Annotated in this window: 51 protein-coding genes (2 of these 51 running past the window's edge); 20 read left to right on the top strand and 31 right to left on the bottom strand. The window is 69.0% G+C overall.

Going from position 1 to position 56,410, the window contains the following annotated elements:
• Together BSZ36_RS13655 and mobA are read left to right on the top strand one after the other, a co-directional pair.
• On the top strand, positions 1-230 hold the 3' portion of the coding sequence (locus tag BSZ36_RS13655; protein ID WP_094549895.1) for a DUF7009 family protein. 139 nt of this gene lie to the left of the window's left edge; the window shows 230 of its 369 coding nt (coding positions 140-369); its start codon lies beyond the left edge, outside the window; the stop codon is at positions 228-230.
• Positions 214-783, top strand: a complete 570-nt coding sequence (gene mobA, locus BSZ36_RS13650) for a molybdenum cofactor guanylyltransferase (protein WP_094549893.1) — start codon at positions 214-216, stop codon at positions 781-783. Before BSZ36_RS13655 ends, mobA begins: the two co-directional genes overlap by 17 nt.
• A 40-nt stretch (positions 784-823) precedes the next feature.
• Here mobA and BSZ36_RS13645 read toward each other — a convergent pair whose 3' ends face one another.
• Positions 824-2,167 carry an MFS transporter gene (locus BSZ36_RS13645; protein WP_094549891.1) on the bottom strand — a complete coding sequence of 448 codons (1,344 nt, stop codon included), beginning with the start codon at positions 2,165-2,167 and terminating at the stop codon, positions 824-826.
• A gap of 224 nt (positions 2,168-2,391) precedes the next feature.
• On the opposite strand from BSZ36_RS13645, the gene BSZ36_RS13640 reads away from it, so the two are divergent.
• Positions 2,392-2,982 (top strand): YdeI/OmpD-associated family protein, encoded by a 591-nt coding sequence (locus BSZ36_RS13640; RefSeq protein ID WP_094549889.1) that lies wholly within the window; start codon positions 2,392-2,394, stop codon positions 2,980-2,982.
• A gap of 44 nt (positions 2,983-3,026) precedes the next feature.
• On the opposite strand, the gene BSZ36_RS13635 is transcribed toward BSZ36_RS13640, so the two are convergent.
• Complete coding sequence (locus tag BSZ36_RS13635; RefSeq protein WP_094549887.1) at positions 3,027-3,890, bottom strand: alpha/beta hydrolase; 864 nt, start codon at positions 3,888-3,890, stop codon at positions 3,027-3,029.
• A 55-nt stretch (positions 3,891-3,945) separates the two neighbouring features.
• Complete coding sequence (locus BSZ36_RS13630; protein ID WP_094549885.1) at positions 3,946-4,824, bottom strand: alpha/beta hydrolase; 879 nt, start codon at positions 4,822-4,824, stop codon at positions 3,946-3,948.
• 103 nt (positions 4,825-4,927) lie between these two features.
• Between BSZ36_RS13630 and BSZ36_RS13625 the strand changes: the two genes are divergently transcribed.
• Positions 4,928-5,854 carry an oxidoreductase gene (locus BSZ36_RS13625; protein ID WP_094549883.1) on the top strand — a complete coding sequence of 309 codons (927 nt, stop codon included), beginning with the start codon at positions 4,928-4,930 and terminating at the stop codon, positions 5,852-5,854.
• 57 nt (positions 5,855-5,911) lie between these two features.
• On the opposite strand, the gene BSZ36_RS13620 is transcribed toward BSZ36_RS13625, so the two are convergent.
• The 5 genes from BSZ36_RS13620 to BSZ36_RS13600 all read right to left on the bottom strand — a co-directional run bounded on the left by BSZ36_RS13620 (position 5,912) and on the right by BSZ36_RS13600 (position 13,458).
• The gene (locus tag BSZ36_RS13620) at positions 5,912-6,805 is read right to left on the bottom strand and encodes a DMT family transporter (RefSeq protein WP_179271197.1); all 894 of its coding nucleotides are present in this window, start codon (positions 6,803-6,805) and stop codon (positions 5,912-5,914) included.
• 115 nt (positions 6,806-6,920) lie between these two features.
• Positions 6,921-7,646: a YebC/PmpR family DNA-binding transcriptional regulator gene (locus BSZ36_RS13615; protein WP_094549879.1), complete on the bottom strand. Its 726-nt coding sequence runs from the start codon at positions 7,644-7,646 to the stop codon at positions 6,921-6,923.
• A gap of 197 nt (positions 7,647-7,843) precedes the next feature.
• Positions 7,844-8,284, bottom strand: a complete 441-nt coding sequence (locus tag BSZ36_RS13610) for an OsmC family protein (protein ID WP_094549877.1) — start codon at positions 8,282-8,284, stop codon at positions 7,844-7,846.
• Between the two features lie 159 nt (positions 8,285-8,443).
• The gene (locus tag BSZ36_RS13605; RefSeq protein ID WP_094549875.1) at positions 8,444-11,986 is read right to left on the bottom strand and encodes a two-component regulator propeller domain-containing protein; all 3,543 of its coding nucleotides are present in this window, start codon (positions 11,984-11,986) and stop codon (positions 8,444-8,446) included.
• 11 nt (positions 11,987-11,997) lie between these two features.
• On the bottom strand, positions 11,998-13,458 hold the full coding sequence (locus tag BSZ36_RS13600) for an adenylate/guanylate cyclase domain-containing protein (RefSeq protein WP_179271196.1): 1,461 nt from the start codon (positions 13,456-13,458) through the stop codon (positions 11,998-12,000).
• A 187-nt stretch (positions 13,459-13,645) separates the two neighbouring features.
• Between BSZ36_RS13600 and BSZ36_RS13595 the strand changes: the two genes are divergently transcribed.
• The 4 genes from BSZ36_RS13595 (at position 13,646) to BSZ36_RS13580 (ending at position 18,566) form a co-directional block, all read left to right on the top strand.
• Entirely contained in the window at positions 13,646-15,130 is a 1,485-nt protein-coding gene (locus tag BSZ36_RS13595; RefSeq protein WP_094549871.1) for a transglycosylase SLT domain-containing protein, read from the top strand.
• Between the two features lie 118 nt (positions 15,131-15,248).
• Positions 15,249-15,509, top strand: coding sequence for a DUF7218 family protein (locus BSZ36_RS13590; protein ID WP_094549869.1), 261 nt, complete (start codon positions 15,249-15,251; stop codon positions 15,507-15,509).
• A gap of 49 nt (positions 15,510-15,558) precedes the next feature.
• The gene (locus BSZ36_RS13585; protein ID WP_094549867.1) at positions 15,559-18,048 is read left to right on the top strand and encodes an alpha-amylase family glycosyl hydrolase; all 2,490 of its coding nucleotides are present in this window, start codon (positions 15,559-15,561) and stop codon (positions 18,046-18,048) included.
• Positions 18,048-18,566: a hypothetical protein gene (locus tag BSZ36_RS13580; RefSeq protein WP_094549865.1), complete on the top strand. Its 519-nt coding sequence runs from the start codon at positions 18,048-18,050 to the stop codon at positions 18,564-18,566. The genes BSZ36_RS13585 and BSZ36_RS13580 overlap by 1 nt, the downstream gene beginning before the upstream one ends.
• Before the next feature lie 38 nt (positions 18,567-18,604).
• Here the strand turns inward: BSZ36_RS13580 and BSZ36_RS13575 are convergent, their stop codons facing one another.
• Positions 18,605-19,999: a hypothetical protein gene (locus BSZ36_RS13575; RefSeq protein WP_094549863.1), complete on the bottom strand. Its 1,395-nt coding sequence runs from the start codon at positions 19,997-19,999 to the stop codon at positions 18,605-18,607.
• Positions 20,000-20,145: 146 nt separating this feature from the next.
• On the opposite strand from BSZ36_RS13575, the gene BSZ36_RS13570 reads away from it, so the two are divergent.
• The gene (locus BSZ36_RS13570; protein ID WP_094549861.1) at positions 20,146-22,419 is read left to right on the top strand and encodes a T9SS type A sorting domain-containing protein; all 2,274 of its coding nucleotides are present in this window, start codon (positions 20,146-20,148) and stop codon (positions 22,417-22,419) included.
• Between the two features lie 112 nt (positions 22,420-22,531).
• On the opposite strand, the gene typA is transcribed toward BSZ36_RS13570, so the two are convergent.
• Entirely contained in the window at positions 22,532-24,388 is a 1,857-nt protein-coding gene (gene typA / locus BSZ36_RS13565) for a translational GTPase TypA (protein WP_094549859.1), read from the bottom strand.
• A 308-nt stretch (positions 24,389-24,696) separates the two neighbouring features.
• Between typA and BSZ36_RS13560 the strand changes: the two genes are divergently transcribed.
• From BSZ36_RS13560 to BSZ36_RS13545, 4 genes are all read left to right on the top strand, one after another.
• Positions 24,697-25,800 (top strand): Gfo/Idh/MocA family protein, encoded by a 1,104-nt coding sequence (locus BSZ36_RS13560; RefSeq protein ID WP_094549857.1) that lies wholly within the window; start codon positions 24,697-24,699, stop codon positions 25,798-25,800.
• A 62-nt stretch (positions 25,801-25,862) separates the two neighbouring features.
• Positions 25,863-27,092 carry a putative sugar nucleotidyl transferase gene (locus BSZ36_RS13555; RefSeq protein WP_094549855.1) on the top strand — a complete coding sequence of 410 codons (1,230 nt, stop codon included), beginning with the start codon at positions 25,863-25,865 and terminating at the stop codon, positions 27,090-27,092.
• A 201-nt stretch (positions 27,093-27,293) separates the two neighbouring features.
• Entirely contained in the window at positions 27,294-28,913 is a 1,620-nt protein-coding gene (locus BSZ36_RS13550; RefSeq protein WP_094549853.1) for a T9SS type A sorting domain-containing protein, read from the top strand.
• On the top strand, positions 28,910-29,554 hold the full coding sequence (locus BSZ36_RS13545; RefSeq protein ID WP_094549851.1) for a phosphoribosylanthranilate isomerase: 645 nt from the start codon (positions 28,910-28,912) through the stop codon (positions 29,552-29,554). Before BSZ36_RS13550 ends, BSZ36_RS13545 begins: the two co-directional genes overlap by 4 nt.
• A gap of 54 nt (positions 29,555-29,608) precedes the next feature.
• Here the strand turns inward: BSZ36_RS13545 and BSZ36_RS13540 are convergent, their stop codons facing one another.
• The 14 genes from BSZ36_RS13540 to porX form a co-directional block, all read right to left on the bottom strand.
• The gene (locus BSZ36_RS13540; protein ID WP_094549848.1) at positions 29,609-31,195 is read right to left on the bottom strand and encodes a PP2C family protein-serine/threonine phosphatase; all 1,587 of its coding nucleotides are present in this window, start codon (positions 31,193-31,195) and stop codon (positions 29,609-29,611) included.
• Between the two features lie 105 nt (positions 31,196-31,300).
• Positions 31,301-31,825 (bottom strand): metallophosphoesterase family protein, encoded by a 525-nt coding sequence (locus BSZ36_RS13535; RefSeq protein ID WP_094549846.1) that lies wholly within the window; start codon positions 31,823-31,825, stop codon positions 31,301-31,303.
• A 71-nt stretch (positions 31,826-31,896) separates the two neighbouring features.
• The gene (locus BSZ36_RS13530; protein WP_094549844.1) at positions 31,897-32,433 is read right to left on the bottom strand and encodes a hypothetical protein; all 537 of its coding nucleotides are present in this window, start codon (positions 32,431-32,433) and stop codon (positions 31,897-31,899) included.
• Between the two features lie 130 nt (positions 32,434-32,563).
• Positions 32,564-33,562, bottom strand: coding sequence for a hypothetical protein (locus tag BSZ36_RS13525; protein ID WP_143536900.1), 999 nt, complete (start codon positions 33,560-33,562; stop codon positions 32,564-32,566).
• A 139-nt stretch (positions 33,563-33,701) separates the two neighbouring features.
• Positions 33,702-34,817: an SPFH domain-containing protein gene (locus BSZ36_RS13520; RefSeq protein ID WP_094549840.1), complete on the bottom strand. Its 1,116-nt coding sequence runs from the start codon at positions 34,815-34,817 to the stop codon at positions 33,702-33,704.
• Between the two features lie 28 nt (positions 34,818-34,845).
• A complete protein-coding gene (gene speD / locus BSZ36_RS13515) occupies positions 34,846-35,427 on the bottom strand; it encodes an adenosylmethionine decarboxylase (protein WP_094549838.1) in 582 nt (193 codons plus the stop codon).
• A complete protein-coding gene (locus BSZ36_RS13510; RefSeq protein ID WP_179271195.1) occupies positions 35,418-37,082 on the bottom strand; it encodes a polyamine aminopropyltransferase in 1,665 nt (554 codons plus the stop codon). The genes speD and BSZ36_RS13510 overlap by 10 nt, the downstream gene beginning before the upstream one ends.
• A gap of 49 nt (positions 37,083-37,131) precedes the next feature.
• Positions 37,132-37,428, bottom strand: a complete 297-nt coding sequence (locus tag BSZ36_RS13505) for a DUF350 domain-containing protein (protein WP_094549833.1) — start codon at positions 37,426-37,428, stop codon at positions 37,132-37,134.
• A 45-nt stretch (positions 37,429-37,473) separates the two neighbouring features.
• Positions 37,474-38,970 (bottom strand): DUF4178 domain-containing protein, encoded by a 1,497-nt coding sequence (locus BSZ36_RS13500; protein ID WP_179271194.1) that lies wholly within the window; start codon positions 38,968-38,970, stop codon positions 37,474-37,476.
• Positions 38,967-39,197, bottom strand: a complete 231-nt coding sequence (locus BSZ36_RS19515; RefSeq protein ID WP_179271193.1) for a hypothetical protein — start codon at positions 39,195-39,197, stop codon at positions 38,967-38,969. Before BSZ36_RS19515 ends, BSZ36_RS13500 begins: the two co-directional genes overlap by 4 nt.
• A gap of 2 nt (positions 39,198-39,199) precedes the next feature.
• Positions 39,200-39,817, bottom strand: coding sequence for a DUF4178 domain-containing protein (locus BSZ36_RS13495; protein ID WP_179271192.1), 618 nt, complete (start codon positions 39,815-39,817; stop codon positions 39,200-39,202).
• Positions 39,818-39,938: 121 nt separating this feature from the next.
• Positions 39,939-40,811 carry an FAD-binding oxidoreductase gene (locus BSZ36_RS13490; RefSeq protein WP_094549826.1) on the bottom strand — a complete coding sequence of 291 codons (873 nt, stop codon included), beginning with the start codon at positions 40,809-40,811 and terminating at the stop codon, positions 39,939-39,941.
• Between the two features lie 43 nt (positions 40,812-40,854).
• Positions 40,855-41,364 (bottom strand): DUF4440 domain-containing protein, encoded by a 510-nt coding sequence (locus BSZ36_RS13485; protein ID WP_094549824.1) that lies wholly within the window; start codon positions 41,362-41,364, stop codon positions 40,855-40,857.
• Positions 41,365-41,507: 143 nt separating this feature from the next.
• A complete protein-coding gene (porX, locus tag BSZ36_RS13480) occupies positions 41,508-43,097 on the bottom strand; it encodes a T9SS response regulator signal transducer PorX (RefSeq protein WP_094549822.1) in 1,590 nt (529 codons plus the stop codon).
• A gap of 273 nt (positions 43,098-43,370) precedes the next feature.
• On the opposite strand from porX, the gene BSZ36_RS13475 reads away from it, so the two are divergent.
• A complete protein-coding gene (locus BSZ36_RS13475; RefSeq protein WP_094549819.1) occupies positions 43,371-44,927 on the top strand; it encodes a S8 family serine peptidase in 1,557 nt (518 codons plus the stop codon).
• Positions 44,928-45,049: 122 nt separating this feature from the next.
• The gene (locus BSZ36_RS13470) at positions 45,050-45,265 is read left to right on the top strand and encodes a hypervirulence associated TUDOR domain-containing protein (RefSeq protein WP_094549816.1); all 216 of its coding nucleotides are present in this window, start codon (positions 45,050-45,052) and stop codon (positions 45,263-45,265) included.
• A gap of 117 nt (positions 45,266-45,382) precedes the next feature.
• Here BSZ36_RS13470 and BSZ36_RS13465 read toward each other — a convergent pair whose 3' ends face one another.
• The 6 genes from BSZ36_RS13465 to BSZ36_RS13440 all read right to left on the bottom strand — a co-directional run bounded on the left by BSZ36_RS13465 (position 45,383) and on the right by BSZ36_RS13440 (position 52,231).
• Positions 45,383-46,189, bottom strand: coding sequence for a ferritin-like domain-containing protein (locus BSZ36_RS13465; protein ID WP_094549814.1), 807 nt, complete (start codon positions 46,187-46,189; stop codon positions 45,383-45,385).
• A 42-nt stretch (positions 46,190-46,231) separates the two neighbouring features.
• Positions 46,232-46,945, bottom strand: a complete 714-nt coding sequence (locus tag BSZ36_RS13460) for a ferritin-like domain-containing protein (protein WP_094549812.1) — start codon at positions 46,943-46,945, stop codon at positions 46,232-46,234.
• A gap of 265 nt (positions 46,946-47,210) precedes the next feature.
• Entirely contained in the window at positions 47,211-49,013 is a 1,803-nt protein-coding gene (gene recJ, locus BSZ36_RS13455; protein ID WP_094549810.1) for a single-stranded-DNA-specific exonuclease RecJ, read from the bottom strand.
• A gap of 155 nt (positions 49,014-49,168) precedes the next feature.
• The gene (locus BSZ36_RS13450; protein WP_094549808.1) at positions 49,169-49,861 is read right to left on the bottom strand and encodes a purine nucleoside phosphorylase YfiH/LACC1 family protein; all 693 of its coding nucleotides are present in this window, start codon (positions 49,859-49,861) and stop codon (positions 49,169-49,171) included.
• 40 nt (positions 49,862-49,901) lie between these two features.
• The gene (gene aroE, locus BSZ36_RS13445) at positions 49,902-50,720 is read right to left on the bottom strand and encodes a shikimate dehydrogenase (RefSeq protein ID WP_094549806.1); all 819 of its coding nucleotides are present in this window, start codon (positions 50,718-50,720) and stop codon (positions 49,902-49,904) included.
• A gap of 68 nt (positions 50,721-50,788) precedes the next feature.
• Positions 50,789-52,231 (bottom strand): tetratricopeptide repeat protein, encoded by a 1,443-nt coding sequence (locus BSZ36_RS13440; RefSeq protein WP_094549804.1) that lies wholly within the window; start codon positions 52,229-52,231, stop codon positions 50,789-50,791.
• A gap of 178 nt (positions 52,232-52,409) precedes the next feature.
• Here BSZ36_RS13440 and tmk point away from each other — a divergent pair, with 178 nt between their 5' ends.
• From tmk to pyrR, 5 genes are all read left to right on the top strand, one after another.
• Complete coding sequence (gene tmk, locus BSZ36_RS13435) at positions 52,410-53,015, top strand: dTMP kinase (RefSeq protein ID WP_094549802.1); 606 nt, start codon at positions 52,410-52,412, stop codon at positions 53,013-53,015.
• Positions 53,016-53,058: 43 nt separating this feature from the next.
• Positions 53,059-53,871, top strand: coding sequence for a metallophosphoesterase (locus BSZ36_RS13430; protein WP_218827668.1), 813 nt, complete (start codon positions 53,059-53,061; stop codon positions 53,869-53,871).
• Positions 53,872-54,369 carry a Fur family transcriptional regulator gene (locus BSZ36_RS13425; protein WP_094549798.1) on the top strand — a complete coding sequence of 166 codons (498 nt, stop codon included), beginning with the start codon at positions 53,872-53,874 and terminating at the stop codon, positions 54,367-54,369.
• A gap of 81 nt (positions 54,370-54,450) precedes the next feature.
• Positions 54,451-55,242 (top strand): PhzF family phenazine biosynthesis protein, encoded by a 792-nt coding sequence (locus BSZ36_RS13420; RefSeq protein ID WP_094549796.1) that lies wholly within the window; start codon positions 54,451-54,453, stop codon positions 55,240-55,242.
• Between the two features lie 21 nt (positions 55,243-55,263).
• Positions 55,264-55,764 carry a bifunctional pyr operon transcriptional regulator/uracil phosphoribosyltransferase PyrR gene (pyrR, locus tag BSZ36_RS13415; RefSeq protein ID WP_094549794.1) on the top strand — a complete coding sequence of 167 codons (501 nt, stop codon included), beginning with the start codon at positions 55,264-55,266 and terminating at the stop codon, positions 55,762-55,764.
• Between the two features lie 44 nt (positions 55,765-55,808).
• Here pyrR and BSZ36_RS13410 read toward each other — a convergent pair whose 3' ends face one another.
• On the bottom strand, positions 55,809-56,410 hold the 3' portion of the coding sequence (locus BSZ36_RS13410) for a PASTA domain-containing protein (protein ID WP_094549792.1). The gene runs 163 nt beyond the window's last position; only the last 602 of its 765 coding nucleotides appear in the window; the start codon falls outside the window, past its right edge — the gene reads right to left on this strand; it ends in the stop codon at positions 55,809-55,811.

The raw sequence follows: 56,410 nt of genomic DNA, 5'->3' as shown, positions 1-56,410 counted from the left end.
CTGGCGGAGGCGACCTCCGCGTCGAGATGGACGCCAGAGGCGTGACCGTGCTCGTGCCCGAGGCGTGGATCGGCCCGTGGGCGGGGGGCGACGAGGTCGGCTTCAGCGGCGAGCAGGACGCGGGCGACGGGCGCACGCTCGCGATCCTCGTCGAGAAGGACTTCGCGTGCCTCCACAAGCGCCCGGACGAACTGGACGCCTTCCCGAACCCCCTTGCTGACTCCGTCTAACGTTACCGCGCTCATCCTCGCGGGCGGCAAGAGCCGCCGGTTCGGCAGCGACAAGGCCCTCGCCGACGTGGGCGGCCTCTCGTTCGTCGAGCGCGTCTTCATGGCCCTGGAGCCTCTGGCGAGCCGCGTGCTCATCGCGACCGGCCCCACGCCGAGGCCGTACCCCGTCCGCGCTGAGGTCGTGACCGATTCGGTCCCCGACGGCGGGCCGCTGGCGGGCCTCGCGGCCGGGCTGGCCGCGACGCAGACGCCGTGGCTTCTGGCGGCGGCCGTGGACATGCCGCACCTCACGCCAGAGGCGCTGACGCCGCTTCTGGAAGCGGCCTCTGGCGACGCAGACGCCTTTATCGCGCAGGAGCCCGGCGACCGGATGCAGCCCGTCTGCGGCCTCTGGCGTGTCGAGGCCGTGGCGCCGGTCGTTGAGGAGCAGATCGCCAGAGGCGACCTCGCGATGTTCGCGCTGCTCGACCTCCTGACCGTGCACGGCGTGGCGCTGGACGCGGCCGCGATGCGCAACGTCAACCTCCCGCCCGCGAGCGAACTGGAGCCGTAGAGGCACGCCGCTGAGGCCGTTCGTCTCTGGCGCCAGAGGCTCAGGCGGGCGCGGGCACGGTCTCTGGCGGCTCCAGGTCTTCGAGGGCACCCAGGCGGCGCAGCGGCGGCCAGATCCATGCCGCCGCCCCGACCGTGAGGAGCGTCATCACGCCGCCGAAGACGACAGTGGGCACGGCGCCGATCACGCTCGCGACCGTCCCGGATTCCAACTCGCCGATCTCGTTGCTCGTGCCGATAAACACCGCGTTGACGGCGGCAACGCGCCCGCGCATCTCATCGGGCGTGAGCAGTTGGAGCACCGTCGAGCGGACCACGACCGAGATGTTGTCGGCCGCGCCGAGGCAGAACAGCGCCACAAGCGATAGCGGGAAACTCGTCGAGAGCCCGAACACGATCGTCGAGACGCCGAAGGCGACGACGGCGAGCAGGAGCGTGCGCCCGGCGTAGCGCATCGGCGGGAGCAGCGCGAGCGAGAGGCCCATCGCGATGGCGCCCAGCGACGGCATCGCACGCATCCATCCGAAGCCCTCGGCGCCGACGCCCAGCACGTCGGTCGCGTAGATGGGCAACAGTGCCGTCGCGCCGCCGAAGAGGACCGCCACCATGTCCAGCGTGATGGTGGAGAGGATGACCGGCTGGCGCCGCACGAACCGCGCGCCCTCGATCAGGCTCCGCCACGACTTCTTTTCGGTCGAGCGCGCCTGCGGCGTCGGGATCACGAAAAAGAGGCAGCCCAGCAGGACGAGGCTGGAGGCCGCATCGGTGATGTAGACCGTCGCCGGGCCGTGCCATGCGACGAGGAAGCCGCCCGCCAGAGGCCCCAGCGTGGACGCGATCTGGTAGGCCACGCTCCGCCACATCGTGGCGTTAGCGAACACGCGCGTCGGCACCAGGCCGGTCACGATGGCTTGTGAGGCGGGCCATCCGATCGCGCGGAAGATGCCCGTCCCGAGCAGGAACAGGTACGTCAGCGCAACCGGCGCGCCGGTGTACGACACCCACGCGAGCCCGGCGCCAGAGGCCGCGAGTCCGATCTGGGCGATCTGGATGAGCCTCTTGCGCGGGTACCGGTCGGCCGCAGCGCCCGCGGGCAGCGCGAGGAGGAGAACCGGCAGCGCGAGCGTCAGCCCGATCAGTCCGAGCCCGAGCGCCGTCTGCGTCCGCTCGTAGACCTCCCACCCGACCGCCACGACGCGCATCTGGTTGCCCGCGTTCGAGACGAGGCTGCCCACGAGGTAGAGCGCGAACCCGGCGTTTCGCAACGACGCGAACGGGTCCTGCTTTGCCGGATGCTTGCCCTCCTGGTGGTCGATTTCGGCTTCGGCGCCAGAGGCTCCGGGGCGTCGGCCTTCGTCGGGGGCGGGGTCCTGGGGTGTGTCCATTGGCGCCGCAAACGACGCGGACTTCAGGAGGCTCCGCCGGTTTCTCGTGGAGACGCCGCCTCTGGCGTAGGCCTGCGGAGACAACTCGGCGCGCGCAACGCGGTGCGGCTTCTGGCGCCAGAGGCCGCGTCTAGGCGGGCGAGGCGCGGTCCTCTACTTTCTGCCCGACCGTGGGGCCTCTGGCGTCCCACGCAATCGTTCCTTCCGATAAGCCCGGTGCTCCGATGAACGCTCCCAACCCCGAGGTCGACGAACGCCTGAGCAGGGCCGCGCAGTGGCGCGAGGAGCAACTCCGGCTCCGGGAGATCTGCCTCGATACGCCGTTGCTGGAGGAGGTCAAGTGGAGGCAGCCGTGCTACACGCTCGGCGGGAAAAACGTCGTCATCGTGAGCGCCTTCAAAGGCCACGCCTGCCTCGCATTCTTTAAAGGCGTGCTCCTGAAAGACGAGCACGGCCTTTTGCATCAGGCCGGGGAGCACACGCAGTCCGGGCGCCAGATGCGATTTACGAGCGTCGAGCAGATCGAAGATCTCGAACCCATCGTGCGGGCCTACCTCGCGGAGGCCATCGAAATCGAGCGCGCCGGGCGAACCGTCGAGCTCAAGAAGATGCGCGAGTACGCCGTCCCCGCCGAACTCCAGGAGCAACTCGACGCCGACGCCGCGTTTCGCGCCGCGTTCGAGGCGCTCACGCCAGGGCGCCAGCGGGGCTACTTCCTCCACATCGGCGGAGCCAAGCAGACGGCCACGCGCTCGGCGAGAGTCGAGAAGCACCGCCCGCGCATCCTGGCCGGCAAAGGCATCCACGACCGGTAGCCGGACCTCTGGCGCGCGCGGCCTCTGGCGCCAGAGGCGCCGCGCTACTCCGCCTCGCCGTAGAGCGCCACGAGCCCGTCCCAGATCGCCTGCGGCAGGATGGAGTGATGGCCCGCGCCCTCGTAGACCCGGCGCGTGACGGGAAAGCCGCCGGCCTCCATCGCGTCCGCCAGAGGCGGCGCCCAGGTCCGAAGCAGGTTGCCTTCCTCGATCCCGTAGGCGAGAAAGACGCGCGCGTCCTGAGCCTCTGGCGCCGTGAAGCCGGCCTCTACGACCTCGCCGTTGTTCCACCACGCCGAGGGAGAGATAAGCAGCAACCGCTCGAACGCATCGGGACGGGCCTGCGCCGCCCACGCGCCGAAGAGGCCGCCGAGCGAGTGCCCGAGCCAGCCGCGGCGCGTGGCGCTCGCGTTGTAGTGGGCCTCGATGCGGGGCGCGAGACGGTCCTGGATAAAGCGCAGAAAGGCCGGGGCGCCACCCGTGTTTGTGGAGTCCATGATGACGCCGCCGATGGGGAAGCCGCCGCCGCCGGCGAACTGCGTCGGCGAAGGGGTGAGGTCGCGGTTGCGCTGCGCGTTCCACGCCCGGGGTTCACCGTCCATCCCGATGCCGACGAGAATGACCGGCTCGATGTCCGTGCTTTCCGCCAGATCGGCCAGTCTTCGGATGCCCGCGACGGCCTCGGTCAGCCACCACGCGTCGGCGTAGTAGAGGACGGCGTGCGGCGCGCCCGTCTCGCGGTAGCCTTCAGGGAGGGTGACGTGGATGCGGTACGTCTGCGCGGGCGCGTCCAAGGTGAACGTCTCGGCTCCCGGTATGGCCAGAGGCTCGGGCGCGGAGCCCGCCGGCTCCGTTTGGGCGCGGGCCGACGTAGCCACGAGGGCGAGAATCACAAGAGCGAGGCGCATAACCCAATCCGAGGGGTGCGCAAAGTACCGGCCTCTGGCGCCAGAGGCCTACGTCCTATCTCCCGTACAGCGCAACGAGTCCGTCATAGATCGCGCGTGGAACGATCGAGTAGTGGTCCGCGCCGTCGTAGGCGCGGAGCGTGGGGCCGTAGCCCGCTGCTTTCATGGCCTCCGCCAGGGGCGGCGCCCACCGCGTGATAGGCCGGTCCTCCGCCGTGCCGTACGCGATGAACACCCCCTCCTCCGCCTCTGGCGCGGCGAACTCCGAGGCGACGACCTCCCCCTCGTTCCACCACATGGCAGGCGAGACGAGCAGGAGGCGGTTGAACAGATCCGGCTCTTCCGCTTCCGCCCACGCGCCGAAGAGCCCGCCGAACGAGTGCCCGAGCCAGCCACGGTCGGTCGCGCTCGCGTTGTACGACGCCTCGACCCGCGGCGCGAGGGACTCGCGGATGAACGTCGCGAAGGCCGCCGCCTCTCCCGTCTCGTTCGCACCTGGCGACCAGGCCGCCCACAGCGCGATGAGAAAGTCCCCCTCTTGCGACGAGTCCACCCCCGACGGGTCGAACGGAGTCGGGGTGAGGTCCCGGTTGCGCTGGGCGTTCCACGCCGCCTCGTCGCCGTCCACGCTGATGCCGACGAGGATCGCGGTCTCGATGTCGGCGGTCCGTACGGCCGCTGCGAGCCGGTGCGTCCCGACAACGATCTCGGTCAGCGCCTGCGCGTCGGCGTAGTAGAGCACGGGGTGCGAGTCTCCCGTCGCGCGGTAGTCCGGCGGGAGCGTGACGTGAATCCGGTACGTCTGCGCGGGGGCGTCCAGAGTGAACGTCATTCCGCCGGGCAGCGCCAGCGGCTCAGCCTCCGACGCCACAGGGGCCGTTTGGGCGTGAGCCGCCGCGGCCATGAGGGCGAGAGCGAAGAGAGTGGCGCGCATCAACAGGCGGAGTGGGGAGGCGCATGATACCGGCCTCTGACGCCAGAGGCCGAACCGCGCGCCGCGCGTAGGCGTCCGAGGGGCACACACACCCGAAAAGACAATGGCCCGCCACTGGTCCACTCAAGACATCCCCGATCTCTCTGGAAAAACCGCCGTCGTGACCGGCGCCAACAGCGGGCTGGGCAAAGAGACCACCCGAGAACTGGCCCGCAAAGGCGCGCACGTCGTCATGGCGTGCCGCAGCGAGAAGCGCGCGCAAGAGGCCGCCGATGACATCCGCCGCGACGTGCCGGACGCCGACCTCGCCATCGAGATCCTCGACCTCGCGAGCCTGGACAGCGTCCGTGCGTTCGGCGAGCGGTTCGCCTCTGGCGCCGAGCGTTTGGACCTGCTCTACTGCAACGCCGGAATCATGGCGATCCCGCGCAGCGAGACCGATGACGGCTTCGAGACGCAGTTCGGCGTCAACGTGCTGGGCCACTTCGCGCTCGTCGGGCGCCTGCTGCCGGTGCTGCTCAAGACCGAGGGCTCCCGGACGATCTGGCTCAGCAGCATGGCCGCGTGGGGTGGCAAGATCTCATTCTCGGACCTCCAGGGGGAGCAGAGCTACAGCCGCTGGGGCGCCTACAACCAGTCCAAGCTCTCAGACCTGATGTTGGCCTACGAGATGAACCGTCGTCTGCAAGACGCCGGCGAGTCATCCGTCGCCCTCGCGGCGCACCCGGGGCTTTCCAACACGGACCTTCAGGCCACAAGCGCCGAAAAGAGCGGCTCCAAGCTGGAAAGCTTTTTCTACAGCCTGACGATGGACCGCGTCGCGATGACGGCGCTCCAGGGCGCGCTCCCGCAGCTCCGCGCCGGGACGGACCCGCGCGCCAGAGGCGGCGCCTTCTACGGCCCGCGCTACAAGATGCGCGGCCACGCCGTGGAGGTGAACCCGCCCACGAAGGCGCTGGATGCCAAGGTCCGCGCGCGCCTCTGGCGTGAGTGCGAGTCGCTCACCGGCGTCTCGTTTTTGAGCGAGTAGCGCGAGGGCTCCCCGGCCTCTGGCGCGATTCCGCCAGAGGCTTCCCGCCACTAGGGGCTAGGCGGCCTTGGCGCGCACGGAGAGGAGCAAGCCCCCGAGCACGAGCGCGCCGCCCGGGATCAGCCAGGCCGATGGCACCTCGCCGAGCACGAGCCACGCTGCGACGGCGGCGAAGGCGGGCGTGAGCAAGCGCACGGTCGTCGCGAGGATGGGCGGCAGCCGGTGCGAGGCGACGCTGTATGCGAACGTCGGGATGGCTGTCGTGATGACCGCGAGGGCGATAAGAGCGCCCCATGATGCGGGGCTGTCCAGCCCCACGAGCGCGGCGTCTCCTTGAACCGCCCAAAGCCCGAGCGCGGCCACGGCGCCGAGCCCGAACGTCAGCAGCGTCACCGCCAGAGGCTCCGGCGCGCGGTCCGCCCCCCGCAAGCGGCTGAACGAGATCGCGTAGGCGGCCATGCCGAGCGCGGCTAGAAGCGCCAGCGCGTCGCCGATCAGCCGGTCCTGCGCCGCGCCAGACGCTTCCAGAGCGCTCGGCGCCAGGATCACGGCCACGCCCGCCAGCGCCAGCGCCGTGCCCCACGCCTCGCCGCGGCGCACCGCCTCGCCTCTGGCGACGGCCCACGCGACCGCGAACAGCGGCGAGATGTTGATAAACAGCGTGCCTTCGGCGACGGCCGTAAACCGGAAGGCGGCGACGGCGCAGCCGTAGTACGCCACCATTAGCGTCGCCAGGCCCCAGGTTGCGGGCGTCAGGCGGAGCCTCTCGCGCCACACCCACGCCAGAGGCGCCAGCGCGACGAGCGCGAGGGCAAGCCGGCCGGCGACGATCGTGGCAAGGGGCACGCCGGGGAGCAGGCGCACCCACACGCCCGCGAGCGCCCACGTGGCGGCGGAGAGAGCCGCGAGCGAGAGGCCGAGTCGGTCGGCAGGATCAGGTGACGTGCGCACAGATCGCGGCAGGTGGCCTCTGGCGCCAGAGGCCGGGGAGACGTGGACAGGATGCGGCGTCCTCTGCCGCTCCCTTACCCCGAGCACGCCAGAGGCGTGCATCCCGAATCCCTCCTCAGGCGAGGTTGTGGAAGACCTTCTGTACGTCCTCGTCGGCTTCGAGCTTGCCGACGAGTTCGAGCACGGCGTCGGCCTGCTCGTCGGTCAGCTCGGCGGTCGTGGTTGGCACCCACTCGATCTCAGCGGCGACGGGCTCGATGCCGCGCTCTTCCAACGCTTTCTGCATCGTGCCGAAGTCTGAGAACGCGCACCGCGCGACGACCACCTCGCGGCCGTCCTCGGTCGCGCCGTCCTCCAGCGTTTCCAGGCCCTCGTCGATCAACTCCAGCTCCAACTCGTCGCGGTCGGCTACGGCCTCTGGCGCGAGCGAGAAGGCGCCCATCTTGTTGAACTGGAACGCCACCGAGCCCGAGTTGCCGAGGTTGCCGTTGCCGCGGTCGAACAGCGCCCGGAGGTTGGCAACGGTCCGGTTGACGTTGTCCGTCGCGGCCTCCACGAGGATGGGCACGCCGTGAGGGCCGTAGCCCTCGTAGAGCACCTCGTCATAGCTGGCGGTGTCCTTGCCCAACGCCCGCTTGATGGCCGCGTCCACCTTCTCCTTGGGCATGTTGACGCCCTTCGCGTTCTGCATCACGCGCCGGAGCTGCGGGTTCATGTCCGGGTCCGGCCCGCCCGCCTTGACAGCGATCACGATGTCCTTCCCGATGCGGGAGAACTGCTTCGCCATGCGGTCGTAGCGCGCGAACATGGTGTGCTTGCGCTTTTCGAACATCCGGCCCATCTGCTTCGGGGGTCTGGGCGCCGGAAGCCGGCGCGGGTGGAGGGGCCGGAAGCTAGCCGCAAGAGCGTGGAGGCTCGGTAGAAACGGCGCACGGCCTCTGACGCCAGAGGCCCTACAACAGCGCGAGCCGCCCCGCGCGATGCGGGGCGGCTCAGAATCGGAACGCGAGGAGCGCGGCCTGTCGCCAGAGGCGCGGATCAGGCGCTCGCAAGCGTGGCGTCGAGCGTGATCTCGGCGGCGGCGAGCACCTTCGAGAGCGGGCAGTTCTCCTTGGCGTGCTGCGCGATGCGCTGGAACTCCTCCTCGGAGATGCCCGGCACGTCGGCGTTCAGGACGAGGTCGATCTTCGGGATCTCGAAGCCGCCGCCGGTCTGCTTGATGTGCACCTTCGCGGTGGTGTGGGCGTCCTTGGGCGGGTGACCGGCCTCGGCGAGCTCGTGCGAGACGGCCATCGTGAAGCAGCCCGCGTGGGCGGCGCCGAGCAGTTCTTCGGGGTTGGAGGCGGCCGTCGGCGTGCCCTCGCCAAAGCGGGAGTCGAACGAGTACGGCACGTCGAAGGCGCCGCTCTCGACGGAGATGTTGCCGTTGCCGTCGGAGAGGGAGCCGCTCCAGTGAGCGTCTGCGGTGCGGGTGGTCATAGCGGGAGGAGGCGTGGGGATGGAAAGGAGCCGTCCAACGATTTCCCCGCCTCCCGTGTTCTCGCCTCTGGCGCCAGAGGCCCCGACGTCCGCTCCCGACGGGGCCTCCGCATCTGTCCGTCCAAGCGTTCGCTGGATGTGCCACGCCGCGCCAGAGGCTCAGGCCGTGACGGCCTCTGGCGCGGACTTGGCGGGCAGGCGGATGATGAACGTCGTGCCCACGTTCTCCTCGCTCTCCACCGCGAGCGTGCCGCCGTGGCCCTGCGTGATGATGTCGTAGGCGAGCGAGAGGCCGAGCCCGGTCCCGTCGCCGGTGGGCTTGGTGGTGAAGAACGGCTCGAAGACCTTCTCGCGGATCTCGTCTGGGATGCCGGTGCCGTTGTCCTCGATGCGGATTTCCACCCAGTCCTGTTCGGGATCCGTCTCGCGCGTGGTCGCGACCGTTACGCGCGGCTCGTAGCCCTCGCCGTCGGTCCTCTTGCGCTGGCCGACGGCGTAGAACGCGTTCGAGAGCAGGTTGATCAGGACGCGGCCCAGCTCCTGTGGGATGACTTCCACCTCGCCAGCGTTGGGGTCGAGGTCGCGTACCAGGTCCACCTGGAACTCCTTGTCGTTGGCGCGCGCGCCGTGGTAGGCGAGGTTGGCGTACTCCTCCACGAACGCGTTGGCGACGATCTGCCCGCGCTCGGCGGAGCTGCCGCGGCTGTGGAGCAGCATCGCCTTGACGATGCGGTCGGCGCGCGTGCCGTGCTCGTGGATGCGGCGGGAGTTCTCGCGCAGGTCGTCGAGGATGGCCGTGACCTCCTCCAAGACGGCCGAGACCGGCTTGTCTTTGTTGTCGCGCAGCTCCTCGCCCAGCTCGTCCGCGAGTTCGACGGAGAGGTCGGCGAAGTTGTTGACGAAGTTGAGGGGGTTCTTGATCTCGTGCGCGATGCCGGCCGTGAGCTGCCCCAACGAGGCCAGCTTCTCCGACTGCACGAGCTGGGTCTGCATGGCCTTGAGCTCGCGGAACGCCTTCTCGATCTCGCGCTTGCCCTCCGCCTCGGTCCTCTGGCGGTCGGCCTCGGCGCGGGCGGCGCGGGCTTCGGCCTCGGCGCGCTGGCGGTCGGCCTCGGCCTGCTGCGCCTCGGCCTCGGCGGTCTCGGCGCGGATCTCCTGCTCGCGTCGCTCGGCGCGCTCGCGCTCCTCCTTGAGCAGCCTCTGGCGCTGCCACTTGTCGAACCGCACGAAGCCGAAGACGAGGAGCCCGGCGTAGGCGAGGTACGCCCACGGCGTGCGCCACCACGGCGGCGTGACCACGACGTCGAGGCTCGCGCCGGTCTCGTTCCACACGCCGTCCGCGTTGGCGGCCTGCACCCGGAACGTGTACTTGCCCGGCGGGATGTTGGTGTAAGGCGCCGTCCGCTCGCGCGCGCCCAGCCCGCCGCGCCAGTCCTCGTCGAAGCCCTCCATCGTGAACCGGTAGCTGTTGCGGCCGGGGTCCGAGAAGTGGAGCCCGGCAAAGGCGAACGTGACGTAGTTGGCCTGCGCGTGGTCCAGCTTGAGGCGTTCCGCCAGAGGCGCCGGGGCGTCCAGGGGGCTGTCAGGGCCCGGCGCCAGAGGCTCGCCACCGAGCGAGACGGCGGTGATGACCACCTCGGGCGGGTTGGGGTTGCTGGCCGCGAGCTGCGTCGGGAAAAAGGCCAGCAGGCCGTTGCTTCCGCCGAAGAGGAGCTCGCCGCTGGCGGTGCGCGTGGCGGCTTCGCCCAGCGTCCGCGCCGAGCCCTCACCGCCGAGCGTGCGCTGCTGGAACGTGTCCGTGACGGGGTCGAAGCGCGTGAGGCCGCGGCTCGTCGCGAGCCACAGGTAGTTGTCGTCGTCCTCGACGATGGCGAGCACGTCGTCGCTCGGGAGGTCCGTCTCGGCCTCGGTCAGGCGGGAAAAGCCGCGCTCCGGTGCCGACGTGTCCAGCTTGTGCAGGCCGCCCTTGGTCCCGATCCACAGCGTCCCGTCCTCGCGGGCGTGGAGCGTGTGGATGTAGCCGTCCGCGAGGGCGTCTGGGTCCTCTGGCGCCGCTCGGAAGCAGGTAAAGCGCGCATTGGCGCCCGCCTCGTCCAGGCGGCAGAGGCCTTCTTCGGTCCCGGCCCAGAGAGCGCCTCTGGCGTCCTCGGCGAGCGCGCGGACGTGGTCGTGCGCGATGGAGCCGGGGTCGGCGGGGTCGTGGGTGTACGAGACCGTGCCGCCAGAGGCCGGGTCGCGCTGGATAAGGCCTTCGCCGAGCGTGCCGACGAAAAGCGAGCCGTCGCGGTCCTCCAGGAGGGCCTTGGCGATAATGGCGCGGCCGGGGAGCGCTACCGGCTCTGCGCCGCTGGCGCTGACGCGGAAGATGCCTGCCTCGGTGCCGGCCCAGATCGTGCCGTCTTCGGCTTCGAGAAGCGCCAGGGTTGCCGCCGGCCCGCTGGTCCCGGAGACCGGCGTGTGGCGGAACGAGCTCCGGTCGGTGGTGACGTCGATGGCGCGGTCTGTGCCGACGTAGAGCGTGCCGTCGCGGGTGGTGAGGAGCGCGGCCACGTCGTTGCTAGAGAGCGAGGTGGGCTCCTGAGGGTCGTGGCGGAAGCGGGCGACGGTGCCTCTGGCGCGGTCGAAGCGGTCCAGGCCGCCGTACGTCGCGACCCACAGCACGCCCTGGCGGTCCTCGTAGATGTCTGAAACGGCTTCGTCGATCAGCGCGTCCGGGTCGCCCTCGGTGGCCTGGTACTCGATGGCCTCGGTCGCGCCGGGGGGGATCTGGCGCAGACCGTCGCCGAAGGTGCCTACCCAGAGCGTGCCGCCACCGTCCTCGTAGACGGACGAGACCACGCTGACGGAGAGCCCCGCGATGGCGGCGGGCTCGAACGCGCCAGAGGCCGGGTCCAGGCGGTACAGCCCGTTGCCGAGCGTGCCCACCCAGAGGTGGCCCTCCTCGCTGACGGAGATGCTGGAGACGGCGCCGCTGAACCCGTCGCTCGTGCCCGGCGGGCGGTACGCCCGGAACGTGCCCGTCTCCATGTCTAGGCGCGACACGCCGTCGTCTGTGCCGACCCAGAGCGCGCCGTCGCTGCCGAGGGCGAGGGCGCTGACGTTGTCGTTCGGCAGCGTGGAGGCGTCGCCAGGGGCGTGGCGGAACGTGGTCCACGCCTCGGTTTCCAGGTCGTAGCGGCCAAGGCCGCCGCCCGTGCCGGCCCAGACGGCGCCCGAGCTGTCTGCCAGGAGCGCGATCACGTCGTCGTTGGGGATCGAGCCCCGGCCGGCGCGGAAGCGTTGGAAGCGTTCGGTCTCGCGGTCCAGGCGGCTCAGGCCCCGCCGCGTGCCCACCCAGAGCGAGCCTCTGGCGTCCTCCGCGAGGGCCGAGACCACGTTGTCCGAGAGGCTCGTCGAGTCCGGCCCCCGCTTGTACTCGATCAGCTGGTAGCCGTCGTAGCGGTTGAGGCCGTCGGCGGTGCCGATCCAGATAAAGCCGAAGCGGTCTTGGAGAACCGTCGCCACGGACTCGTTGGCGAGGCCGTCGCTTGTCGTGAGGTGGCGGAACGCGACGCGCTCGGCCTCTGGCGGCTCCCCGGCGCTCGCGCCAGAGGCCGCGTTCTGAGCGGCCAGCCAGCCGGGGCCCGCGAGGGCGAGGCCACAGCACAGCAGGACCGCGGCAGCGGCGAGCCAGTGAGACGTGCGGTGGTGGGAAGTGCGCACAGCCAGAGGGGTCAGGCGGATTCGGGGACGAGCGCGTTCAACGCCTCGCCTACGCTTTCGGGAACGGCGGTAAACCGCATCTGGACGCGGGTGCCGCCAGAGGAGGGGTCCGGCTCGGCGCTGAGGGCTTTGGCGTAGACCTCGGTGGCCTCGCTTTGCCCGGGGAGCGTAAATGTCATGCGGAGGTCGGTGTGCGGCTCCAGCGCCTGCTCGGTCACGGCCTCGCCGCCGCGCTCGCTGAGCCGGACCAGGCGCCCGGGCGCGCTCTCGCTATCGATGCGCTTGCCGTCCAGGCGCACGTAGTCGAACGCCAGAGGCTCGCCGAGTGCTCGGTAATGCACCTCGGTCTGCGTCAGAGCAAAGGCGTGCTCGCCGTCGATGGCGGTAACGCTGTGGAGCGCGATGTTCTCGGAGAAGCCCTTGAGCCCGGCCTCTCGCGTCTCGGCGAGGGTCAGGTTGGCCTGGACCGATCCGCGCGTGGCCTCGGAGATGAGGACCTCGCCCGGCGCGGCCTGGCTCTGGATCCGGGCCGTGAGGTTGACGGGGCTGCCCACCACGCCGTACTTCGCGCGCTTCTGCGAGCCGATGCTGCCCACGACGACCTCGCCGGAGTTCACGGCGGCGGTCATCTCCAGGTGTGGGAGGCCTTTCTCCTTCATCACCTCGTTGACCTCGTCCATCCGCGCCTGCATCGCGATGGCGCAGGCGACGGCGCGGTCGGCGTGGTCCTCTTGCTCGAACGGGGCGCCGAAAATGGCGAGCACGGCGTCGCCGATGAACTCGTCCACGGTCCCGCCATACTCGTCCACGACGTCCGTCATCGCGGAGAGGTACACGTTTAGAAGCTCGACAACGCGGGGCGCGTCCAACTCCTCGGAGATCCGGCTAAAGCCGGAGAGGTCGCTCATGAGCACGCTCACGACCCGCATCTCGCCCTCCAGCGCGAGCGCGCCGGGGTTGTCCAGGATGGCCTGCGCCACCTCGGAGGAGAGGTACATGCCCAGCGCGAGGCGCACGCGGTCGGCCTCGCGCTCCGTCTCCACAGCGCGGCGCGCCTGCTGGATCGTGATCTGGAGGTCGTCCATGTCGATCGGCTTCGTGAGGAAGTCGAACGCGCCCTTGTTCATGGCCGTGCGGATGTTCTCCATGTCGCCGTAGGCCGTCACCACCACGGCCTTGTGGCGGCGGTCCATCTCGGCCAGGCGGCCGAGAAGCGTGAGCCCGTCCATGCGCGGCATGTTGAGGTCCGTCACGATGACCTCGATGTCGGGGTCGGCCGCGAGGGCCTCAAGGGCCGCGACGCCGTCCTCGGCGAAGCTGAGGTCGAGGTCCCCTTTGCGCACGCTGCGGCGGAATTTCTGCCGGATGAGCGGCTGCAGGTCCGGCTCGTCGTCGACGAACAGGATCTTGAGCGGAACCACGTCTTGGACGGGTTCGGGCGCGGCGGAGGGGTCTGGAGGGAACTCGGACATGAGGGCAGATGCCAGTATGCAAAGGTAGTCTGGCCCGGGGCACAGGGGAGCGCCGCGGCTGAGATACCGCCTCTGGCGCGAGGCGATCCGCCCGAGGCCTCTGGCGCAGGCGGGCATTTCTGTGCGCCTGATCCATTCGGACTTCCCCCAAGAGGCCTCTACCTTGCGGGCCAATAGGGCACGAGATGTGCTCCGTCAGGGGTTCCAGCCCCACGCCCTCATGCGCCACCCCCGCTTTCTGCTCCGACTGGTTCTCCCGTGCGTGCTGCTCGGGGCCGGGCTCGCGCGCCCGGCGGACGCGCAGGCAGAGCTTCCGGCCTCGCCAGAGGCCGTCACCGACACCACGGCGCAGGACTCTTCTTTCTTCGACGCCGATGTGGCCGACGGGCACAAGCCGCGCCGCCGCGGCATGCGGCCGGCGACAGCAACCCGCCCAGCGGTTCCGGCGCCGGCGTCCGTCGCCCCGGCCGTGAGCACGGCGACGGTCCCGGGCGCGCCGCCAGAGGCCGCGCTGCCGCCGGGGCACGTCGTGCTGTCGCCCCTGCCGCCGCAGCCCGAGCGCCCAGGCTCCACCTACGAAGCCGCGCCCGTGACGCTGAGCGCGATCGCGGCCGACGAACCCGGTAGCGCCTCAGACCCGGAGCCTCTGGCGACGGAAGCGCCTCTGGCGCCAGAGGCCGCGGAGCGCGCGGCGGCCGATGCGTCCGAGGCGGAGGACGTGCTAGACCCGGCGATCGCGCCAGAGGCCGATGCTGCGGACGAGGTCCCTCTCGTCGCCGAGCTTCCCGCCGCGCCGCAGGCGCCCAACGTGGAGCCCGCGAGCGCGACCGAAGCCCCCGCGCCAGTCTCCGTCCCCGCGCCCAACCCCGACGAGGCGACGCAGCCGATGGTGACGCCGGGCGTAGACGCGCCCGAGGCCGCACCCAGCCTGTTCGACACCCACATCGCGGCGGGGCACAAGCCGCTGGCGGACGTGCCGCCGCCGACGTTTTTCGACACGCGCATCGCGAGCGGCCACAAGGACCTCGCCGAGCGGGACGACCTGATGTTCGACTTCCGCGTGGCCGAGGGGCACAAGGTGCTGCCGCTGCCCGAGCCTCTGGCGGAGTTCGAGTCCGCGCTCGGGATCACCGCCGCCGGGCACTTCGTGGTCTCGCCCGAGGGCATGGACTACGTGCTGGCGGAGGCGGTCCGGGTGGGGCGCCTGTTCAACACCTCGGGCAAGCGCCGCCGCGCGTACTTCCCGATGATCGAGACGGCGCTGGCGCGCCGCGGCCTGCCGCAAGAGCTCAAGTATCTCGCGCTGATCGAGAGCTCGATGGACCCGCTGGCGGTGAGCCACGCCGGCGCCAGAGGCCTCTGGCAGATCATGCCAGAAACGGCCGGGGACTTCGGCGCGGACTCAATGGCCGTCCACGATCCCAAGGTGGCGACCCGCATCGCGGTCCAGTACTTGGAGCGCTTGCACCGCATGTTCGACGGCGACTGGCTTCTGGCCATCGCGGCGTACAACTCCGGGCCCGGCCGCGTGCAGGGCTTTGTGCGACAGTTCGAACGCGCCCAGGGCCGCCCGCCCACCTTCTGGGAGATTCGCAGCCGCCTGCCGCGCGAGACGCGTGACTACGTGCCGCGCTTTCTCGCGGCCATCTTCTACGCGCAGTCCGACGTGTAGCGCCGGTGGCGGGGCCTCTGGCGCCAGAGGCTCGCGTGAGGGATTCCCCGAATCCGCTGCTGTGGAGGCACAGTGGCAGGGCGGAGCGGGTATCGGTCCCCCTTCGCTCCTCATGGCTATGGCAGACCACGGACCCCAGATCAAAGACGACGAGACGTACGAGGCCCTCCGCGCCGACGGCGCTTCCAAGGAAAAAGCGGCCCGCATCGCGAACGCGCAGGCCAACCCGGACCAGCACCCCTCAGAAAAAGGTGGCCACGAGCCGCCCTACGAGCAGTGGGCCAAGGACGAACTCTACAGCCGCGCGCAAGAGGTCGGCATCCGCGGGCGTTCGGACATGAACAAGGCGGAGCTGATCGAGGCGCTGCGGAACCACTAACCGCCTCTGGCGCCAGAGGCTCTAGCTTTCGCTAGACCGCCCCCACCCCATGCGCCCGTTCCTGCCTCTGGCGAGCCTCGCCGCCCTGATCCTTCTCGCGGCTTGCGCGACCCCGCCCGCCGATTCCACGGCGGCCCTCGCTGACGCGGTGACCGACGCGCCGGGCGACCCGCTGGCGGAGCCCGTACCGGTCGTGCGCGTGGTGGCCGGGCGGGCGGATACGCTGCTCGTGCAGGACTGGATGGGCGCCGACGTGCGCCCGGTGTTCGAGTCGCACGCCGATGTCTCCGTCGAGAGCTTGGGTGACCGCTTCGTCGTCCGCGCGCGCGACGGGTTCAGCGGCGTCGCCGCCGTTCCCTACGTCGCCAGAGGCGCCGCCCTCGCGCTGCCCGTGAACGTTTCCGTGGAGCCCGAGGTGACGTTCGCGTTTACGCCCGACGTGACTGCGGCCTCTGGCGCGCCCGAGGTGTTCGTCATCGGCGGCTTCAACGACTGGAGCCGGACGGCCGACCCGTTGGAGGACCGCGGCGACGGCACGCTTGCGCGCACGCGGCCCGTCGCGCCCGGCCGCTACGAGTACAAGCTGACCGTGGACGGCGCCGAGGTCCTGGACCCCGCGAACGCGGAGACGGCGCCCAACCCGTTCGGCGACTTCAACAACATCCTCGTCGTGGAGCCGCCCGGTGAGGGCCGGCTGGGGCTCCGCCTCCTCCCGCCGTTTACCGAGGACCAGATCGAGTTCGAGGCCCTCCGCACGGACCGCGAGGGCGCGCCGATGGAGGTGGACCTGGAGCCCGAGGACGTGGTCGCGCTGATCGGCAACGTGCGGATTCCCGACGAGGCCATGGAAGTACACGGGACGGAGTTCCTGATCGGCCTGCGGCCGTTGCCGGGGATGCCGGACCTCACCGGCCACCGCGTCCTCCGCGTGGCCGCGAGCGCGGGCGGCGTGGCCTCGGACTGGCGCGAGGTCCTGCTCTACAACGGCCTGCCTCTGGCGAACGCGCAGGCGGAAGGCCGCGCGCCAGAGGCCTCTGGCGAGACCGAGACGTGGCACGACCAGATCATCTACCAGGTCGTCCTGGACCGCTTCGCCAACGGCGACCCGACCAACGACGCGCGGGTCGACCCCGACAGCGTTCTCGCGCCCGCGCAGTACCACGGCGGCGACCTGGCCGGGCTGCGCCAGAAGCTCCGCGAGGGCTACTTCCGCGACCTCGGCGTGACCGCGCTCTGGATCTCGCCGGTCTACGACAACCCGAACCATTCCGAGGTCGAGTTTCCGCCGCCGCACCGGCGCTACACCGGCTACCACGGCTACTGGCCCATCGCGCCGCGCAAGGTTGACGAGCACCTGGGCGACATCGGCCTCTTGCGCGAGGTCGTGGATGAGGCGCACGCGCAGGGGCTCCGCGTGCTCCTGGACTTCGTGGCGAACCACACGCACGAAGACCACCCGTACTTCCGGGAGAACCGCGACTGGTTCGGCACGCTGGAACTGCCGGACGGCTCGCTCAACCTCCGCCGCTGGGACGACTACCGCCTCACGACGTGGTTCGAGCCCTACCTCCCCAGTTTCGACTACTCCGCCTCGCCAGAGGCCGTGGAGCAGATGACCTCCGACGCGGTCTGGTGGCTCCAAGCCTCTGGCGCCGACGGCTTCCGCCACGACGCCGTAAAGCACATTCCGAGCCTGTTCTGGCGCCGCCTTACCCAGCGGTTGCACGAGGAGCTTCCCGACCGCGACCTGTTCCAGATCGGCGAGACGTTCGGCTCGCACGCGCTCGTGGGCTCGTACGTGCGACCGGGCCAGCTAGACGCGCAGTTCGAGTTCAACCAGTACGACGCCGCCATCAGCGGGCTCGCCAGAGGCGGCTCGCTCGCCGCCCTCGCCGGCGCCGTGGAAGAAGGCCTGCGGCAGTACGGGCCGCTGCACCTCATGGGCAACCTGCTCAACTCCCACGACAAAACGCGCTTTCTCGCGATCCTGGAGAACGACACGCCGCCAGAGGCCGACGCCGTCCAGATCGGCTTCGACAACCCGCCGGTGCGCGATCAGGCTGGCAGCCTCGCGCGGCTGGAACTCGGCCTCGCGTACGTGCTCACCGTTCCAGGCGTGCCCGTGCTCTACTACGGTGACGAGATCGGGATGACGGGCGCCGCCGACCCGGACAACCGCCGCGACATGCGCTGGGGCGCCGATGTGACGCCAGAGGAGCGCGCCCACCGCGCGCGCGTCTCGCAACTGGCCAGGCTCCGCCAGAGGCTCCCGGCGCTCCGCCACGGGACGTACGAGACGATGCAAGCCTCGGAGACGCTCTGGGTGTTCCGCCGCGACTCGCCCGGCCAGACGGTCGTTGTGGCGCTCAACACCGGTGCCGAGCCCGTGCGGTTCACCGCACCGCCAGAGGCGAACCCGGCCTCTAGCGGCTGGGGCGGAGCGCGCGACGCGTTCGACGAGCCCGCGCGCGTGGCTTCAGATGATGGCGGCCTGCGGTTCACCGTCCCGGCCGGCGGCTACCGCGTTCTCGTCCGGTGATGAAGGGCGCGCACACGGTGTACACGGCGCAGCCCCGAAGCGCCGGGTCCTGGCACTTCGAGATCCGCGAGGCGGACGACGCCGGCGAGATCGTGGCCGAGGTCGAGATCGGCGGGATGTGGGACGAAGGCGAGATCCGCGTTGGCGGCGTCCCGTTCGAGCTCGACCGGGTGGGGATGTCCACGTCGTATCGGATGCTGTTCGAGCGGCAGCCTCTGGCGCGAGCCGAGTCCCAGGGCTCGTTTTCGAACACGAACACCGTGACAGTGGAAGGCGCGATCCTGTCTCCCGGCGTGGAACTCGGGGACCGCGTGACGTTCCACCTCACGCCGCAGAGATCGTTCACCTCCGCCGTCGACTTCTCGCTGGGCGAGACGAAGTGGGGCGAGATCACCAAGGAGTCGATGCTGTTCCGGCACTTCGCGCTCCGGTTCAACCCGGCCGTGCCGCTGGCGCTGCAGGTGTTCTGCTTCGCGTTGCTGATGGCACGCTTCCGTCGGCGGGCGCGCAACAGCTAGAGCGCGGCGCCAGAGGCCTCTGGCGCCCGGGCCCGCCCTTATCCATCGTTCTCAGGGCCGGTCAGGAGCGCGTTCGCGAAGCTCTGCGCGTCGGCGTCGGTCGTGAACTCCACGAGCCAGTCGTGCGCGCTCCGGCGGTCGATCCAGACGAGGCGGCGGTGGTGGTGCACGCCGCGGAGGTTGCGGACGGTGACCTCGCGCGTGTCGCCTTTGTGGCGGAGCGTAAGCGTATCGCCGGAGAGGTGGAGATCGCCAATGCCGCCCCAGCCGCCGGTGCGGAGCAGCTTGCCGAGCGCCGCCACCGGGCGCTCGTGCGAGGGCACACGGCGGGGCACGTTCTGCAACGCCACGTCGCGCTCCGGGGCGAACAGCGGGCGCCAGCGGCCCGCCCACGAGCTCTGACCTTGGTCCCGGCCCGAAATCATCTGCTCGATGGCGCCGTGCAGGCCCGCGTCGTCGTCGCTCTCGATGAACAGCACGCGGCCGTCTGCGCAGTGCATGAGCACGCCGTTGTTGAAGCGGAGCGCCCGTGAGACGGTGGCCGCAATGAACACCTTGGGCGCCTCGGCTTTGGCGTCCAGCACGATACGGTCCCGGGTGACATCGGCGCGGCCTACGGCGCGGATGCCGCGCAGCGCGACCGCCGGGACGCGGTAGTGGAACGTGTCGCCTCTGGCGAAGGCGTCGAGGTCCTCCGGGGTGCCGAACACCTTGAGCAGCCGCGCGAACACGACCTCGCGCCAGCGGCCCGCTGTCGTGAACCGGGCGCGCGGGCGGGGCTCGGCGGCGGGCGTGGGCAGGCTCGCGGCGTGGTGGGTGTGCCAGCGCGCGGCGGCCTCGTCGAGCATGTCGGCCACGCGCTGCGGCACGTTGACGCCGATCTGCGCCTGGGCGCGCGCCACTTCGTCGGCCTCCTCTGGCGAGAGCTTCCCGTCGCACAGCACGCGGGCGACGGTCACGAGCAGCCTCTGGCGGGCCATGACCTCGTAGGCGCCAGAGGCGAGGTCTGGGTCCAGCCCGAGCGTGTGCTGGAGCTTGTAGAGCAGCAGGCGCTCGTCCACGCTCAGGCAGTCGTCCGCGAGCGCGTGGTGCACGACCGTCCCGAAGGCGCGCTCGTGCGAATCGCGCAAGAGGCCGGGGCCGAGGTGCAGCGTTTCCGCGATGTGCGCGAGCAGCGTGCGGTTGGCCTCGGAGAAGTCGCCGTCCTCCAGCGTCCAGTCCAGGAAGCGCTGGTAGAGCTCGATGCGTTTGCCCTCGTACGCGCCGAGGTCCACGCGCCTCTGGCGCCCGATGCGGTCGTAGTCCTCGGGGCCGAACTCGTCCAGGCGCTCGGCGGCCACGACGACGTTGTGGAGCTCGATCCAGGCGTTGGCCTCGGGTTCGCGTCCGCGGCGGTCGGCGGGGAGCGGGTGGAGGAGGTCGAAGGGTCCCAAGCTGCGCGGAGTGGTGCGCGCAGAAGCTAACGGGGCGCGCGGCCTCTGGCGCCAGAGGCGCAGGCGGGCCGCCTCCCTAGAACTAGGGAGAGCGATAGGGCGGGGGCGTGCGGGAGGTTGGAGAGACCTTTCTGCCTCCTGTCCTCATGCGCGTTGTCGGCCTCTTCCTGCTCCTGTTCTCCCTCTCGCCAGAGGCCGTTGCGCAATGGACCTGGGCCGGGCCCGGTCGCATTGACAAGGCCGCCTTCGAGACCGGCGGAGGTGCGACGTTCGCCGTTGCAAGCGTCGGGCGGGGCTCGCTTCTCTACCGCTCAGAGGACGGCGGCCGGTCCTGGGCCGATGTCACAGCGGGGCTCGATACCGAGAACTCGCTGGAAGGCTACTTCATCAAGGCGGTCTCAGCCGTCGACGGACTCGTTGTCGTGATGACGACGCGGAACGGTGGCCCGAGCGCGCTCAATCGGGTCTACACCTCCACCGACCGGGGCAATACGTGGACGTTCCGCACGGAGTACCCGGAGTCCGAGGTTGAGGAGATCGTCGCCGTCGATGCGCAGACCATCATGACCTACCGGCGAATCCAGAACGTCAACGCGCAGCCCATCATCAAGGCGTCCACGGACGGCGGTGCGACGTGGATGGACCAGACCCCCGACCCCGCGACGTTCACAGGCTTCTTTACCGGGGACATCGAGAGCGCCGGCGGTGCCGTTCTTCTCCCACGCTCGGCCCAGAACAGTTCGGGCACGCTAGCCTCTCGGGATGCCGGCGCGACGTGGACGTTCACCCCGCACATCCCCTCCGCTGGAGGCGTGACTTGGACCGAGGGCGACCGCTACTACCGGTTCTCCGCCCCCACCAGCGTCCCCCAAACCGGCGGCCGCTTTTTCTGGACCGACGACGGCGGCCAAACGTGGAGCCAGCGCGAGGTCGCATTCCCCGGCGGCGCCCAGTGTACCGGATGCACCACCTCGATCCGTTCCTCTGGCGACACCCTCGTCTACGTCCGCCCGCCCAACAACAACGGCCCAGCCCTCGTCGAGTACAGCTACGATTTCGGCGCGACGTGGGGCGTCGGAGACCCGGACGAGACGGTGGCGCGCGGGACGATCTACGTGGCCGGCGGTCCGGCTCCCGTCGTTCACGCGACTGGAGACGGGTTCCTGTACGCGTACCCCTGGACGGGGAGCCGCATCTATCGTAGCCAGACTGCCGAGGTGTGGGCCGATACGGGCATATACGGCTTCCAAAACGCTCTCCAGCGCGTCCTTCCCTTCGGCGACTCGCTCTACGCCCCGTTCGGCGACGACGAGTACGCGTACCTCTCAGCCGATGGCGGCGCGACGTGGCGGTTCCAGAGAAGCATGGAGGATGTCGAGTTCAACGACCGCTGCGGCGCGGGCCGCCGTCTCTCCGCCGAGCTTGATGGCGCGCTGTACTCCGTATGCGACCGGACTACGTTCCGCTCCGCGGACGGCGTGAGCTGGACCAAGCAAGGTGAGGGCGCTCCCGACGCCGACATGTTCTTCGGCGGCGAGGGCTCGCTCTACGCGATCGATTGGCGATCCTCAACGGGGACCGGCGGCACGCGCGCGACGCTGTTCCGCTCAGACGACGAGGGCGCGACGTGGTCGCCTCTGGCGACCGAGTTCGCTATTCAGACGCTCCCGACTGTCTCCAACGGGCGGCTCATCTTTGCCGACTCGCGTCTGTTCCAGTTTTCTGGCGTCCGTTTCAGCACCGACGGTGGTGCAACGCTGACCGAGGTCGCCCTTACCGTGAACACCGCCACGGCCACCTCGTCGGCCTACTTCGCGGGGATCGGCTACTCCAACGGTGGCGGCACGCTCTTCCGCAGCCTGGATGGCGGGGCGACCTGGGAGGATCTGGTCGAGGCCGGCGCTCTCGAAAACGGCCCGACCTCGCTTCACGCCGTTGGCGACCTCGTCGTGGCCGTCCAGATCGATGGCGTCTCCGTCTCCAACGACGACGGGGCGACGTGGACGACCTACAGCGAGAACTGGCCGACCGGCTTCCAGACGCGCGGCGAGACGGCCTTTGTCCGCGACGGCAACCTGTACGTGCAGATCGCCGGATCGGGGCTCTGGAAAACGGCCATTGATCCCGTGCTGGTCGCCAACGAAGCGCCTCTGGCATCAGAGGCCGCGCGGATCACCGCCGCGCCGAACCCCTCGCGCGGGGCCGCCACGCTCCGCTTCGAGACCGCCACGCCAGAGGCCGTGCGGGTGCAGGTGGTGGACCGTCTCGGCCGCGTGGTGCTGAGCCTTCCCGAGCGTGCACTCGCCCCTGGCGAGCACACGATCCCACTGGACCTGAGCCGCCTGAGTGCAGGCGTGTACACCGCCGTCGTGACCTCTGGCGAGAGTCGGCGTGCGGCGCGGCTGACGGTCGTGCGGTAGGCTCTGGCGCCGCTGAATCCCGTTCGGGACAGGGGCCTAGCCTGAATGCAGACCGCCCCCGCCGGGCGAACCAGCGGGGGCGGTGTTCAATGCGCCAGAGGCCTCTGGCAGACTAGTCGCCCTTGGCTTCCGCCTTGCGGGCCACCATCGCGCGCTTGCGCTCGTGCGGATCCAGCTCGCGCTTGCGGAGGCGGGTGTGGTTGGGCGTGATCTCGATCAGTTCGTCGTCGCGGATGAACTCAATGGCCTCCTCCAGGCTCATCTTCTTGGCGGGGTTCATCTTCTCGAAGTTGTCCGCCGACGCCGCACGGTGGTTCGTCAGCTTCTTCTCCTTCGTGACGTTGACCTCCATGTCCTCGTCGCGCGCGTTCTCGCCGACGATCATGCCGTTGTAGACCTGATCCGTCGGGCTCACGAAGAGCTGGCCGCGCTCCTGGAGGTTGATGATCGTGTAGCCAGTCACCTTGCCGGGGCGGTCCGCCACGATCGCGCCCGTCGCGCGGTGCGTGATGGGGCCGGCCCACGGGCGGTAGCCGTCGAAGAGGTGCGTGAGGATGCCCGTGCCCTTCGTGTCGGTGAGGAACTCCGTCCGGTAGCCGATGAGGCCTCTGGCGGGGATCTCGAAGGTCATGCGGACACGGCCGGAGCCGTTGTTCTTCATGCCGACCATCATGCCCTTGCGGGTGCCGAGCGTCTCGATGACGACGCCCATGAACTCCTCGGCCACGTCGATGATGGCCTTCTCGTACGGCTCGTGCGTTTTGCCGTTCACCTGCTTGGTGATGACCTGCGGCATGCCGACGGCGAACTCGTAGTCCTCGCGGCGCATCTGCTCAATGAGGATCGCCATCTGGAGCTCACCGCGTCCGAAGACGAGGAAGCGGTCCGGGCTGTCGGTCTCCTCAATGCGGAGCGCGAGGTTGGCCTCGCCCTCCTTCATGAGGCGGTCGCGGAGGTTGCGGCTCGTGACGTACTTGCCGTCCTGCCCCGCAAACGGGCTGTTGTTAATGCGGAACTCCATCGAGAGCGTGGGCTCGTCGATCGCCAGAGGCTCCAGCGGCTGCGGGTCCTGCGCGTCGGCTACGGACTCGCCCAGGCCGATGCCGGCCAGGCCTGCGGCGTAGACCACCTCACCGGCAGGCGCGCTCTCCACCGGGACGCGGTCCAGGCCTTCGGAGATGAACAGCTGCGTCACCTGCGCCGGCTTCTGCGTGCCGTCGCGCCCGCACAGCAGCACGCGCTGCTTGGTGCTGATCGTGCCGTTGACGATACGGCCGATCGCCAGAGGCCCGAGGTAGGCGTCGGGCTTGACGTCCGTCACGAGGAACTGCAGGCTCGCCTCCGGGTCGCCCTTGGGCGCGGGGACCGTTTCCACGATGGCCTCGAAGATGGGCCGCAAGTCCGTCAGCGGCTCCGAGAGGTCCGTCGTGCACTCGCCGTCGCGGGCGACGGCGTAGATGACGGGGAAGTCCAACTGATGCTCGTCGGCGTCGAGGTCGATGAACAGGTCGTAGACCTCGTCCAGCACCTCCTCGGCGCGGGCATCGCCGCGGTCGATCTTGTTGATGACCACGATGGGCACGAGGCCGAGCGCGAGCGCCTTGCTGAGCACGAACCGCGTCTGCGGCAGCGGGCCCTCGGCGGCGTCGACGAGAAGCATGATGCCGTCCACCATGCGGAGCGTGCGCTCCACCTCGCCGCCGAAGTCGGCGTGACCGGGCGTGTCGATGATGTTGATCTTCATCTCCTCGCCCGCCAGGTCCCCGGCCTCTGGCGTGAAGCGGACGGCCGTGTTCTTGGCCATGATCGTAATGCCCTTTTCGCGCTCGAGGTCCATCGAGTCCATGACTCGGTCCTGGATCACCTCGTGGGCGCTAAAGGTGCCGCTCTGCTGGAGCAGGGCGTCGACGAGGGTGGTCTTGCCGTGGTCGACGTGGGCGACGATGGCGACGTTTCTGATCTGAGGCATTCGAACCGAACTACGTGGGCGGGTGCGCCAGAGGCCTGTGGCCAGGGGACCCGGTCGGGTCGGGGGGCGCCGAAGCCTCTAAACTGCCTCGTGCGCTGCGGAGGGATCGCGCGCGCCCGGCGGATTCGGAGCGAAGTCGGACGCGCCAGGGGCCGCGGGCTCAATACCTCTCGCGTTCGACGCTCCCGCTCGCGCTGGGTCTTGGAAAGTCTCAGGGCGGGCCTGAATCCTGTGCCCGGGGCGGCGACGGTGGAACATGAGCGCCAGAGGCCAGATGTACGGCCGACGCCTCAGATGCCCCCCGCGCCATGTCCGCCTCCGCTCCGACTTCCTCCTCCGATCCCGGCCTTACCGGCCGCCCGATGCCGGCGCTGCGCCGCCCGCTCCCCGATCCGCCAGAGGCCCGGGTCGGCATCGCGCTCGTGGGGCTGGGGGCGTACGCGCTGAACCAGATCGCGCCCAACCTCGCGAACACGCAGCACGCGCGGCTCGCCGCCGTCGTGAGCGGCAACGCGGAGAAGGCGCAGGCCGTGGCCCGGGCCTATGGCTTGGAGGACTCCCACGTGTACAGCTACGACGACTTCGACCGCATCGCGGAGGACGAGACGGTCGACGCGGTGTACGTCATCCTGCCCAACGCCTTCCACCGCGCCTGGACAGAGCGCGCCTTCGCGGCGGGCAAGCACGTCCTCTGCGAGAAGCCGATGGCCGGAACGGTGGAAGACTGCCGCGCGATGATCGCCGCGGGCGAAGCGGCGGGCAAGAAGCTCATGATCGCCTACCGCGCGCAGTTCGACCCGTACAACCGCCGCGCCATCGACCTCGTGCAAGGCGGCGAGATTGGCGAGCCGCGCCTGATCATGGCCGACCACCACCGCTTGCTCAAGCTGGACGAGCTCCGTGACCAGTGGCGGGCGCAGAAAGACCTGGCCTCTGGCGGCTCGCTCTACGACATCGGGATCTACTCCGTTAACGGCGCGCGCTACTTGCTGGGCGAGGAGCCGACCGAGGTAACGGCGACGTACCTGGAGCGCTCGGACCGGGAGGAGGTGAGCGTCGAGGAAGGCGTCGAGTGGCAGATGACGTTTCCCTCGGGCGCCCGCGCGCTGTGCTCCTCCGGCTACCGCGCGGACCAGGCCAAGCGGATCCACGTGCAAGGCGCCTCTGGCGAACTCACGCTGGATCCCGCGACGGACTACTACGAGCGCAACCTGACGGTCAAGACCGAGGAGGGCACGCGCGAGATCACGATCCCGGATTCCAACCAGTTCGCGGCCATGCTGGACGAGATGGCGCTCGCAGTCAAAGAGGACCGCGAGCCCGCCACACCCGGCGCCGAAGGGCTCCGCGACGTGGAGATCATGCAGGCTATTTACCGAGCCGCCGAGACCGGGGACGCCGTGGCGGTGTAGACGGACCTATCACGCCAGAGGCCTCTGACGTGATCTTGCCCCTCCGCTCCCCGTACCTCCCGATGACCCTCTGCCTCTTCGAGGACGCCCCCGTCGCCCACCTCGCGCCTCTGGCGCTGACGCGCGCGGTCTACGACCTCCGCATCGGCGCGCGCACGCTGCTGGAAAGCGCCGTCGCGGCCTTCGCCCCTCAGACGCTCGCGCTGCACGCGCGTGAAACCGTGCTCGGCGTCACGCTGGAAGAGCACCCGGAGGCCGTGCCTCTGGCGGCAGTCACGGGCGGCGTGCTCCTCGTCAACGGACGGTGGCGCGCGCGCGGGGGCGAAACCGTAGACCGCATCCGCGAGGGCGCCAGAGGCGACGCCAAGGTGTGGGCGCAGGGCGACGATCTGCTCGCGATCTGGCTTCCCAGCCCGCCGGCGGACCCGACCAACCTGTTCGTGCTGCCCGAAGGCGTGGAGCGCCACGAGGTCAGCGGTGAGACGGTCGTCTCGCGGTTGTGGCACCTGGTGGAAGACGTGCCGGCACGCATCGCGGAGGACCTGGAGGAGATGGGCGGTCTGGGCACGCACGAGGGCGCCGACGTTCATCCCGCGGCCGTTTTGGCCTCTGGCGAGCGCATCCACCTCGCCTCAGGCGTGCGGATCGCGCCGGGCGCGGTCCTGGATGCGACAAGCGGGCCGATCCGGTTGGAGCAAGGCGCCGCATTGGAGGCCAACGCCGTTGTGGCGGGGCCGTGCTGGATCGGTCAGGGCGCGACGGTCAAGGCGCTGTGCCGGATCGACGGCAGCGCGATCGGTGAGCGCAGCAAGGTCGGCGGCGAGGTCCATGCGAGCGTGCTCCACAGCCTGAGCAACAAGGGGCACGACGGCTACCTCGGCAACTCGTACCTCGGCCGCTGGTGCAACCTCGGCGCCGACACCAACACGTCCAACCTCCGCAACGACTACGGCGAGGTCTCGCTGTACGACGCCGTGGAAGGCAGGGACGCCAAAACGGGGAGCCAGTTTATCGGCCTCGTCATGGGCGACCACTCTAAGTGCGCCATCAACACCGCGTTCAACACCGGGACGGTCGTCGGCGTGGCGTGCAACCTCTTCGGGGCGGAGTTCATGCCGCGCTACGTGCCGTCGTTCTCGTGGGGCGGCGCCTCGCGGCGCGTGGAATACCGCCCCTCCAAAGCGCTCCGCGTGGCTGAGGCGGTCATGGCCCGCCGCGACCGAGACCTCACGCCAGAGGCCCGGAAGATGCTCCTCGCCGTCCACGAAGCGACGGCGCCCGACCGCGCCTAAGGGTTCGGCCTCTGGCGTGGGCACGCGGGGCCGACACGCGCCTGCGGCATCGGCGCCAGAGGCGGGGGCGCACGGTTGTTGTAGTGCCAGTGGGCGCGCACGTATCCGCCAGAGGCCGCCTCTGGCGGACGCGCTCTCAGAGGGCATTTCTCTAGAGCGGCGGTATGTGCGACGTAGGTTCTGCCACGGCCCCGCTTTGCTATGATCCGCACCCTTTTTCTCCTTGTGGTTCTTTTCTGCGCGCTCCCGGGAGCGGCGCAGGAGACCTTCTCGGTCACGCTTACCGAGCGCTCGGACCTCGTCAACGCTCCGGCGTTGCACTCCGGCGCCGTTGCCGAGCACGAGGGGCTCTGGCTCTTCGTGGGAGGGCGCACTCAGAACCAAAGTGGTGAAGGAGGGGGGCTGCACGGCTTCGGCGCTGACGCCTTTCCACGCGAGTACGAGAACGGCGACGTTATCGTGTACGACCGCGCGACGGACACGCGGTGGAGCGCGAGCCTGGACGGTCTGCCCGACGCCATCGCGGACCCGCTGCGCAGCACGAACGGGCAATTCCTCGCCAGAGGCGACTCTCTGATCGTCGTCGGTGGCTACGGCCACAGCGAGGCGGCCGGCGGCAAGATCACGTTCGGCACGATGACCGTGATCGACGTGCCCGGAATCATCGGCGCGGTCATGGGCGCGCGCGACCTCGCGCCGCACATCCGGCAGCCTCTGGCGGACGAGGCCATGCTCAAGGTGGCCGGTGGTCACCTAGTGAACCTGGCGAGCGAGCCGGCGCTCGTGGGCGGCAACCGCTTTGACGGGGAGTACGGCGGCGCGTTTACGCAGGAGTACACGGAGTCCGTCCGCGTGCTCAAGCTCGACGGCGACGACCTCGGCGGCGTGGACGAGTTCACCGACGCGGAGCTTCACCGCCGCGACGGCAACGCGGCCCCAATGGTGCTAGACGGCGGCGCGATTGGCGTCGGCATCTACGGCGGCGTCTTCCACCCGCAGACGAACCAGGCGTACCTCAAGCCGATGATGCTCAGCACCTCTGGCGTGACGCAAGAGGCCGACTTCGAGCAGCACGTGGGGCACTACACCTCGCCCGTGTTGCCGATGTACAGCCTGGAGCGCGGCGAGATGAGCACGGTCTTTTTCGGCGGCATCAACGCGTTCACGTGGGATGATGCCTCTGGCGACTGGATGGCGGTCGGCAACCCGCCCTTTATCCCGTTCACGAACGACATCGGCGTGGTCTCGCGGCGCGATGGCGAGTGGAGCGAGCGACGCCTGGGCGTGCGGATGCCTCTGGCGTGCGACTCCGGCACCCGCTGCACCACGCTCCGCGGCACCAACGCCGCGTTTTTCCTCGACCCCGCGCTCGCGTTCTACGCCGATGACATCGTGGACTTCGACGCGCTTCCTGCGGGCGAGACCCGCATCGGGTGGATCGTCGGCGGCATTGCGGCGGGCTCGGGCAGCTTTGGCCAGACGTGGGCGTCCGAGCGCGTCCTCGAAGTCGCGGTCACCAAAACGGCCACGCCGAGCACGGAGACCGGCGCGCCTCTGGCGTTCCGCCTGGGCAACCCGGTGCCCAACCCAACGCGGACCGGCACGCGCCTGGACCTCACCGTGGACGCGCCAGAGGCCATCCGCGCCGAGGTGTTCAGTGTGACCGGCCGCCGTGTGGCCGTCCTTCACGACGGGTCTCTGGCGCCAGGCACGCACGCGCTCACCTGGGACGCCGCAGGCGTGGCGCCCGGCCTCTACCTCGTCCGCGTCACGGGCGCGGACGGCGCGAGCGCGAGCCGCCAGGTGATGCTCACGCGGTGAGAACGCGCCTGAAGGTTTGCTGCATCGTGAGTGTTGCCGAAGCGCGCCTCGCCATCGCGCACGGCGCCGACGCGGTTGGGCTCGTCTCGGCGATGCCGAGCGGGCCGGGCATCATCCCGGACGAGACATGCGCCGCTATCGCGCGCGCCGCCCCGCCACCGGTCGCGAGCGTGCTGCTGACGAGCCGAACCGAGGCCTCTGGCGTCGCGGAACAGGCTGAGCGCATCCGCCCGAGTGCGGTCCAACTCGTGGACGGCGCAGCATCGCCAGAGGCTCACGAGGCGCTACGCCGGCTCGGCATCCACGCGATCCAAGTGGTCCACGTCGAGGACGAGACCGCGCTGCCTCTGGCGCAAGAGGCAGCGCGCACGGCCAGCGCGGTCCTGCTGGACTCCGGTCGCCCGTCCGAAGGCGTGCTCGGCGGCACGGGCGAGCGGCATGACTGGAACATCAGCCGCGAGATCATCGCGGCGCTGGAGATCCCGGTCTTTCTCGCGGGCGGGCTGACTCCCGCCAACGCGCCAGAGGCCATCCAGCGGGTTCGGCCGTTCGCGCTGGACGTGTGCTCCGGCGTGCGCACGGCCGGCGCGCTGGACCCTACGAAGCTGGACGCGTTCGCTCGCGCGATGGCGTCGGCGTAGCCGCAGGGCCTCTGGCGGCAGAGGTCACGTCGAGCGCCAGAGGCTTCGGTCGCTCTATTGCTCCGCCAGAGGCGTCCGCCGGACGGCCACGAGCGTGAGGTCGTCGTCGATCTCGTCCGCGTAGTCCAGGACCGCGGCGCCCAGGCGGTCCACGATGGACTCGGCGGGCTGGCCCGCGAGCGCATCCAGCGCGGCATCCAGCGCGTGATCGCCGAACTCCTCGTCGCCGTGCCGCGCTTCGCTCACGCCGTCCGAGAACAGCACGAGCGCGTCGCCGGGCTCAAACGGCGTCTCGAGTTGCGCGTATGGCGCGTCTGCGAGGACGCCAAGCAGCGGGCCGCCGACGTCCAGCCGCGCGATCTCGCCAGAGGCCTTGACCAGCCGCGGTGCCGGGTGCCCGGCCGTCACGGAGCGGACGACGCCTCCGGCGGGATCCACGAGCGCCCACGCGAAGGTGACGAACTGGTCGATCTCGGTCCCGTCGCAGAGCAGCCGGTTGAGCCGCGAGGTCGCCCGCGCGAGGCCGAAACCGCTCGCGAGGTCATCGCGCATGGTGTGGATGCTGGCCTGGAGCGTCGCCATGAGCAGCGCCGCCGGGATGCCCTTGCCGACGACGTCCGCCACGGCGACGAGCATCTCGCCGTTGGCGAGCGCCGCCACGTCGTAGGCGTCGCCGGAGACGCCTTTGCTGGGGCGCCACCGCGCCGCCACGTCCAGACCGCCAATCGTCGGCAGGTCGGTTGGCAACAGCGACTCTTGCACCTGCCGCGCCAGCTGCATCTCGCTCTCGATCCGCTCCGCCTCAATCCGCTCTGCCACACGGTCCGCCGTTTCCAACGCACCTACGGCGAGCGCCGCCAGCGACGCTGCGAACGCCGATGCGGTCCCGTCCAGCCCCGCGCCAGAGGCCCGCGGCCCGAGCAGGATCACGCCTCTGGCGACCTCGCCTGCACGCAACGGGACGGCCCACGCCCAGCCGTCGGCGCAGTACGCCTCGGGTGCCGCGAGCGCGAGGAGCCGCGCCGGGACCTCGCCAGAGGCGGGGGCGCCGCCCCACGAGCCCGCGATGGCGAGCGAGCCGTCGGGCTCGGTAAGCGCGACGGCGGCGCGCGAGACGACGAGTTGCCCCATCAGCGCAAAGCCCAGCCGGCGAAGCACGGCGTCGCGGTCCAAGGCGGCGCCAAAGGCCTGGGCGAGCTCGAACAGCGTGCTCAGTTCCTGGGCGCGGCTTGCCAGCCGACGGTTCGCGTCGGCCAGGGCGCCGGCGGCCTGGGCCGCGCGGATGGACGCCGCACACGCGCTCGCCAGCGACCGCGCGATGGCGATTTCACCCGCCTCGTAGGCCGTCGCCGTCGCTTTGTCCCCCAACGCGACGAGCCCCACCGTCTCGCCGCCGTGGCGCAGCGGCAGCGCCAGCGCGATCCCGTGCGGGCGCAACGTGCCCGGCCCGCCGTCCGCGATCAGGGTGCCCGCTTCGAGCCCGTCCAGGCCTCTGGCGGCGACGACGCGGAGGCCGCCGCTATCGTCTGCCAGCGCGGCGAGCCCTCGCGGCGTGAGCAGGCGCGCCATGAGCGAGAGCAGCAGCGCCTGGGCTGCACCCTCGGGGTCGAGCGGGAGGTCGTCGAAGCGGTCGGCGGGCATCGCCGGAAGCTAGGGCGGTAACGGCGGACTCGGGACTGGGTTTTAGGAGCCGGGGCATTGGCCTCTGGCGCCAGAGGCGCGCTCACTTCTGCCAGTCCACAATCTCTAGCTCCCGATCCCCTTCTCCGCCACGTGCCGCTCACCGAGGTGGATCACCTCCGCGTCCATCGCCTTGCCGCCCTCCACGCGAAGCCGCAGGCACGTCCGCACCTGGTGAAACCCTTGGCGGCCCGCCGCGCCGGGGTTGATGTACAGCATCCCGCCCAGGCTCGGCACGCGCTCCACGCGCAGGATGTGGCTGTGGCCGCACACGAAGATGTCCGGCCACTCGCTGCGCAGCGCCGGCCCGATGCCTTTTGCCCACCGCTTCGGGTGCCCGCCGATGTGCGTCATCCAGATCCGCATCCCGCCCGCCTGGAAGCGCGCGTGCTCCTCGGTCCGTTCGCGGATGTACCGCCCGTCTACGTTGCCCCAGACCGCGTGCACCGGCGCGATCTCCGCCAGCCGGTCCAGTATTTTGCCGTCACCTCCCACGTCGCCCGCGTGGAGGATCAAGTCGCACGGCGCGAGCACGTCGTCCAGTTCGGGGTCGTAGTAGCCGTGAGTGTCCGAGACGATGCCGAGGCGCACGCAAAAGGGGGGAGGAGGGCGCGCAGTCTACGCCAGAGGCGCGCGCGGCGTCCCGCCAGAGGCCTCTGGCGTCAGTCCCAGAGCGCGATGGACGTGCTAAAGACTACAGCGACGGGCGGCGCACCGAGAAGGAGCGCACCGTCCTGGGTGCTCAGGAACAGGTGCGAGCCCGCGATAAACGCGCCCTGCACTGCTAGGGGCACGAGAACAGTGCGCCAGAGCGGGTCGTCCGGGCTGCTCACCAGATGCGCCGCGAGGCTGCTGGCGAGCGTTCCTCCGATCGGGATGCCGTACAGCACGCCTTCGCTGGAATAGGATGGGTTTTCCCAGAACACCTCGTCCGTGGGGTCTATCGCGTCCACGACCATGTAGCCCACGGCTCCACCTACGATGTACGCACCCGTCGCCGCGAGCGCGGTCAGCGCTGGGTTCGTAGCTGAGGCTCTGCTCGAAAGACGCTCGATAGCCTCTGGCGGCAAAGCGGTCGTCGCGTGCTCAGCCTTTTGCACGCTCAGGACGATCACGCTCCCCTCAGCCTCCGGCGGAGTCTGCGCCAGAGGCGCGAGATGAGGGACGGCGAAGAGAAAAGGAAAGAGAAGTGCGCGCATATGGAAGCGTCGGAATAGAAGGACGTCATCTTACGCTGCTACGCTGCTACGCTGCTACGCTGCAAGCCGGATCCCAGCCTTCGCCAGAGGCTTCTGCCCATCCCTCCGTCCCGAATCCTCTATCCCTCTCCTACCGCAGCATGATGCGGACACCGAACCGCGTCTTGTCCGGCCGAGGACCGTGGCGGACCGGCTCGCCGCTTACGCTCGCGTACGTCACCATCGGCACGCTCACAAACGGCGCGAGGACGTAGCTCGGGCGGTTGAACTCAATGCCGAGGCGCGCCCACGCGATGCCGCTGCGGATGCGCTCCGGCGTATCGCCATCGTCGCCAGAGGCCGCCTCGCTGCTGGAGCGCACCAAAGTGTAGTCGCCGGCTTCGGCCACGAGGGCGCCGACGATGCGGCTCCCTGCGGGATCGAAGAGGACGTTGTAGCCCCACGAGCCTCGGATCTCCTGCCCGAAGAGGCGGACGCGGTCGTCGGCGACTTTGAGGAGGCTCGCGCTCGACGGCGGCAGTTGCCCGGGCTCGGTCGCCGTCCCGCCGCCGGTGTAGGCCCGGAGCGCCTGCTCCGCTTCGGCGGACTCGACGTAGCCCGTACGGACGCGCCGGATGCCGATGGCGAAGTCCGACGTGACCTCTGGCGAGAGCGCCGTCGACGAGAGGAACGCGACATCTGTCTGGCGGAAGCCCAGGCTGCCCTCGCTGACAGGGTCCACGGCGACACGGACAGCATAGTCCGTGTTCTCGTTGCGCCAGTACGGCTTCACGACCACCCAACTCAGGCCGAGCGGCCCGCGCCGCGCCGCGGCTCCCGAGAGGTCCGCCACGGCCGAGACATCCACCTGCGGCAGCAACGCGTAGTCGAAGCGTGCCGCGACGGAGAGGTCTGCAACGGGCGCGCCGGATTCGGAGACGCCGAGCAAATCGCGCTCGCGGTAGGTCACTTCCCCCGAGACCGCAAAGCCGTCGTAGAAGCTCTGGCGCGCGGTCTCGCCACCATAGAAAGGGTCCAGGGTCTCGAACGAGCCCTGCGCCCCGGCCTCTGGCGCCGTCATAGCCCCCATCGCGATCACCGTGAGCAGACCCGTGCAACGGGCGAGGCGAGAGCGAGAAAGGCGGTCCATGGGCGGCACCGGCGGGCTAGGTGAGCACAAGTACGCCCTTGCGGGAGCAAACCGCAAGGGCGTCGTGGGAAATCGGGGTCCCGCTGACATGAACGCCGCCCAGGGCCTCTGGCGCGGACTCTGCGCCAGAGGCCGGTGGCTATGCAGCGGGCGGCGGCGGAGGCACGGCGCCGAAGACGGGCTGCATGGCCTCGACCTCGCCCGCCGTTTTCCAGCCGTCCATCCCCTCGCGCCACACGTGGCTCTCGCGCGTCAGTTCGCCTGAGGCCGCTTGCGCTTTGAGCTGATCCATTGTGAACGGGCCGGCGGTCTGGCCATCTTTGCTGACGTGGAAGCTCGGGGCCGCAGGAGGAGGGGGCGGCGGCGTGGCGCCAGAGGCTTGCTGCTGGCCTTGTGGCTGCATAAAGCTCCCCGCCATGCCCTGAGCCATCGCCATCCCTGCGCCCAGGCCGACGCCCGCGGCGGCGGCGCCTCCGCCGGGGTTGGACGCCGCAGCCTCCATCGCCTTCGCGGTCTGGAATTGCGTGTACGCGCCCAAGTTGCCGATCACGCCCATGCTGGTGCGCTCGTCCATTGCCTTCTCCACCTCTGGCGGGAGCGAGATGTTCTCCACCACCAGGTCCTTCAGCTCGACGCCATAGGCCTCCATGGATTCCTCCATCTTGCCGCCCAGTGCGCCGCCGAGCTCGGAGTAGTTGGCGGCCAGGTCCAACGCGGCCAGCTTGGCCTCGCCGAGGGCCTCAGTAAAGCGAGAGACGACGAGGTTACGGATGTGGTCCGTAACCTCTGGCGTGCTCACGTCGCCGCTCGTGCCCACGACCTCGGTCAGGAACGTGTCCGCGTCCGTCACGCGGAAGGTGAACGTGCCGAAGGCGCGCAGGCGCGTCGGGCCGAACTCCGGGTCGCGGAGCATGATGGGGTTCTTCGTGCCCCACTTCTGGTTGGTAAACCGCCGCGTGTTGACGAAGTAGACCTCGGCCTTGAACGGGCTCTCGAAGCCGTACTTCCAGCTCTCGAGCGTCGTCAGGATCGGCATGTTGGCCGTGGTCAGCTTGTATGTGCCGGGCGTGAACACGTCGGCGAGTTGGCCTTCGTCCACGAACACGGCCGTCTGGCCCTCGCGGACCGTCAGCATCGCGCCGGACTTGATCTCGTTGCCGTGGCGCGGAAACCGCCACACGATGGTGTCGCGGCTGTCATCGGTCCACTCGATGACGTCGATGAGCTCGTTGCGGAGCCGGTCCATGAGTCCCATGTGTCGGTGCCCACTCGGGGCGGTTGGTTTACGGAGAGGGTACGCCAGAGGCGCTGTTTGGCAGGGCTTCGCCAGAGGCCGGGCCTCTGGCGCTGCGCGCGGCGTCGGGGGCACGGTCGCCCCGGTCGACGGCGGTAATGCGCTCACGTACGGGCGCGAGGGCGTCTCGGATGCGATCTACGATGGCGTGCGCATCGAGCGCGCCGCAGGTGAACACGTCCAGCGTCACGAGCCCGGCTTCGGGCCACGTGTGGAGGCTCGCGTGCGACTCGGCCAGGAGGACGATGCCGGTTACCCCTTCGGGCTCGAACTGGTGGAAGCGCCCGCCGAGCACGGTTGCGCCCGCCTCGCGGCAGGCGTCCGGCAGCAGCGTCTCCCACGTCGCCACGCGGCGCAGCGGCTCCGCGTCGGCCACCCAGAAATCGACGAGCAGGTGGTGGCCTCCGGCCGGTTGGCTCGCGCTTGCCTCTGGCGCCAGAGGCGAGAGCGGTTTGGTAGGTGCGGGGTTTGTCTCACCCTCGCTCAGCGCTCCGAATGCGGGCGAGGCGAGCCTCGCCCCTACGGAGGTGCGCTGGAGGGCATCCACTGAAGACCGAGGATCTACTGCCATCGTGCCCACCCCTTCTGGTAGTAGTCGAGCAGGACCGGATCGTCCAGCGTGTTGACCTCCACGCCGGCGGGGCGCGTAAGGTCCGGCGCGAAGGTTTGCGCGGCGGCGAAGGCCTCTGGCGTGAGGAAGCGCAGCGGCTCGGCGGCGCTCGCCAGAGGCGCGAGGCGGGCGGCAAAGCGCTCGGGGTTGACCGCGTGCGTCGAGCCCAGGAAAAAGCCCCAGTCGCCGAAGCTGGGAACGTAGATGTGGTAGGGAAGAGGGTGGAGGTCCGCAGCCTCGGCCGTGGCGACGATGCTCCAGAAGGCCTCAGGCGCGAAGTAGGGCGATGTGGATTGAACCGAGACCATCGCGCCCGCGCCGAGCCTCTGGCGCAGGAGTTCGTAGAACGGGCGGCTGTAGAGCTTCGCCAGCGACTCGTGGTTGGGGTCGGGCAGGTCCACGAGGACGACGTCGAACGCCAGAGGCGAGTCCTCGATAAAGCGGTACGCGTCGGCGTTGATGATCTCGACGCGGGGGTCCGAGAGCGCGCCCTGATTGGCCTCCAGAATGGCCGCGTGGCGCTGCGCGAGGTCGGTCACGGCTGGGTCGAGGTCGACGAGCGTGACCGACTCCACCCCGGGCCACTTCAGCACCTCTCGCGTGGCGAGGCCGTCGCCGCCGCCCAGAATCAGGACCCTCTGGCGCCGCGCGGCGAGCGCCATCGCGGGGTGCACGAGCGCCTCGTGGTAGCGGTATTCGTCGCTGGTCGCGAACTGGAGCGCGCCATCGAGGAAGAGGCGCGTGTCGCCCTGGCGCGAGCGCGTGACCACGAGCCGCTGGTACGGCGACTGCTCGGTGAACAGGATCGGCGCGCGGTACAGCTTGGCCTCGAACACGTCCGCCAGCCAGCCCGCGCCGACGGCGCCCGCCGCCAGAGGCAGGCCGAGCGCGAGCGTCGCCAGCGCCAGCGGCCGGTAGGACCTCTGGCGGCGGAGCATCTTGCGGAACGCCCACAGGCACGCCACGACCACGCCGAGGTTGATGGCGCCCGTCACGAACGCCGTCCGTAGCACGCCGAGCGTGGGCAGCAGCACGAGCGGGAACGCCAGCGCCGCGAGCAGCGCGCCGAGGTAATCGACCGCGAGCACGTTCGCGACGGTATCGCGCCTCTGGCGCCCGGCCATGTCCAGCACGCGCGCCACGAGCGGGATCTCCAGGCCGACGAGCACGCCGATCACCAAGACGGCGCCCGCCATGACCGCGTGGTACGCCAGAGGCGCGTAGCTGTACGCCCAGTAGAGCGCTGCCGCGGAGCACCCGCCGGCCACGCCGATGGCCAACTCCACGCCCACGAACCAGACGAGCGGATCCCCGTGGATGCGGCGCGAGACGAGCGAGCCGACGCCCATGGCGGTCATGAACCCGCCGATGGTGAGCGAGAAGTGCAGCGTCGAGTTGCCCAGCAGGTACGACGAGAGCGTGCCGACGATGAGCTCGTAGAGCAGCCCGCACGTCGCCACGACCAAGACGGACGTGAGCAGCACGCGCACCTGGCGGTCGGTCAGCTCGCGCTCGGCCTCTGGCGCTACGGCCACACTCGGCACGCCGATGCGCGCGCCGTCGCCAGAGGCGGGGCGCGGGAGGTCCGGAGTCAGCGTGTCGAGGTCAGGGGGCAAGACAGACGAAGCGGGTCGGCCTCTGGCGCCAGAGGCCAACGGGGCAGGGTTACGACAGCATCACGGCCGCAACAACGATGGAGCACCCGATAAACACGCCCGCGAGCATGATGCCGATGGCCGTGTTCTGGTCCTCCACGAGCTCGCGCTTGAGGTCCAGGCCCACGATCTTGTCGAAGACGAAGTAGCCCGCGAGCGTCAGCAGGATGCCGATGGCGCCGTAGAGGATCGTCGCGACGATGACGGAAACCTGGAGGCTGCCGTCGCCCGCGGCCTCTTGCGCGAAGGCGGGAGCGGCGGCGAGCGTGGTCAGCGCGAGGGCGAGGGTGGAGCGGAAGGCGCGCATAGGAGCGAGAGCGGAAGGGGAAAGGAACGCCAGAGGCCTCTGGCGCTAGTCGATGCGGCCGAAGCCGCCGGCGAGGAACAGCACGAGGCCGAGAAGGACGGCGAGGCCACAGGCCACCGCGAAGGGGCCGGGGTCCCACATGCCGGTACGGACGGTCGTGGTAAACGTCAGGCGGTCGGGGCTCCGCTCTTCCACGAACATCAGGAGCGTGTGCGAGCCCACCGCGTTGGGCCGGAAGGCCCGCTTCAGTTCGTAGCCGTCACTCCGGTTGGTCAGGCGCCCGAGATTGACGACGTCGCCATCGGGCTCTTCGATGTAGACCTCGGCGGCTGGGTAGGGGTACAAGCCATCATGTGGCGTCGCGACGACGACCTCGTAGACCTCGCTCGCGTCCACCACCTCTACCGTTCCGAGCGAGAGCGAGTCGCGCCGCTCGGCGGTGAACTCGCTGCGGCTCGGGAGGACAGGAACGTCGCTGAGGTCCGAGACGAACTCGGTTGTTCCGCTGGAAACGGTGGAGCCGTCTTTGGAAGAGGCCCAGCCAATGCCCATGAAATAGGCGCCAGCGGCGAGAAAGCACAGCAGAGCGGCGCTGCGGAGCGCCTTTCGCCTCTTGCGCGCTCGCTCGGCGCGCGCGTCCATCTCGCGGAGCTTGTCTTCACGCCCGAAGGCTGCCCAGAGCTCGCGCTCCGGGACGCGAGGGCCACCCACGACTTCGAGTTCGTCGCCGGTGAGCTCGGCGCTGTAATGCTGGTCGCCGCGAGAGGCCTCGATCACCTTCAGCGTTTTGTCCAGGCGTGGGCGGAATGTGAACTCGCCCTGCATGGCCGTGATCTTGGCCGGGCCGGACTCCTTGATTCCCGCCTTGCCCTCTTTCAGCTTGATGCCGGAGCGCGAAACCTCTGGCGTGGGCCGGATCGGCGTCTGGATCGTCCAGCCCTCGTCGGAGGAGTGCGAGAGGTAGCGCGGCACGCCGGAATCGCTGACGAGCTGCCACTCGTCCCAGTGCCAGGAGTCCTCGGAGTCCCAGCCCTTGTAGCGCATCCAGCCCATCACGAGGTGGTTCTCGCCGAAGAACGTGGCCTCGTCGCCGGGCTTGATGGGGTGCTTCGGCCCCACCTTGGGGTTCATCTGGCCGATGACATCCAACTGCGTGGTGCCGAGGTCCAGCACGCTGCCGCAGTAGGTGCACATCGCGGCTTTGCTGCCGCGCTCGGGGTGCACCTCTACCGATCCGCCGCAGTTGGAGCACGTCAGCGTGTCCGGGACGCCATCCTGGCCTCTGGCGCCAGAGGCGGCCTCGGCTCCGCCAGAGGCGGCGAGTTGCTGCGCGGCCCACGCATTCTGCGGGTTGACCGCGAGCACGCGTTGTAGAAAGCCCGCGCGCTCGGCATCGTCTTCCGCCACGCGAGCGCGCCAGAGAAGGGCTTCTTCGTGGGCAGGATCCGCCGCGAGGATGTCGTCGAGAAGCGTGCGGGCGGCGACGTTGTGCCCGCGGCGAGCAGCGCGGAGCGCGCGGTCAAGAGGGGAGAGCTCCATCATTTGCCGAAGCTGGGGCCGCCTCCGCCGACGCGCGGACCGCTCGTGCTTCCGGTCCGGTTGGAACGAGGCGGTGGGGGGACGTAGATCGGCACGTAGTAGGCGCGGGTGGGCCGCGCCGCACTTGTCGCAGCGTTGGCGAGCCGCACGGCGCTCGGGCCTTTGGCAGCGGAACTGGCCGCCCATGCACCGAGGCCGCCGAGAAAGACGAGGAGGAGGATGCGTCCCATGTTTAGCTGAAAGGGTCGGGGTCTACGGTCACGTCCGCGCGATCCACGGGGCGGCCCACGAACAGCTCCACCTCGCGCTCGCCGTACTCCAGGCCCACCTCTTCGTCCCCAGAGGCGCCGTCGACGTAGGCGATGGCTTCGCCGGGGAGAATGAGCGTGCCGAACTGTCCCTCGGCCGAGACGATGGTCGCTTCGCCGACCTCGTCGACGCGCACCTCGCGGTCGGCCAGCGTGAGCACGTCACCGACCTGGATGCCCGCGAAGGGAGGCGCCTGCGCAAGAGGCCGCTTCTGGAGGAGGGAGAACGCGCCTTCGTCTTCGATCAGCCACGCGCGCTTCTCGCCGCCGATATCCAAGAACCACTCCTGCCAGGTGCCGCCCTCGTACTCGTACACGAGACGGCCCAGAACGCGGAAGGCGTGCGTCCCGACGCGGCCGGTGGCGTCGAGGTAGAGCGGGCTCTTGAGTTGAGCGAGCGAAGCGGTGCGGCCGGTGGGGTCCAGGCGGACGCCGTCGTAGAGGGCCACGTTCTGGCAGAACTCGCAGGTGACCGCTTTCACGAAGCGGTTTTTGATGCGCAGCGGGGCGCCGCACGTCGGGCAATGGTGTTGATCGTCCACGCGGAGGGCTGAGGGTCTGCTAGAGGATACAGGAAGAGTCCGTTCTTCCGCTCTACCCATCTATGCGTCGAATCGTTGCGCTGGAGCCCACTGTCTCGCGGCCGCCTCTGGCGCCAGAGGCTCAGTCCCTCTCAGGAGGGCGCGGTGCCGTCTTGAGCACGATGCCGCCCGGAGGCGCCGCGGTAACGCCCTGACGCCGGGCGGGCGGAGCCGCTGGCGGGGCTTCGCCAGGAGCGGTCTCGCCGGCGTCGGGGAAGTAGGCTTCCTCGTGGAGGTGAGCGTCGTCTAGGCCGGCGCGGCGCAAGAGGCCGTGGACCGCGCTCACCATGCCGGGGTTGCCACATGCGTAGCCGGCCGTCTCCTCCAGCGGCCATTCGAGCGCGTCGAGGTGCTTGCGGAGGACGTCTTCCACGCGGCCCGCCTCGCCGGTCCAGTTCGGCGCTTCCCACGGACGGCTGACCGTGACGACAGCGCTCACATGCTCGCCTCTGGCGAACGTCTGGAGCTCGGCGGCATACGGGCCGAGATCAGCAGGCGTGCTCGCCCCGTAGAGGATCAGAAAGCGGTCGCCTCTTGCGCCAGAGGCCGGATCGGCGGCGGCATGGCGGAGCATGGAGAGAAAGGGCGCGATGCCGGTCACGGTGCACGCCATGACGTGGTGCGTGCACGCCCCGTCTCGCGCAAAGGCGCCCGCCGCACGGCCCCTGACGCCGAGCGCGTCGCCAGCGGCGAGCCCGAACAGGCTGGGCGTGAGCTCGCCGCCGTCCACGCGCTCGACGAACAGCTCGATCTCTCCCTCGTGCGGCGCGCTGAGGACGGAGTACGGGCGCTTGACCCATTGACCGCTGGCGCCGGGGAGCACGAGCGTGACGTACTGACCGGGCTCGAAGGCCACGGGCCGCTCGGGGCGGAGCCAGAACGTGGCGAGGTCATCGGTGTGGTCCTCGCGGCGTGTGACCGTGGCGGCGAGGTACGAAGAGGGGAGACCGTCCATGCCGCAGTGTACGGCGCGGGCCTCTGGCCCCAGAGGCCACCGCTTACTGAGGCATGTACGGCTGCGGCACGTCGGGCTTGTCGGAGCGGCCGTCGAACATCCACGAGATGATCCACCAGCGCGCGCCGTCCCAGACCAGTTGGATGCTGTTCACGCCGCGGCCCTCCACTGGGCCGGTTTCGGTCTGGCGCCACTCGTACGTACTCCAGACGTGCGCGGTGGCGCCGTAGCGCTCGGTGCGCCGCGCGATCTCGGCCTCGAAGAACCCCGCCGTAGCCAGGCTGCTGCTCTGCGCGTGGAAGCCCGCCAGATCGGTCGGCTGGACGATCACCTCCCCATCGGGGCCGCTCCCGACGACCGTCACGAGGGCGTCAGGGTGATGGAGGGTGCTGTCTCGCGCCCAGTCACGAGGTTGGCCTGCGGGGCCTGAGACGACCTCGTAGTACGCGCGAATGATGCCGTCGAGCGTGCCTACGTCTTCCGGGGAAGGCGTGGACTGGGCAGAGGCGCCCGCCGCCAGAGGCAGGAGCAGAGCGAGGAGGAGCAGGCGCATGAGAACGGAGAGGGTGCCGCCGAAGGTAGACGGCAAGACGTTCTCCGAAGGGCGCGTGCCCTCTGGTCTCACAGGCGCCGGACGCGAGACCGCCGCTGAGGCTCAGCGGCGGTCTCGCCAGAGGCTCTAAGCGGCCTCTGGCGTCAGCCTTTCGGGCGGAGCGTGGCGACGGGCAGCAGGATCTCCTCCAGGCTTACGCCACCGTGCAGGAACGAGTCGCGGTAGCGCTCCTGGTACTTGTGGTAGTTCGTCGGGTAGACGAAGTAGCGGTCCTCGGTCGCGAAGACGTAGTTCTCGTTGATGCCCGCACGCGGCAGGCCGTACGTCTCGGGCTCCTTGACGAAGATGGCCTCGCGAGATTCCACCTTGAGGTTGCGGCCGTGCTTGTAGCGCAGGCTCGTGCTCGTCTCGCGGTCGCCGATCACCTTGGTCGCGTTGAGTGACCGCACGGCGCCGTGATCGCTCGTGATGACGATCGTACAGTCGTGCTCGGAAAGCTGCTTGAACGCGTCGGCCAGCCAGGAATGCTCAAACCACGTCGTGCTGAGGCCGCGGTACGCGGGTACGTCGGGCGCGATCTCGCGGAGGATGCGGGAGTCCGAGCGCGAGTGCGCGAGGATGTCCACGAAGTTGACGACAACGGCCGAGAGGTCCACCTGCAAGAGATCCGTTACACGGTCGGCGAAGGCGGCACCGTCGCTCTGGTTGCTGATCTTCTCGTAGCGCATCCGGATGTCTTTCCGGTGGCGGCGGTCGAGCAGGTCGCGGAGGAACTCGTCCTCGTGCGCGTTTAGGCTGGGCTCGTCGTCATCGCGCACGTCGGCGGTGAAGCGGTCCGGGAAGCGCTTGGCGAGGTCGACCGGCAACAGGCCTCCGAAGATGGCGTTGCGCGAGTACGGCGTGGCCGTGGGCAGGATGGAGTAGTGCCAGTCCGTTTCCACCTCGTAGTGCTGCTGCAGCGTGCGCTCGAAGAGCAGCCACTGGTCGTAGCGGAGGCAGTCGATGAGGAAAAAGACGACGGGCCGCTCAGGCTTGCCGCCCACGTCGCCGAGCAGCGGCATCACGCTCTGGCCGATGATGTCGTGGCTCATCGTTGGGCGGGCCTCGCCCGGCTTCTCGCCTCTGGCGGAGGCCGAGATCCACTCCGGGTACTCGCGCTCGATAAAGCGAGAGAACGCCTCGTTGGCGCCCTTGTACTGATCATCGAGGATCTGGCGCACGCTCTCGTCGCCGCCCTGAAGCTCCAGGTCGAAGCGCACGAGCTGACGGTACACGTCGATCCACTCGTCGGCATCCAGCGAGCCGCCGAGGCGCGCCGAGATCTGCCCAAACGTCTGGAGGTAATCCTGCTGGACCTGCTCGCCGCGGATGCGGTCGCCGTCCAGAAGCCGCTTGCACGTGAGGAGCAGCTGCTTCGGGTGGACAGGCTTGATGAGGTAGTCCGCAATCTTGCGCCCGATGGCGTCCTCCATCAGGTGCTCCTCCTCACTCTTGGTGATCATCACGACGGGCGTCTCCGGCCGCCGCTCCTTGATCTGCTCTAGGGCGTCCAACCCGCCAAGGCCGGGCATTTGCTCGTCGAGGAAGACCACGTCGAAGCGGGCGTTTTCGACGCGGTCCACCGCGTCGGCGCCGTTGCTCACGGTCTCGACGGAGTAGCCTTTGGCTTCGAGGAACAGGACGTGCGGCTTGAGGAGATCGATCTCGTCGTCGGCCCAGAGGATGCGAGGCATGTCGGCAATAGGGGAGGGGAGTACCGAGGTCGGGCGCGCGTCGGGGCTGTTCGGAGGCCTCTGGCGGAGAGGGGCGCCAGAGGCCGAAGGTCGGGGTGCGGCGTCAACGCCGCCAGAGGCGCGGTGGTGCCCGGGTGCGTAGGTCCGGGGTTGTACGGTGCTGGGGCCCCATTGTGTCTACATAGGAGGCTTCTGGCGCCAGAGGCTTCGCACCTTCATCGCACACGCCTGGAGGGCATCGGTACGTTCGGGATCAACACTTCCTCCGCACTGATGCGCTTCACGCTTTCGCTCGCCCTCGCCCTTCTCACGCTGCCTCTGGCGGCCCAACCCGCCGGGGCTCAGCCCGCCGAAGACTGGCACCTCGCCAACCCCGCTAGCGGCACGCCCGGCATCGCGCTGGACGCCGCTTACGAGCTTCTCGAGGGCAAAACGCCCAGCGACGTGATCGTCGCCATCATTGACTCTGGCGTGGACGGGGAGCACCCCGACCTCGCGCCCATCATGTGGGTCAACGAGGGGGAGATTGCCGGCAACGGCGTTGACGACGACGGCAACGGCTACACCGATGACATCCACGGCTGGAGCTTCCTCGGCGGTGCCGACGGCCAGAACGTGGGCGCCGAGCGCTTGGAGATCACGCGCCTTGTAGCGGCCTGCCGCGCGATGGCAGTCCCGGACCCCGAGTGCGCTGATTACGAGACCGCTCTCGACGCGAAGGTCTCGGAGATCAACATGCAGGCTGGCAACCTCTTCCCAGTCTATGAGCAGATGAAGGGCGCCGACTCGCTCCTCACCGCGCGCTTCCCCGACACCTACGACCGCGCTGATGTCACCACGCTCGATGTCGGGGGAGACATCGAAGCGGATCAGGCCAAGCGGATGCTCTCGTTCCTCGCGTCGCAGGGCGCCTCGTTCGAGGACCTCGAAGGGTTCGTGACCTACCTGCGGAGCCAGTTGGACTACAACCTCAACGTCGACTTCGACCCGCGCGGCATCGTCGGCGATGACCCGATGAACATGACGGAGCGGTACTACGGCAACGCGGACGCCAGCGGCCCCGACCCGAGCCACGGGACCGGCGTCGCGGGCCTCGTGGCTGCGATCCGCGGCAACGAGTTCGGCATCGACGGCATCGCGCCCAACATGGCCTCTGGCGGGCCCGTCCGCATCATGGCCGTCCGCGCCGTGCCCGATGGCGACGAGTACGACAAGGACATCGCCAACGCGATCCGCTACGCGGTGGACAACGGCGCGCGCATCATCAACATGAGCTTCGGCAAGGCGTACAGCCCCGGCAAGAGCGTCGTCGATGAGGCCGCGCAGTACGCGGCCGAGCGCGGCGTCCTGCTGGTTCACGCCGCTGGCAACGACGGCAAGAACCTCGCCAACGGCATGAACTTCCCCACCGACCGCACCACGACGGGTGACCTGGTTTCGACGTGGATGGAGATCGGCGCGTCCTCCAGCGACATGGAGGCGCTTGCGGCAGGCTTCTCCAACTACGCTCAAGAGGAAGTGGACCTGTTCGCGCCCGGCGCAGCCGTGAAGTCGCTGGCCCCTGGCGGGGAGACGCAGGTCGCCAACGGCACCAGCTTCGCCGCACCGGTTGTGGCTGGCGTCGCGGCGCTCGTGATGTCCTACTTCCCGGACCTCTCAGCCGAGGAGGTCCGCCAGATCCTGCTGGACTCCGCCACGCCGATGGCAGAGACCATGACGCCGCAGCCTGGCAGCGGTGAGGCCGTTTCCTTCGGGACGCTTTCCGTCACGGGCGGCATCGTCAACGCCGAGGCAGCCATCCGCCTCGCGATGGAGCGCAGCGGCTCCTGAGGCTTTCTGGACACGCCCCTGGCGCGGACGGCTCAGGCCTCTGGCGCCAGAGGCACCAGACTCGGAACGATGAGAAGGGACATCCGGTAGCGGGTGTCCCTTTCTCTTTCCCCCTTCCGATCATGGCACAGTTCAGCAAAGGCGACCACGTAGAATGGAACTGGGGCTCCGGCACCGCCGAGGGCACCGTCCAAGAGACGTTCACCAGCGAGGTCACGCGCACCATCAAAGGCAATGAGGTCACGCGCAACGCGACCGAGGACAACCCCGCTTACCTCATTGAGCAGGAAGACGGCGACCGCGTTCTCAAGTCAGAGAGCGAACTCAGCAAGGCGTAGCGCGCGCTCTCGCCCGAGGCCTCTGGCGCCTCGCTCCGCGCCAGAGGCCGCAATAGAAACGCGCCCGGCGCCAAAACAGGCACCGGGCGCGTAAAGCGTCAGGAACGCGGGAGAGGACTAGTCCTCGTCGCCGTCGCCCTCGTCGCCGCTGATGAACTGGCCTGCGATGGCCAGGACCGTCGTCATGCCGAGCGGCTCGTCGAACGCCTCGGAGATCTCCTCGGCAGAGTAGCCGCTGAGGCCGGTGACGAGGTTGATTCCGCCCTGCGTCGTGTTCGCCTCAGAGGGGAACGTGCTAGCGGGGCTCCCTGCACCGTAGACCGGCGCGATGGCCTCTGGCGCGTTGGGCTGTGCGTTCGGGATCCATCCCTGGTTGCCGTTGAGGCGGCGGATGGCCGCAGCGTGGCGGGCCTCCACGGAGTGGATCTGAAGGGCAACCGTGAGGTAGTCCTTGCTCGTGATGGCAGCAGCCTGGCCCTTGTAAGCCCGAACGCCGGTGTCTTCGAGACCCTGTGCAAGCGTACGGATGTTCGCGTAGCTGCTCAGGAACGGCGTGAACGTGAAGTCGCTATCTGTGTACTGTACGGGCGTTCCGCCAGCGGCGTTGATCGCGCCGCGGAGAAGGAGCACGTGCTGCGTCTCGTCGTTCTCGATGGTATCGAACAGCGAAGAAACGTTGCTCGGGATGCTACCGGTGGCGATCGCCTGGCGGTAGAACGAGCGCTCGAGGTATTCAAGCGTTAACGCGTAGTTGAGGATGCCGAAATCGCCCTCGGTGGACTGCGCCATTACGCGGCCCGGCTTGAGGAACGGGATGGAGGCAAACGCGGCAGCGAGGCCGATGCCTGCACCCTTGCGGAGAGCGTCGCGACGCGAGGAGGTCGCGTCGGCCAATCCGCTGATGTCTTGGAGAAAGTCAGTCATGATATAGAAGTCTTGAGGTCGTCGGAGCGGGAGCGGGCCGGATTAGGAAGCGTTACGGACGACGATGGTGTCGTCGATAAACGCCGAAGCGGCCGCGATGACCTGAGCCGGCGGGGTCGCCTTGTCCAGTCCCTGAGCGTTGATCTGGCCGCTGCTCGCGATGGCGTTTGGCGTGATCAGGCCCGCGATGACGGACGCGTGGCGTGCTTCTACAGAGACAATCTTGCCTGCGAGCGTGAGGTACGCGTCGCTCTGGATAAACCGGCCGGCGCCGTTGTAGGCACTCACGCCGAGATCCTCGAAGACCTGCGCCGTCCCGAGCACGCTGGAGCGGCTGGAGAAGTCGATGTCGTCAAAGTTGGGCGTCAGGTCCGGGATCGGCGTTCCGTTGGCACCGCGGATGGCCGCCTCGAAAAAGTCGCGGTGGATCGCCTCGTGAGCGGCGAGATCGCGGAGGATGCTCTGCTCCTCAGAGGAGAACGTGTTGCTGAAGCCGCTGGCGCCGACGACGGTCGCGTAAAAGCCGGCTTCGAGCTGCTCCAATGCGTAGGCGTAGTTCAGGACACCGAAGTCGTTGGAGAAGTCGAGGACGACGCTGTCGCCGTCCGTCGTGGTGTCCACGGAGTCGCAGGCCTGAAGGGCGGAGGCTGCAGCGACGGCGCCGAGACCGAAGCCTGCACGACGAAAGAAGTCGCGGCGGCTCGTGCCCGTAGGGGCGGCGTCGAGGTCCGCAGTGAGGCGGTCGAGTTGAGACATGGAGGAAGAAATGCGGGTCGAAAAGGTGGCAGCCTCTGGCGAGCCAGGTGTGGTGCCTGCGTATGGGAGTGCAACGCGTCCCTTATAAGCGTTGGTTCGCCCACCCACCCCCTTTCAGGGTCTCTCCTACACGTCTATTCCTCTCAGCTACAGAGCAGAGAGGCCTATCCACATGCTGGGCTAGACTTGAGGCACTGCGTACCTCGCCTCGAATAGCCCTCGATACTGGATGCCGCGCGACGCCCGAGGCCTCTGGCGCCAGAGGCTAGCTCAGGCGTAGGTCCTTGGCGCGAAGCTGAAGCGTCGTGCGGCCCTTCCACGTGTTCTCGTCCAACTGGAACGCGACCTCCATCGGGCGCCCGCGGCGAATGCTCGCGAGCGCGGCGTCGTAGCGGTCACCGAGGTTGAAGCCGATAACGGGGAACGTGGGTCCCCCGTCCAGCTGGGCAACGCGGAAGCGGAGATGCTGCTTCTCGTGCCCCACCTTGGTGGGCTGGCCGACAATCCGGAGGTTCTGGCCCCAGAAGATGGGCCGCAGGTTGTCCGGTCCGTGCGGGCCGAACTGCTGGAGCACGCGCCAGAAGCGCGTCGTCACGTCGCGGAGGTCGAGCGTGGAGTCCAGTTCGATCTCGGGGACGAGGCCGTCCACTTCGAGCGCGCCTTCAACGGCGGGTTGAAGCCTCTCGCGAAGTGCCTCGATGCTCGTAACGGGAAGCGCGAGGCCCGCCGCGAAGGCGTGGCCGCCAAACCGATCCAGCAGGTCCTCGCACTGAGCGAGGGCTTTGTAGATAGAGATGCCCTTGACGCTCCGCGCCGATCCCTTGGCGGTCTGGCCGTCCTGCGAGGTGAGGAGGATCGTAGGCCGGTGGAACTTCTCGGCGACGCGAGAGGCCGTGATGCCGATCACGCCGGGATGCCAGCCTTCCTTGTACACCACGAGGGCGACGGGATCGTCCTGCATCAAGCGCTCTGCGATCTCCAGCGCTTCGTCCCGCGTCTCGCGGTCCAGCTCACGCCGTTGCAGGTTGAGCTCTTCGATCTCGTCCACGAGACGCTGCGCGTGGGAGGCGTCCGTGGACGCCAGAAGCTCGGCCGCCATGGACGCATCCGCGATGCGCCCGGCGGCGTTGATGCGCGGCCCGAGCTGGAACACAATCTTGGACGACGTACAGCACGTCAGGTCCAGGCCCGCCCGCTGAGCGAGCGCTGCGAGCCCGAGGCGTGGGTTGTCGCAGAGTTGACGCAGCCCCTCGCGCATGAGGATCCGGTTCTCCCCGATCATCGGCACGATGTCGCTGGCCGTGGAGACCGCGACGAGGTCCAGATAAGTGTGCGCGTCCTCTGGCGGGAGGCCCATGCGCACCAGGACAGCCTGAATGAGTTTGTAGCCGACGCCGCAGCCGCTAAGCCCGTCGAACGGGTAGTCGCAATCGGGACGCTTCGGGTCCAGGACCGCCGTCGCGACGGGGAGCTCGTCGCCTGCGGTGTGGTGATCGCAGATGATGAGGTCCAGTCCCTGCTGGCGGATGTATGCCGCCTCCGCGTTAGCCGTGATCCCGCAGTCGATGGCGACGATAAGGGAGACGCCTCTGGCAATGGCCTCGTCCACGCCGAACCGGCTCAGGCCATAGCCGTGCGTAAACCGGTTCGGGATAAAGAAAGACGCCTGGAGCCCGATGGACTCGAAAAACGTCAGGAGCATCGCCGTGCTCGTGGTCCCGTCCACGTCGTAGTCGCCGTAGACCATGACGTGCTCCTTTTCCTCGACGGCGCGGATGATGCGGTCGGCGGCGTGATCCATGTCCCGCATCTCGAACGGGTCGTGGAGGCGCGAGATCTCGGGCCGGAAAAACGTCCGCGCGCCCTCGAAGGAATCCACGCCGCGGAGCACGAGCGACCGCGCCAGAGGCACGGGCAAGTCGTTCAGTTGCGTCGCGATGCTCTCGACGTGGCCCTCGTCCTCGACGGGGCGGAGGGTCCAGCGGTATTCGCTTGTGCTAAGGCCGGGGGAGGGATCGGGTAATGCAGGGGCGGTCGTCGCGTCACCTGAGGTGGCGTCTGAATCCATCGGATAGGGTGGGACCGGGCGCGATTACAGGTGCCCGGCCGCATAGTTGTTCTGCCACAAAGATAGCAGGCAGGCTCAACCGCGCTTGGCAATCTGCCTCGGCCGGGATGGGCCTCTGGCGCGCTCCAGCGCCCCCATTCTCTCGCGCCAGAGGCTTAGGCGCGGCGACCGATAAAGCCCAGCGTCCGGCCCGGCGTACCGCCCTCTGCACGGTAGGAGTAGAAGCGGTCGGTCTCGCCCATGGTGCAGCCGCTGGCGATCTCCGTCTGCGCCTCCGCGACTCCGAGCGCCCGCAGTTGGCGAGACAATTCCGCTTTCAAGTCCACGTGCGGCCGCGGCCAGTCTTTCTGGCGCACGACGACCTCCGGCGAGAACTGCGCCGCGACCTCCTCGCCCACCTCGAAGCGCTCGGCTGAGATGCACGGCGCGACGTACGCGTAGAGGCCTCTGGCGTCAGCGCCGAGCGCCTCCATCTGAGCAACGGTCTCCGCCACGATGCCCGCGACGGTCCCGCGCCACCCGCTGTGGCAGGCGCCGATCACGCCAGAGGATGGATCAGCCAGGAGCACGAGCGCGCAATCTGCGGCGACGGTCGTGAGCAACAGCCCGGCGCGATCCGTTACGAGCCCATCGTGCTCGGGCGTGTGCCCGCCAGAGGTCACCGCGACCACGTCGGCGCGGTGGACCTGGCCTACGGATGCGACGTCCTGGAAGCCGGTCTCGTCCCGAAGCCTCTGGCGCGTCGCCTCGCGTGGTTCGTCGGCAGGGGAAAAGTCTCGCGTGGTGAAGCCCGCGACGATGCCGTCCAAATCGGCGAAGACGGTAGGCGTGAGAATGGCGTCGGTCATAGAAGAGGGGAGAGAGCGGAACGGCCTCTGGCGCCAGAGGCTAGAGCGCGTCGAGCGCGGCACGGCGCGCGATGTCCGTCGGCATGTCGCGCCCCGTCCACAGTTTGTAGGACTCGGCCGCCTGACCCACGAGCATGGGGAGCCCGCCGATCGCCTCGGCGCCGTGTGCAACTGCCTCACGCATAAAACGCGTCTGCGCGGGGCGGTACACCAAGTCGTACGCGATCTGACCGGTACCCACCGCGCCAGCAGCGATCGGCGTCAGGTCTTCCATACCCACCATGCCCAGCGGCGTGCAGTTGACGACGAGCTGTGCCGAGGGCGCTTCCGCCAGAGGCACCGTTTGCAACACGCCTCTGGCGTCGTATTCGGAAAGCACGTCGGCTACGGCCTCGGCTTGCCCCACGCGGCGGTTTGCAATCGTGAGCCGAGACGGCGCGAAGGCGGTCAGGAGCGCGTACACAACCGCCCGTGCGGCGCCGCCGGCGCCCAGAACGGTGATCTCCGCGCCGCTGAGGTCCGTGCCCGCCAAAGGCGCTAGAAAGCCGGCTACGTCGGTGTTGTGCGCGTGCCACCCGCTTTCCGTCCGCACAAGCGTGTTGGCTGCGCCCACCGCTTTGGCCTCTGGCGAGACGCTCTCGGCCATCGCGAACACCGCTTGTTTGTGCGGGATCGTGACGTTGGCGCCAGCGGCCCCCAGAGCGTGCAAGCCGCGGATGGCGTCCGTCAGGGCCTCTGGCGAAACCGAACAGGCGGCGTAGACGAGGCCCACGTTTTGGGCCCGGAACGCCGAGTTGTGCAAGGCGGGGGAGAGGGAGTGCTCAACGTGAGCACCCAGCAAAACGACGAGGCCAGTCACGACGCGGAGGGGAGGGGCCTGTTGTACCGGTCTGCGCGGAGACGTTCCGCCAGAGGCCACGCCTTGTGCTACCGCTCGTCCTCCGAGAGTCCCGGCAGGCCCGGCAGGTTGCCTCCCCGAAGGCTTCCTCCCCGCGGGTCGCGCCAGAGGTCCGGGTAGGCGCGGCGCATTTCGTCGGCGCGCTCGGGGTCGAGTTCGGCGGCGCGGCGGAGCGAGCGGGCGGCGCTCTCGCGCTGACCGACGGTCGCGAGGGCTACGGCTTGGCGGAAATGGGCCTCTGGCGAGGTTGGGTCCAGCCGGAGAACGTGGGCGTACGCCGCGAGCGCTTCAGCGGGTTGGTTGGCTTCCAAGCGCGTTTCCGCGAGGTCCATCCACGCGTCCACGTTTGTCGGGGCGAGGCGGACGGTGCGGTTGTAGGAGCGCAACGCCTCCGCGATGCGGCCGGCGTTGTACTCCGCGTCGGCGCGGGCGTGCCAGTACTCGGCCTCCTTCGGTTGCAGGCGGAGCGCTTCGGCAAAGGCCGCGAGTGCGCCGTCGTAGTCGGCTTGCGCGTCCAGCGCGCAGCCCAGGCCGTAGTGCGCGTCCGCGTAGGTCGCGTCGTCCGCGATAGCGCGGCGGAAGTAGTCGGCGGCCGTTTTGTGATCGCCCAACTCGTCGTAGGCGATCCCGAGGTTGTAGTACGTCGCGGCGTCGCCGTCTTCGTACTCCAGCACCTTCAGGTAGCTCTCGATGGCGCCCGCGGGGTCGCCCACGTTCGCGAGGGCGTTGCCGCGGTTGTACCAGGCCGAGGCAAAGTCATCCAGGATCAGGACCGCGTAGTCATAGGACGCCACGGACTCCTGGAAGCGTCCCAGCCGGTTGAGTACGATCCCTCGGTTGTACCACGCGTTGTGCGCGTACGGGTCGATGTCGATCTGCTTGTCGTACGCCTCGATGGCGTCCTCCAAGCGGTCCAACTGGTCGTAGCAGTACCCCAGTTCGTACCACACCTCGGGGTGCTCCGGGTCGCGGTCGGCGCACGTTTCGAGGGCCTCGGCGGCCAACTCGAACTGGCTCATCTTCTCGAACGCGATGCCGCGGTTGAAGTGAGCGTCGCCCATCATCGGGTCGATGTCCAGCGCGCGGTCGTAGTCGTCCAGCGCTTCGTCGGCGCGGCCGAGCGTGTCCAGCGTGATGCCCCGGTTGATCAGCGTTTCCGTATCGATCGGGTTGAGCGCGAGCGACTGGTCGTACGCGTCCAGCGCCTCGTCGTGGCGCTCCAGGTGATTGAGCAGAACGCCACGCCGCATCCACGTATCCGAAGACGGCGCGCCCTGCCCAAGCTGGTGGTCCACGACGCCAAGCGCGTCCTCGAAGCGTCCGGCCTCGAAGTAATACGTCGCTACCCCCTCCAGTGCATCGCTGTCGAAGTACGACGGCGCCTCGCCAGAAAGCGAGCGCTCGTACGCCTCAACGAGATCCTGAAGGCCGTCCTCTCCGATGGGCTCGTCGAAGTCGTCGTAGTCGAACATGCGCGTCGGCTGGTGCGGGGATCCGGGCCGATGCCCGGGTGGTCGGCGTGCGCTAGTATAGGCGGCGCCGTGTCCCTGAGGCAATGCCCACGAGGGTGCTGCAGCGGGTTTCGAGGCCTCTTACGGCCCCGCTCGCGGAGGTTCCACAAACGCAACTCCTTGGCTTTCCATTGCTCACGTGCTGATCTCGTTCGAAGGCATTGACGGTTCCGGAAAAAGCACGCAAGCACGGCTTCTAGCCGATGCGCTCGCCGCCAGAGGCCAGCAGGTGCGCCGCGTACGCGAGCCCGGGGGCGCGGATCTGCCCGAGCGCGTCCGCACGCTCCTGCTCGATCCTGCGCTCGCCATCGCAGACCGCGCCGAACTCCTCTTGTTCTCCGCCGCTCGCGCACAGCTCGTAGAAGAGGTGATCCGCCCCGCGCTCGCCTCTGGCGAGACCGTGATCGCGGACCGGTTTTACGACTCGACGACGGCCTACCAAGGTGGCGGCCGCGGCCTGGCGGATGAAGCGTGGCTCGACGCTTTCCACGGGTTCGTGACCGGTGGCCTCGCGCCCGCGCGCACCTATTGTATAGACGTGCCTCTGGCGGTGGCCTCCAGGCGCCGCGCCGGAGAGCAGGCGGACCGGATGGAAGCCTCTGGCGACGCGTTCTACCAGCGCGTGCGCATGGCATACCTCGCCCTTGCCGCCCGGCAACCTAAGCGCATCGTTGTGCTCGACGGCACGCTCTCGCCAGAGGCCTTGCACGAGCAGATCCTGGCGGACCTTGATGCCTTTGCATAGTCCGTCGCGTTCAAAGCGCCGCTGGCGTCTCGTCGCGAGAGGCGTGTTTGCGCTGCTGACTGTGCTCGCGCTCTGGGCCTTCGCGTTCGAGCCCGCCTCGCTCCGCGTGCGCGAGACGGCGCTGACACTAGAGCGCTGGCCGTCCGAACTGGATGGCCTTCGCGTTGCGGTCCTTGCAGACCTGCACACAGGCTCACCGTGGAACGGCACCAAAAGCCTCGCGCGCGTCGTCCGCGAGACCAACGACGCCCGTCCCGATCTCGTCCTCATCGCAGGCGACCTCGTCATCCAGGGTGTGGTCGGCGGTCGGTTCGTGTCGCCAGAGGTCTCGGGCGAGATCCTTTCCGGATTGGAAGCGCGGCTCGGGGTGTTCGCCGTTCTGGGCAACCACGACTGGTGGCTAGACGGCCCGCGGGTGATCCGTGCTCTCGAGGCCTCTGGCGTGACCGTCCTGGAGGACTCATCGGCCGCGATCCCTTTCAGAGGCGACACGCTCTGGCTTGCCGGCGTAAGTGACTACTGGGAAGCGCCGCACGACATTGGCCGCGCGCTCTCAGCCGTTCCGCCCACTTCCGCGCCGCTTGTGTTCACGCACAACCCGGACGTCTTTCCCGAGATGCCTCGCCGCGTGGCGCTTACCATCGCAGGCCACACGCACGGCGGCCAGGTCGCGCTGCCCGGGGTGGGAAGGCCTATCGTCCCCTCGGTGTATGGGGAGCGCTACGCCAGCGGCCACGTTCGCGAGTACGGGCGGGACCTCTTCGTAAGTACGGGCGTCGGCACCAGCATCCTCCCTGTTCGATTCCGCGTGCCGCCAGAGGTCCACGTGCTTACGCTTCGGTCTCCCCCACGATAGATGTCGCTCCCCCAATCCCAACTCGACGAGGTCCGCAAACGATTCGGCGCCTTCCTACAGGAGCGCGGCCAGCGCCGCACGCCTGAACGGTTCGCCGTTCTAGACGCGCTGTACGACACTGCTGACCACATCGACGCCGACACACTCTTCCTACGGCTCAAGAGCGACGGCGTGCGCGTGAGCCGAGCGACCGTCTACAACACGCTGGACCTGCTCATCGAGAGCGACCTCGCCGCCAAGCACCAGTGGGGGCAGAGCCAGGCGCGGTACGAACGCGCGTGGGCGTACTGGCAACACGATCACCTGATCTGTCTCGACTGCGGCGAGATCTTGGAGTTCTGCGATCCACGCCTCCAGGAGATCCAAGAGAGCGTTGCCGACGTGTACGGTTTCGAAGTCGCTCGTCACGCCCTGACCGTTTACGGCCATTGCCGCCGCGAGGCATGCCCTAACCGTAATACCTCTGGCGAAAACGTCGCTACAGAAGCGGCTTCCTGATCAGGGAGCGCCCCACATGCCAGGGGTTGGCAGACCGTCTCTACCTGCAGCACTTCACGCCAGAAGCCTCTGGCGAATCCGATGCCCCGCCCCATCTACGTCGTCGACGCCTTCACCAGCACGGCCTTCGCTGGCAACCCCGCTGGAGTCTGCCTTCTGAGTGGTCCAGCCGACGAGCAATGGATGCAGCAGGTCGCCGCCGAGATGCGGCACGCGGAGACCGCGTTTATCTATAAGGAGAACAGCGCCTGGAATCTCCGGTGGTTCACGCCCACCGTCGAGATCGACCTCTGCGGACACGCGACGCTCGCGAGCGCGCACGTCCTGTTCGAAACTAACGCTCTCGCGCCAGAGGCCACCGCCACGTTCCACACGCGCTCCGGTCCTCTCCACGTCTCGCGCCGTCCCGATGGGCAACTGGCGATGGACTTTCCCGCCACGCCGCCAGAAGCCTCACCGCTCCCCGCTGGCTTCGCCGATGTGTTCGGCTTCGATCCCGTCTGGGAAGGCCGCTCCCGCTTCGATCTATTCGCCGTCGCGCCCGACGAAGCGACTGTTCGTGGCCTGGACCCCAATCATGACGCCGTTGCCGCGCTTGGCGCAAGAGGCGTCATCGTTACCGCGCAGGCCTCTGGCGAGACAGACGCCGTCTCCCGCTTCTTTGCACCGGGCTCTGGTGTACCGGAAGATCCAGTGACGGGATCGGCCCACTGCGCCATCGGCCCGTATTGGGCAGACCAACTCGGAACGCAAACGGTCCGTTGCTATCAGGCCTCCGCCAGAGGCGGGAACGTGACCGTGGACGTGCGGGGAGACCGCGTGCTCCTCGTCGGCTCCGCGGTCACCATCCTGAAAGGCGAGCTTGTCGCCTGAGTCTGCATCTCTCTCCTATATATGGCGCGCTCCCAGATCCTTTCCCCCGCCCGCGTGCGCCGCACCGTCACGCGTCTCGCGTACGAGGTCCGCGAGCAGAACAGGGGAACAGAGACCCTCCTGGTGTTCGGCCTCAAGACACGGGGGAAAGCGCTCGCGAGGATGATCGCTGACGCCCTCGAAGACGTGGAAGGGCGTTCCATCCCCGTGCACGCGCTCGACCTCACCGGCTTCCGGGACGATTCCGACGCCGTGCCTCTGGCGCTCGATGGCCCCGACGCCAGCGGCCGGGATGTCCTCATCGTGGATGACGTCCTCTTTACGGGCCGCACCGCGCGAGCTGCCCTCGATGCCGTGGTCAGCCACGGCCGCCCCCGGTCCATTCAACTCGCCGTCCTCATCGACCGAGGCCACCGCGAAGTCCCCATCCAACCTGACTTCGTCGGGCGCCGGATCCCGACCAAGCACCGCGAGAGAGTCGTTGTCGACACCGAAGAGCAGGCCGTCTATTTAGAGGAGTAGCCTCTGGCGCCAGAGGCTACTCGCTCCATGGGCTCGCCAGAGGCTCAACCGCCGCTCGGGCTCGTCGAGATGCGGACTTCCTCACCCTCCCGAAGGGTGGATCCCTCCTCCGGCTGTTGCGAACGCACACGGTCGCCGGTTGCATTCGGCGAGTCCACCCAGAGCCCCGCGCGCCGGATGATCTCTTTGGCCTCCTCTGGCGTGTTGCCCACCACGTTCGGCACCCTGACGCTCGCGGTGCCAGGGCCCGGGCTCAACCACAGAGTCACACGCGTGCCTTTGGGGACTTGCCTTCCAGCAGGGGGCGTCTGACGGGTAACGGTATTCCGGAATGGAGTGCGGACCGTGTCGCTCTCGACTCGGCTGACGATCAGGCCCGCTTCTTCTAGCCGAGTGCGAGCAACCCCTTCTGCCATGGAGACAACCTCTGGCGTCACCGCCAACTCCTTTGGACTAGCGTTGACGTAGTAATACACGCGCCGGCCAGGTTTGACCATCGTGCTCGGGTCAGGCGTCTGCTCCACCACGATATCAGCGGCGAGGTTGGGATTGAATGGCTGTTCGCGCATCTCCGCGCCAAGCCCGGCAGCGCGGAGGGCGCTTTCCGCTTGCCCCTCGCTCATCTCGCGGACGTCGGGTACCATGA

It is taken from the genome of Rubricoccus marinus (assembly GCF_002257665.1).
Classification (GTDB): domain Bacteria; phylum Bacteroidota; class Rhodothermia; order Rhodothermales; family Rubricoccaceae; genus Rubricoccus; species Rubricoccus marinus.
Note: the sequence above shows the minus strand (reverse complement) of the source record. Positions and strands in the feature narration are given on the sequence as shown.

Bases quoted from the DNA above. Each gene is read 5' to 3' on its own strand.
- BSZ36_RS13485 (WP_094549824.1), bottom strand. From the start codon at position 41,364: ATGCGCCTGCTCCTCCTCGCTCTGCTCCTGCCTCTGGCGGCGGGCGCC.
- BSZ36_RS13490 (WP_094549826.1), bottom strand. From the start codon at position 40,811: ATGGACGGTCTCCCCTCTTCGTACCTCGCCGCCACGGTCACACGCCGC.
- BSZ36_RS13550 (WP_094549853.1), top strand. From the start codon at position 27,294: ATGATCCGCACCCTTTTTCTCCTTGTGGTTCTTTTCTGCGCGCTCCCG.
- speD (WP_094549838.1), bottom strand. From the start codon at position 35,427: ATGGCAGTAGATCCTCGGTCTTCAGTGGATGCCCTCCAGCGCACCTCC.
- BSZ36_RS13500 (WP_179271194.1), bottom strand. From the start codon at position 38,970: ATGATGGAGCTCTCCCCTCTTGACCGCGCGCTCCGCGCTGCTCGCCGC.
- BSZ36_RS13475 (WP_094549819.1), top strand. From the start codon at position 43,371: ATGCGCTTCACGCTTTCGCTCGCCCTCGCCCTTCTCACGCTGCCTCTG.
- BSZ36_RS13635 (WP_094549887.1), bottom strand. From the start codon at position 3,890: ATGCGCCTCGCTCTTGTGATTCTCGCCCTCGTGGCTACGTCGGCCCGC.
- BSZ36_RS13530 (WP_094549844.1), bottom strand. From the start codon at position 32,433: ATGCGCGCACTTCTCTTTCCTTTTCTCTTCGCCGTCCCTCATCTCGCG.
- BSZ36_RS13440 (WP_094549804.1), bottom strand. From the start codon at position 52,231: ATGTTCGACTACGACGACTTCGACGAGCCCATCGGAGAGGACGGCCTT.
- recJ (WP_094549810.1), bottom strand. From the start codon at position 49,013: ATGGATTCAGACGCCACCTCAGGTGACGCGACGACCGCCCCTGCATTA.
- BSZ36_RS13560 (WP_094549857.1), top strand. From the start codon at position 24,697: ATGTCCGCCTCCGCTCCGACTTCCTCCTCCGATCCCGGCCTTACCGGC.
- BSZ36_RS13585 (WP_094549867.1), top strand. From the start codon at position 15,559: ATGCGCCCGTTCCTGCCTCTGGCGAGCCTCGCCGCCCTGATCCTTCTC.
- BSZ36_RS13610 (WP_094549877.1), bottom strand. From the start codon at position 8,284: ATGACCACCCGCACCGCAGACGCTCACTGGAGCGGCTCCCTCTCCGAC.
- BSZ36_RS13425 (WP_094549798.1), top strand. From the start codon at position 53,872: ATGTCGCTCCCCCAATCCCAACTCGACGAGGTCCGCAAACGATTCGGC.
- BSZ36_RS13615 (WP_094549879.1), bottom strand. From the start codon at position 7,646: ATGGGCCGGATGTTCGAAAAGCGCAAGCACACCATGTTCGCGCGCTAC.
- BSZ36_RS13555 (WP_094549855.1), top strand. From the start codon at position 25,863: ATGACCCTCTGCCTCTTCGAGGACGCCCCCGTCGCCCACCTCGCGCCT.
- BSZ36_RS13520 (WP_094549840.1), bottom strand. From the start codon at position 34,817: ATGGGACTCATGGACCGGCTCCGCAACGAGCTCATCGACGTCATCGAG.
- BSZ36_RS13625 (WP_094549883.1), top strand. From the start codon at position 4,928: ATGGCCCGCCACTGGTCCACTCAAGACATCCCCGATCTCTCTGGAAAA.
- BSZ36_RS13645 (WP_094549891.1), bottom strand. From the start codon at position 2,167: ATGGACACACCCCAGGACCCCGCCCCCGACGAAGGCCGACGCCCCGGA.
- BSZ36_RS13590 (WP_094549869.1), top strand. From the start codon at position 15,249: ATGGCAGACCACGGACCCCAGATCAAAGACGACGAGACGTACGAGGCC.
- BSZ36_RS13600 (WP_179271196.1), bottom strand. From the start codon at position 13,458: ATGTCCGAGTTCCCTCCAGACCCCTCCGCCGCGCCCGAACCCGTCCAA.
- BSZ36_RS19515 (WP_179271193.1), bottom strand. From the start codon at position 39,197: ATGGGACGCATCCTCCTCCTCGTCTTTCTCGGCGGCCTCGGTGCATGG.
- BSZ36_RS13465 (WP_094549814.1), bottom strand. From the start codon at position 46,189: ATGACTGACTTTCTCCAAGACATCAGCGGATTGGCCGACGCGACCTCC.
- BSZ36_RS13570 (WP_094549861.1), top strand. From the start codon at position 20,146: ATGCGCGTTGTCGGCCTCTTCCTGCTCCTGTTCTCCCTCTCGCCAGAG.
- pyrR (WP_094549794.1), top strand. From the start codon at position 55,264: ATGGCGCGCTCCCAGATCCTTTCCCCCGCCCGCGTGCGCCGCACCGTC.
- BSZ36_RS13630 (WP_094549885.1), bottom strand. From the start codon at position 4,824: ATGCGCGCCACTCTCTTCGCTCTCGCCCTCATGGCCGCGGCGGCTCAC.
- BSZ36_RS13460 (WP_094549812.1), bottom strand. From the start codon at position 46,945: ATGTCTCAACTCGACCGCCTCACTGCGGACCTCGACGCCGCCCCTACG.
- typA (WP_094549859.1), bottom strand. From the start codon at position 24,388: ATGCCTCAGATCAGAAACGTCGCCATCGTCGCCCACGTCGACCACGGC.
- BSZ36_RS13525 (WP_143536900.1), bottom strand. From the start codon at position 33,562: ATGGACCGCCTTTCTCGCTCTCGCCTCGCCCGTTGCACGGGTCTGCTC.
- porX (WP_094549822.1), bottom strand. From the start codon at position 43,097: ATGCCTCGCATCCTCTGGGCCGACGACGAGATCGATCTCCTCAAGCCG.
- BSZ36_RS13640 (WP_094549889.1), top strand. From the start codon at position 2,392: ATGAACGCTCCCAACCCCGAGGTCGACGAACGCCTGAGCAGGGCCGCG.
- BSZ36_RS13470 (WP_094549816.1), top strand. From the start codon at position 45,050: ATGGCACAGTTCAGCAAAGGCGACCACGTAGAATGGAACTGGGGCTCC.
- BSZ36_RS13420 (WP_094549796.1), top strand. From the start codon at position 54,451: ATGCCCCGCCCCATCTACGTCGTCGACGCCTTCACCAGCACGGCCTTC.
- BSZ36_RS13540 (WP_094549848.1), bottom strand. From the start codon at position 31,195: ATGCCCGCCGACCGCTTCGACGACCTCCCGCTCGACCCCGAGGGTGCA.
- BSZ36_RS13580 (WP_094549865.1), top strand. From the start codon at position 18,048: ATGAAGGGCGCGCACACGGTGTACACGGCGCAGCCCCGAAGCGCCGGG.
- BSZ36_RS13450 (WP_094549808.1), bottom strand. From the start codon at position 49,861: ATGACCGACGCCATTCTCACGCCTACCGTCTTCGCCGATTTGGACGGC.
- BSZ36_RS13505 (WP_094549833.1), bottom strand. From the start codon at position 37,428: ATGCGCGCCTTCCGCTCCACCCTCGCCCTCGCGCTGACCACGCTCGCC.